Origin of the sequence: Faecalibacterium sp. Marseille-P9312 (assembly GCF_902497445.1) — a bacterium.
Classification (GTDB): Bacteria; Bacillota; Clostridia; order Oscillospirales; family Ruminococcaceae; genus Faecalibacterium; species Faecalibacterium longum.
In genome coordinates this window covers 1-57,422 of record NZ_CABVEW010000018.1, presented here as the reverse complement: position 1 = coordinate 57,422, position 57,422 = coordinate 1, and the positions used below count along the sequence as shown (strand labels likewise).

The following is a 57,422-nucleotide window of genomic DNA, read 5'->3' as shown; positions in this document are numbered from 1 at the left end:
CCCGACGACGTCTACAAGTACACCTTCAAGGGCAATATGGTGGCCGTCGTCTCCAATGGCACGGCTGTGCTGGGGCTGGGCGACATCGGCCCAGAGGCCGGTCTGCCGGTCATGGAGGGAAAGGCTGTGCTGTTCAAGGAGTTCGGCGGCGTGGATGCTTTCCCCATCTGCATCGACGCCCACGACGCGGCCAGCGTCATCGCGGCCTGCAAGGCCATCGCCCCCACCTTCGGCGGCATCAACCTCGAAGACATCAAGAGCCCTGAGTGCTTTGAGATCGAGGAGACCCTGGAGCGTGAGCTGGACATCCCCGTCTTCCACGATGACCAGCACGGCACGGCCATCGTCGTGACCGCCGCCCTCATCAACGCCCTGCGGGTGGTGGGCAAGAAGATGGAGGACGTCCACATCGTCCTGAACGGCCCCGGCGCTGCCGGTACGGCCATCATCAAGATGCTGATGACCGCCGGCGCGAAGGACATCATCGCCGTGGACCAGTTCGGCACCCTGTACAAGGGCTGCAACAGCGCCGAGGCCCACAAGAACTGGCTGGGCGAGGTGACCAATCCCCGTCAGGTCAAGGGCGGCCTGAAGGAAGCACTGGAAGGTGCCGACGTGTTCATCGGCGTTTCCAAGCCCGGCATCCTGACCACCGAGCTGTGCAAGACCATGAACAAGGACGCCATCGTCTTTGCCATGGCAAACCCCACCCCGGAAATCATGCCGGATGAAGCCAAGGCGGGCGGCGTGCGCGTGATGGCTACCGGCCGCAGCGACTTCCCCAATCAGGTCAACAACGTGCTGTGCTTCCCCGGCCTCTTCAGGGGCGCTCTGAGCGTCCGCGCCCGCGACATCAACGACAAGATGAAGCTGGCCGCCGCCTACGCCATCGCGGACCTCATCACCGACGATGACCGCAGCGAGGAGAACATCATCCCCGGTGCCTTCGACCCCCGGGTGGCCGAGGCTGTGGCGAATGCTGTGGCAGAAGCTGCCCGCGAGACTGGTGTGGCAAGAGCTTGATCGAAAATAAAACAACCACCTATTGCACGATTTTGTGTAGTAGGTGGTTGTTTTTTCATATCTATAATATTAATCTTCCAGTCTGCCATGGTCGCAGCCGAGAGAAAGATAACGCTCCATCTCCACTCTCAGCACAAGCCGGGTATACTCCAAGGGCTTATTATACAGCAGCCAGTCCAGCTCCGCCCGCTGTGCCGAGGTGTTGCCGTACTCGTCCTCCACAGCGATGCAGTCGATGGCAAGAGTGGTGCCATCCTCAAACCGGGCTTCCACCCGGTTGGTGTCCGTATTGTAGCGGCAGGAAAGCAGTTTATTCATGGTGAACCTCATTTCTATATCAAACGGTGTCTGTTCGGATGTCCTAAACCCTGCCATAGAACCGGTGTGTCATGTAAGATTGTTGTTTGGATAAAACTGGAAGATTTTGCACAATAAATACCGTTGAAATCCAGCTTTTGGCGCTGTGCGAAACAGCCTGTTTTGCCGGGCTGATTTTGGCTCTGCACACTTTTGCACATTTTCTGCACATCGCAAGGATGGATAACAGGTGCAAAGGCGTGCAAGCAATGCAAAGAATGCAACAGAACAACAACTGAAAAATAACGGTAATTCGATTAAAATGACGTTTTAGCGTCAAATGATGAAATGGACAAAATGTGCCATTCGGTTCCTACGAATCAGTAGGCCGGGGGTTCGAGTCCCTTCCATCGCACCAAGAAAAACCAGTACACATTGTGTACTGGTTTTTCTTTTTTTATTTGCGCGATGGAAGGGGCTCGAACAGGGCGGCGGCGCATAGCGCCGCAAGCAATCAGCCCAGTGGGCTGTTGCTTAGCCCGCGGGTTCCAACGCGTAGGAATGTCTACCGTGGAAGCTGTGAAATCGAAAGATTTCATGGCTTTTTTGTTTTGTGAGCCATGGGTGCACGGTTTCTGCACGGTCGGTGTTATCCATGTCCGATTATGTAGGGCGCTGTATTGCATTGCAATCAGTGCCCTTTTTTGCATCAGGTGAGCAGTGCTAAGCGGAGCTTTGCCTTCATTTCCGGGTCGGCATCCTTGAGCAATTCCAAAAGAGCCGTCATGGAGATGGTGGGTTCGCCTGCGGCGGGTACAGCCTGCGGGCTGGAGGTGTCGGGCTTGGCGTAGAAGCCACTTTCGAACTTCTTGCCCAGCTCTACACGGGAGGACTGCTGGATATGAGCGTAGGTGTTCACCAGCATATCCGCACTGGCGTGTCCTGTGGTCCCCTGCACCGCCTTGATGTCGCCGCCGGAGATCATCAACTGCCACGCCCATCTGCGCATTCTTCTGCCGCAGAACAGGTGCTTGCCGGAGCCTTTTGCAGCCCCTTTTCCGCATCAGCCGGAACCAAGGTGTAACACACTAGACTTTGCAAGCAAAGTCATGTGCCAACGAGCGTTCCGCCGCTCTTTGGATTCTTCCCGGCAGGGCACTGGAAAATGGGGTGCCCTGATGAAAATGAAAGATGGCGGCATGAGGTTCTAATATTTACAGTGCCTGACCAACGTGGTACAATCAAAAAAGCAGTATCCGGTGTGAGGATTTTGAACTATGAACTTGTGCTTTGACCAATCGCTTGGACTTGGATATAAAAGCAATTCACAGAAAATCCGTGTGATGAGTGAAAGCTGGGTCAACGACAATATTTTCTGCCCGGTATGTGGAAACGCTCGAATTTCAAAATTGGAAAATAACCGCCCTGTTGCAGACTTTCAGTGTCCATCCTGTGGGGAAATCTTTGAGTTGAAAAGTAAAGATGGAAGAATTGGAAGAAAAATATCGGATGGTGCATACGATACCATGATAAGTCGCATAACCAGTATGACAAATCCCGATTTGTTGGTTATGCACTACTCCTCTTTACAGGTCGTCGAATTAACGGTTGTGCCAAAATTCTTCTTTACACCTACGGTAATCGAAAAGAGAAAACCGTTATCGCCAACTGCCAGACGTGCTGGATGGGTCGGTTGCAATATTTTGTACGGTGATATTCCAGAACAAGGGCGAATCCCTATTATTGAAAATCAGAATTTCCGCAGTAAGGATCGTATCGTACAAGACTATGCAAGAATCAAACGTCTGCAAACGGGATCTATTGAAAAGCGTGGATGGCTGTTGGATGTACTCAACTGTGTAAACGCTATCCCGACGAAAGATTTTTATCTGAAGGATATTTATGTGTTTGCAGACAAACTGAAGATTCAGCATCCCGACAATCAAAACATTGAAGCGAAGATTCGCCAACAACTGCAATTTCTTCGGGATAAAGGAATAATTGAATTTCTGGAACGAGGTCATTATCGTAAGATATAGCGAGGATTCTTTGCTTTCTGACGCTGGTAAAATAGGTCATCAAGGCGAACCGCTACACCATTACCATTTCCTGCGGCAAGCTGACCACCGGCGTGACGGTGCCGGAGTGGACGGCTGTGATGATGCTGACCGGGTCGGCAAGCACGGCTGCGTCCGGCTGTATGCAGACCATCTTCCGGGTGCAGTCGGCAGGGGTGCTGGACGGCAAGCAGAAGGAACGCTGCCACGTCTTTGATTTTGCCCCGGACCGTGCCCTGAACGTGATTTCTGAGGTCAACCGCATCACCAAGCGGGGTCGGACCAACGAAGAACAGAACCGGGCGGCATTGGGAGAGTTCCTGAACTTCTGCCCGGTGATTGCGATGGACGGCACCCAGATGACCGCATACAGCGTTTCCAGAATGATGCGGCAGATCAAGCGTCTGGCGGTGGACAGGGCCATCAAGAGCGGCTTTGACGACGAATCGGTCTACAAGCAGGACACCGGCATCGTCATGGACGAGGAGGATGTGGAGTTGTTCCATACCCTGTCGGATAAGCTCAGCGAGCAGAAAGCCGCCAAAAAGGAAACCAAAGTCCACATCAATCATCAGGGGCTGACGGGCGAGGAATACGAAAAGGCAGACAAGATTTCCAACAAGCCCAAGCGGGAGCGCACCAAAGAGGATGATGACCTGCTCAAGAAACTGCAAGAGCAGAAGAAAGAGCGCGAGAAGGTCATCCGGCTGCTGCGGAATGTGTCCATCCGCCTGCCCCTGCTGATTTACGGTGCCAAGGTGGACCTGACCGAGAGCATCAAGATGGCAGACTTCATCACGCTGGTGGATGAGGAATCCTGGCAGGAGTTCATGCCCAAAACCGTGGACAAGCCCCTGTTCCGCAAGCTGCTGAAATACTACGACGAGGATGTGGTCAGCGGGGCGGGTCTGCGCATCCGCCGCATGGCAAAGGCTGCGGACGAGCTGCCGCCCACTGAGCGTGTGAAGCGCATTGCCGAGATCTTCAGCCACCCCGACAAGGAAACCGTTCTGACCCCGTGGCGGGTGGTGAACCTTCATCTGAGCAACATGGTGGGCGGTTACTGCTTCCTCAACGAGCAGTTCGATTCGCAGGAGGTTCTGGAGGAGCCTCGTCTGGTGGATCAGGGGCAGGTCACGGAGGACATCTTCCTCAATCCGGAGGCACGGATTCTGGAAATGAACTCCAAATCCGGCCTGTATCCCCTGTATATGGCATACAGCCTGTACGCCATGAAGCTGCCCGGCCCGGAGGACAAGCTGCCGCTGGAGCAGACACAGGCTCTCTGGCAGGAGACCGTGGAGCAGCAGATCTTTGTTCTGTGCAAGACCCGGATGGCAGAAAGCATCACCCGGCGGACGCTGGTGGGCTATCAGGATTGGACAGTCAACACCACCTACATTCCGCACCTGCTGGAACGGATGGAAAACGACCCGCAGCGTCTGGCAAAGAAGCTGCAGCGAACCGATACATGGGGAAAGGAGGGACAGCCCATGAAATTTGATGCCATTGTGGGCAATCCGCCGTATCAGGAGGATACAGGCGGCGGCAGCGCAGCCAATGTTGCGGCAAAGCAGGCACGCCCGGTTTATAACCTGTTTGTGGATCAGGCAAAAACCATGCAGCCCCACTATATCTCCATGATTATGCCGGCACGCTGGTATGCTGGCGGCATCGGACTGAACGATTTCCGCAATGAGATGCTGAACGATCCGCAACTGATCAGGCTGACGGATTTTGTGAACTCCAAAGACTGCTTCAGCACCGTAGATATTGCAGGCGGCATTTGCTATTTCCTGTGGGATCGGGACAAGGAGGAGGTCTGCGAGGTTACAAACGTCAGCGGTCTGGAACACCATACTATGCGGCGCAACCTCAATGAGTTTGGAGAAATCTTCATTCGGTCGAATGAATCGCTATCCATCATCCATAAGGTTCTGAACCGTTCAGAACACTTCCTGACCGATCGGGTGCAGCCCATTGATGCCTTTGGTTTCCCCTCTGCGGCTCGTGGCGAAAAAGAACCCTTTGATGGTTGCATTTCCCTTATTCACAGCCAAGGCACCGGCTATATTAAGAGAAGCGATGTCAAGAAAAATGCGGAGCTGATCGACAAGTACAAGGCAACGATCTCCATTCTGGTTCCCTGCAATGGTGAGGTTGGCATTGACCCGTCCAAGGGCTATAAGGCCATCACAACACCCCGGATTGAGGTTCCGGGTGAGGTGAACACCTTCTCCTATCTGGTTCTGGGCGCATTCGATACCGAAGCAGAAATCAAAAACTACAAGCAGTATCTGATGTGTAAGTTTACTCGCTTCATGCTGCGCCTGACCTATTCGTCTATGCACATTGCAAGAGCAAACTTTATCTTTGTGCCCGATCAGGATTTTACGGAGGAATGGACGGACGAAAAGCTGTACAGGAAGTATGAGCTGACGGAAGACGAGATTGCGTTTATTGAGAGTACGATTAGAGTGATGGAGTAAATATAGAGGAATCTTATGCACGTTCGACCGCAGATTGTTTATAAGTATAAATCAATATCTACACAGACTGACTTTAATCGTGTGGTAGATATTATAAAAAGTAATCATATTTATTTGCCAAAGCCTTCTATGCTGAATGACCCCATGGAAGCAAATGCCTTACAAGTGTATTTGGGTTGTATGGGGGCTGGATATACGCTTGCTTGTGGAAAAATACATCCAATTGTGGAAGATAGGCAAAATCAGTACAGAGTTCTCTCTGTTTCTGCAATTCCAAACTCTCCTATTATGTGGGCGCATTATGCGAGTGGCTATTCTGGCTGTTGCTTGATTTATTCAACAGAAAAAACTTTTTCTGAAATAAAGCCTGTGATTTATACAGATATTACATTTGATTTGTTTGACATAGACTTTATGGATGATGAAATGTCAGAAGCGATTGAAGAATCGCTCTGCTTTAAGCATAAAGATTGGGCGTATGAAAATGAATGGCGGTTAATTCAAAATGAAGATGCCGGATTTTTGAATTATGAAGCGTCAGAATTGGTTGGAATTATTATCGGCGAGAATATGAGCTTGGATAAACGAAAGGTGCTGGTCAAGCTCTGCAAAGATAAAAACGTCCCTTGTTTTCGCACCTATACGATGAAAAGCTGGAATGAAATTGGTTTTGCCCCGTATGATTTTGTTGAATCACTGGGTGGAAAAGAGTACGAATATATTACGCCGGGAGAAATGGAACGGTATATTCAAGAAGGGCTGGAAAATGGAAGATGTTCCAATAATGAAAGAATGATTTTCAATGCGTTAAATGAAAAAGTATTACGAAAAGAGCATTATTAAATAAACTGGATTTCTGAAATGCAGGGAGAACGAAAATGAAACCTGTTGAAGCAGGGTTTGATTGGGGAATGTTTTGGCAAGCTGCAAGTGCGATTGCCACTGCTGTTGCCGCAATTATAGCACTTTGGCAAACAAGGTATCAAAATCGCAAAAAGGTTAAGATTACGTTCAACGAAAGCGTAATTTATGCGTTGGGTGGTTCTTTGGAACTTGCAGATAAATGCCAGTATGTATCGCTCGATGTTGTAAATACTGGAAACCGAAAAATCATTATCAGCAGTTATGGTATAAAACTTCCAGATGGTTATAAATGGGTTATACTCCAAGAGCCAACACCAGCAGGAATTACTAAGCTCCCAGCAGAACTAGATATAGAACAATGCGTTTCCTTCGCGTGGAAAAAAGATAAGTTTATAATGCAACTTCAAAATTTGAGTAATTATCCAAGAGATAAAAAAGTTCCGTTCTTTGTTCAAGATACGGCTGGAACGTACTATATATTCAAATCACCCAAAACCATTCAGCAATATTTAGATGAAGCTGAAAAGCACAATAAAAAAGAGGGGAGACCCCAACCATGACCGAATAAGCACTCCGTAAAATGATTGCTGCCGGGGAAAGCACCTGGCAGGAGTTTAAGTCGTGGGTGAAGTGCAAGGACTACCGGCAGCGGAAAGAGCTTGCGGTGAAAAGTGCGGTTGCGCTGGCAAAGAGCGGTCATCAGACGGGAAAGAAAATGGAAGGCGTTGCATCGGCAGCTTTGAATAGCCCGAAATACAGCAGCACGACCAAAACTCTTGCAGGCAGCGTTCTCTCGCAGTCTGACAAGAATCGCTAAATAACCTAAAATGGGGCGTACAGTTTACAACTGTGCGCTCCGTTTTTTACAACAGAAATCAAATATAAAGTGATATTACGTCGAATTATTTGAGAAATTGTCGGAAAATCCATGTAGATAACATTGGAAAATTGTGGTATAATAATACCGACCAGAAAGGAGGGTTGTGCTATGGACAACAACCAACTACAGTACATCAAAATTCAATCGCAATACGCTGATGAGGTAGAACAATTTGAAAAGTGCGTTGTCAAAGCCGCAAAGCTGACACACGCGATTGCTGACACGGCTGAGAAAAAATGCAAGCAGGCGCGGATGGCAATGGAATCTGGCAACATAGATGTCATGCGGAATACGATTCAGCAGTACATCTGCCAGTACGGACGGGATTGGTCGCGTTTCCGGGATGTTCGGATACAGCTTGTAGATGGGAACACCTATGCACAGCTCTCTGCCGTTGACCTTATCCAGCAGCTACATTGTGTTATCACGCTGGTGTACAAGGATACTGCGTTGAAAACGGTGAACAAAGAAGCATTCCGAGAGTGCGTTAAAAGTTTGCTGAAGCAATCCAAAATGTTTACCGATAAAGAGCTAGATGCAATGTTTGCGTAAAACAGGATAGCTGAAAATAAGCAAAGCCCACAAGCTGGATATAAAATCCGGTCTGTGGGCTTTACCATATCAGGAGTAATATTTCTGTGTGTGGTTGCCGGGACGAGGGGCTTCTGGAACTCAACGGCAAGACCTATATGCTGTCCATCAAGGTCTACGAAACAGTGAAAACCGATGTGGCCTATGTGCAGGATAAGACGGTCAGCCAGATTCAAGCAAAGGATCGGATTCTCGAATATCTGAAGCATAAGCCGTCGATTACGAATCAGAAAGCTCAAGAGCTGTGTGGGTTTAACAAGAATCAAACCTATTATATCCTGCACCAGATGTGCAAGGACGGCATCTTGCAGCCTGATGGCGTAGGCCGAGGAAGGAAGTACAAAAGCGTGAAGTGAAAATTTACGCTGACTTTTACGCTGAAAGTTTGATTTGCGCTGAATTTACGCTGACTTTCCGGGATTTACGCTGAAAATACGCTGACTTGGCATGGTTTATGCTGAATTTACGCTGAGAAACGCGCGCCGCGCGATTAGCGATTTTGCCGCGCGTTTTCTAAGATTCAATCCTCCAGTCTGCCATGGTCGCAGCCAAGCGACAGATAACGCTCTATCTCTCCATCCAGCACAAGCTGGGCGTACTCCAAGGGCTTATTATACAGCAGCCAATCCAGTTCTGCCCGCTGTGCCGGGGTGTTGCCGTACTCATCTTCGACGGTGATGCAGTCGATGGCAAGAGTGGAGCCATCCGCAAACCGGGCTTCCACCCGGTTGGTATCCATGTTGTAGTGGCAGGAAAGCAATTTCGTCATAGTCGTATCCTCCAAGACTTGATTTTTGGCGTGTGGTCACTCGAACCAATGCCGTCAAGTCGTTGTCGGATAAGTCGATTTTTCATTTGTCTGAGAGTAAGTGCACGGTTTCTGCACGGATTTTGCACGGTTTCAAAACGTGCAAAGGGTGCAAATCGTTGCAAAATCGGACAAAGGGTGCAGAAACTTGAAGCTCAAAACCCACGATGTACCTCCAAGAAATAACGTCAAAACGTAACTTCCGAAAATTGAGGGAATCGCCCGGCGTGCGCTGCGAATCAGTAGCCCGCGGGTTCCAACACGTAGGAATGTCTACCGTGGAAGCTGTGAAATCGAAAGATTTCATGGCTTTTTTGTTTTGTAAGCCATGGGTGCACGGTTGCGGAAAGAGTGAGACTTATCTCCAGAAGATTCAAGACGGAAAAGATGGAATTTCATATTGACAAGACATCAAGACAAGTATATAATCGAACGTGGAAACAACAAGGCATCGCGGCGAAAAGCGTTCGAATGCCGCTTTGGATAGAAACAGGTTAAGGAGATATTCAATGACTCAGAGACAAAAAGGTGCTCTTTATATGATCTTGTCTGCATTGTGCTTTGCATCCATGCAGGTGGTGGTGCGGCTGAGCCGCGAGATCCCCACGATGGAGCAGATCTTCATGCGGAATTCGTTCGTGCTGATCGTTTCGGCGATCATCATTCTGCGCAAAAAGGGCTCGCTGTTTGGCCCGGCCAAGTATCAGCCCTATCTGTTCGGGCGGTCGTTCTTTGGCTTTCTGGGGCTGATCACCCTGTTTTATGCCTCCAGCCATGCGGCGCAGGGCGATGTGACGATCCTGAACAAAACTTCCCCTATCTGGGTCACCATTCTGGCCGTCATCTTTATGAAAGAAAAGCTGCCCAAGATCCAGATCCCGGCGCTGGCACTTTCCATGGTGGGTGCCTTTATCGTGTTCCGCCCCAGCTTTGAGTCCAACCCCTTCCCGCTGGTGGTGGCATTTTTGTCGGCCGTGACCTCCGGTGTTGCCTACACCTTTCTCTCCTTCTTTAAGGGCAAGGTGGACGGCCTGACGGTCATGATGCACTTTTCCACCTTCAGCGCCATTGCTTCTATCCCCTTTATGCTGAAGGATTTTGTGGTGCCCAGCTTCAAGCAGGCGGTACTGCTGCTGCTCATTGGCGTGTTCGGCTCCTTGGGACAGGCCTTTATCACCTATGCCTATCGCTTTGCTCCGGCCTCGGAGATCAGCATTTACAACTACTCCGGCATTATCTTCAGCATGATCCTGGGCTTCTTTATTTTGGGCGAGCCGGTAAAATTTACCTCTGTGATCGGCGGCGCACTGGTGGCAGCCGCTTCTGTTATGGTCTATGTTTATAACAACCGCAGCAATAAGAAGGCAGGTGACGAAACTACGAAATAATCATTGCCCCCAAAGCAAAAGTATGCTATGATACAAATGAATAGCATACAGAACTCTTTCTCGTTGTTTGGCAACTTATCAACCTGAGAAACCAAAAAACGAACGGAGAGTTTTACTATGTGGACGAAAAAAGAAAGATTTGAAGCAGTTCTGAACCATGAGTTGGCAGACCGTCCGCCGGTATCGGCGTGGCGTCATTTCACCGAGAACGAGCACAGCGGCGCGGACCTCTTTGTAGAAACGATGCTGAAGTGGCAGAACACCTACGACTGGGACTATGTCAAGCTGCAGCCGCGTGCTTCCTACTATGAGGAGGCATGGGGCGGTCAGTTCGACTACAACGACTACGAGGGCGTTTTGCCCAAGGTGGTAAAGGGTCCCATTAGCGGTGTGGCGGATCTGGAAAAGATCACGGTGCTGCCGGGCGATCAGGGCGTGTTTGCAGAGCAGATCGAGGTCATTCAGAAGATGAAGGCTGGTCTGAACGAGGACATCCCCATGTTCCAGACTATGATGTGCCCCACCAGCGTCCTGCAGAAGCTGTGCGCCGTCAACCCCATTGGCCGTTACCGCGCCGCAAGCCGTGACGACCTGATGATGACCCTGATGCATGAGCAGCCGGAGCTGATCCACAAGACCCTGCAGAACATCACCGATACGATGGCCGATTATTCTAAGCACCTCATCGAGGATGCAGGCCTGTACGGTGTGTTCTACGGTGCCACCGGCCTGTCCCGTTCCACCTACATGACCAAGGAGGAGTGGGAAGAGTTTGTCAAACCCTATGATCTGCAGATGATGGAGGCGCTGAAGCCCTGCAAGATCATGGTCCATGCCTGCGGCCTTGAGGTGAACCCGGAGTATTTTGCGCACTACCCTATCGACATCCTGCACTGGCCCGAGAGCGCTACCGGCAACCCCAAGCTGGACACCGCACCCCAGTGGCTGGACAAGTCCATCACTCCGATGGGCGGCTGTGACGAGCGGCTGTTCGGTCAGCACAAGGCCGAGGAGATCGCTGCGCTGACCCGCAATACCCTGAAGCGGATGAAGGACATCCCCTTTGTGCTGGCACCGGACTGCTCGCTGGCCACCAATACCTATGATGCGGAGCTGCGCGCCTTTATCGAGGCCGCACATTCCAACGATTGATCTTCTTTTTTCACTTCCTCCTGTCTGTATGCTGACCGATTGCATGAATAGAGAGTTTTGTCTGTCTGCAAGCTGTGAAAGAGCGGACAGGAGATGGGAAGAGAGGAAAGATTATGGCGGACGAGAACTACTCCTATGCGCCCAAATACGTTCAGATCCAGAACTATATCCTGCAAAAGATCGAGTCCGGCGAGTATGCGGCCGGGGACAAGATCCCTTCAGAGATCGAGCTTGCCAGACAGTTTGATGTCAGCCGCCTGACGGTGAATACTGCCGTCAAGGAGCTGGCCAACAGCGGCATTGTGGAGCGGGTGCAGGGCAAGGGTACCTTTGTCCGGTTTGTCCCTGGCCAGTCCTTTTCCAGCCCTATGGCATTTTCCGGCGGCATCAAGATCGCACCCTTTGAACACTCCAACAACAAGCCGCACCGCCTGCTGGAGCATGGGGTCATCAAGGCGGATGCTGCCTTGTGCCAGAAGCTGGGCCTGACGGCAGAAAACCCCTATGTCTATAAGATCGTTCGCTGTGTGGATGTGAGCAGCGAGGTGGATGAGGTGGATTACAGCTATGTCCCGCTGTCGGTGTGCAAGGATCACACGTTTGACTGCGAGGCGCTGAAGACCTTTTTCCTGCACGATTATATCTGCCGCTATTTCAATGAAAAGCCGACCCACATCCGCATTTTTGTGGACACGCCCCTTACCTCGGATATGGAGCTTTCTCTGCTGAATGCGCCGCCGGAGAAGCTGTTCAGCTGGGATACCTTCTTATATCACGGGAATCAGGTGCTGGCGGTCACCACCACGGTCTCCATGCCCAAGGAGAACCGTCCCTTCATCACGCTGGAATTCTGAGCGTTTTCTCTCCGCAAAAACAAAATAAGTACCGGGAGGCTGCTGCACAGTGCGCTGTGCAGCAGCCTTTTTTGTGTGGAGATGGTTCTATACGCTTTGGGGACGGAGCTGCGTGGCAGATCCGTCCTGTTTTTACAAAAAAGGGACTGCTTTTGGCAGAACAGAGAATTTTCAACGAATAAATTGGGACTACTCACAATTTACAACAGAGGACATCACGGTTATACTTACGTCAGGTTGATAAGTTGTCTTTACATATAGACAATAAAACGTCTTGAAAAACCACCGCACAAATCGTACAATTCATTTTGGAGGTATCACTGTTATGACAACACAAGCGATCATTACCTGCGTCATCCTTGTGATCACCATGGTCCTGCTGATCTCTCAGAAGGTCCCGCTGGTCATCCTCGGCGCAGCCATCCCCGCAGCACTGGCCGCCACCGGCGTTATCAATGCTGGCAGCGCCTACACCGAGTTCGGCAACACCACCATCGTGTTCTTCATGGGTCTGGTGGTCGTTGGCGAGGCCTTCTTCAAGACCGGTCTGGCCGACTTTATCGGCGGCAAGATCATCGGTCTGCTGGGCAAGACCGAAAAGGGCCTGCTGCTGGGTACCGGCCTTGTGGCCGGCGGCCTGTCCGCATTCCTGAACGATACCGGCTCCACTGCCTGTCTGATGCCCATCGTCAGCTCCATGGCCTCCAAGGCTGGCGTCAAGAAGTCCAAGCTGCTGATGGCTCTGGCATTCTTCGCCTCTCTGGGCGGCACCATCACGCTGGTGGGCACCACCCCCCACATCGTGGCAAACGGCATCCTGAAGGATATGGGCCTGCGGGAGTTCGGCTTCTTTGAGTACACCAAGATCGGCCTGCCCCTGCTGGTGTGCGGCATACTGTACATGTGCTTCTGCGGCACAAAGCTGCTGCCGGATAAGGACATCGAGATCAAGAGCGGTGACCGCACGGCAGAGTACGACACCAAAAAGATGGTTCTGGTCGCTGTGATCTTCATCGGTGTTCTGGTTGCTATGGCTACCAGCATCGTCCCCATGCACATTGCCGGCGTCATCGGCGCGATCCTCGTCGTCGTCACCGGCTGCATCAGTCTGGAGGAAGCCATCAAGGCTTTCCCCACCTCCACCATCTTCATCGTCGGCGGTATCTTCCCCCTGAGCAAGGCTCTGGTCAGCAGCGGCGCCGCTGAGTATCTGGTCAACGCCATCAGCCCCGTGCTGAGCAACCTGCCTCCCATCATTCTGCTGGGCGCCATCACCTTCCTGATGCTGCTGACCACCCAGTTCCTGATGAACTCCTCTGCCACCGTTCTGGTGCTGCCCATCGCCATCATGCTGTGCCAGGCCGCAGGCATCAACCCGCTGGCCGGTGCCATGTCCGTGTCTGTGTGCGCTTCCGGCGCCTTTGTTACCCCCTTCGGCACTGCACCCAACCTGCTGGTCTGGGAAGCAGGCGGCTACTCTGTGAAGGACTACCTCAAGTGCGGCTTCCCCATGCTGATCATCTTCGGTGTCGTCACCACCGCCCTGTGCGCAGTGTTCTACCTGTAAGTACGCTGTAAAAAAGAAAACCGAGGTTTTTAGAATGGAAAAGACGGATAAGAGATACCAGGCTTATATTGATATTCTGCGGGAGGAGCTGATCCCGGCTATGGGCTGTACCGAGCCTATCGCCGTGGCCTATGCCGCCGCTGCTGCCCGCAATACGCTGGGCGAGCTGCCGGACAAAGTGCTGGTGGAAGCCAGCGGCAGCATGATCAAAAACGTCAAGTCGGTCATCGTGCCCAACACGGATAACATGAAGGGTCTGGAAGCCGCCGCTGCTGCGGGCATCGTAGCCGGCAAGCAGGAAAAGAAGCTGGAGGTCATTGCCGATGTGACCCCGGAGCAGACCAAAGCCATCCGCGCATATCTTGACCAGACGGATATCAAGGTGCGGCACGTTGAGAATGGTGTCACCTTTGATATCATCCTCACGGTCTGGAAGGGCGAGCATTCTGCACAGGTGCGCATTGCGGTGTTCCACACCAATATCGTCCATGTGGAAAAGGACGGCGAGGTACTGGTGGACATTCCGGTACACGGAGATAGCGAGGAGACCCTGACCGACCGCAGCCTGCTGGATATGGAGCATATCTGGGACTTTGCCAACACGGTGGACGTGGAGGATGTCCGTTCCATTCTGGAACCTCAGATCCGGTGCAACATGGCCATTGCCGAGGAGGGTCTGCGGGGCAACTACGGTGCCAACATCGGCAGTGTGCTGCTGGATATGGAGGGCAATGATGTAAGAGTCCGTGCCAAGGCATACGCCGCAGCCGGTTCCGATGCCCGCATGAACGGCTGTGAGCAGCCGGTGGTCATCAACTCCGGCAGCGGCAATCAGGGCATTACTACCTCTGTACCGGTCATTGTCTATGCACGGGAGCTGGGCGTGAGTGACGAAAAGCTCCTGCGGGCGCTGACCCTCTCCAACCTGACCACCATCCACGAAAAGACCCCCATTGGCCGCCTGTCTGCCTACTGCGGTGCCATCAGCGCGGGCGCTGGTGCGGGTGCCGGTATCGCCTATCTCTGCGGTGGTGACTATGATGCCGTCATCCATACGGTCGTCAACGCACTGGCGGTGGTTTCCGGCGTCATCTGCGATGGCGCCAAGGCCTCCTGCGCAGCAAAGATCGCAACTGCGGTGGAGGCCGGTCTGCTGGGCTACAATATGTACATCCGCGGCAATCAGTTCCGCGCTGGTGACGGCATTGTGGCCAAGGGCGTAGAAAACTCCCTCAAGAATGTGGGCCGTCTTGGCAAGCAGGGCATGAAGGAGACTAACAACGAGATCATTGCTATCATGGTGGGCTGCTGATTCTGCTTATCGCGATTTTCAAAAATAGTGCCTATCAAAATGGCATATTTTCGATATGCAGTTTGCGGATGTTGCTTGTGCATTAAAAACGCAAACTGCTATAGTAACGCTATTTTCAATGCTGTATGAGGTCAAAGTCAACCTGAGCGAGTTTCTCTCCCATTCATGACATACTCCTACTGGCCATAGATCATACCTCTACCTTCTACTTGCCACGGGATCTCAGACAGCCTCTCTCCTTAAATAGCAAAGCCGCACTCCGGATCTGCTCGGAGTGCGGCTTTGCTTATGCTGTCAGTGGCACCCGCCCCCGCAGTGGGAGCCGCAGCTGCGGCCCTCGTCGTGGTCGTGGTGGGTGCAGTGGATGTCCGGGTCGAAGACCAGCTTCCCGGCCAGATAGTCGGCCACGGCGGCATCTGCGGCACCGGAAAGGCCGCCGAACAGCTGGATGCCGGCCTGCATCAGCGCCACCTGCGCACCGGTGCCGATGCCGCCGCAGAGCAGGACGTCTGCGCCATGCTGTACGAGAAAGCCCGCCAGTGCGCCGTGGCCCTGACCATTCGTCGGGATGACCTCGGTGCGCAGGAGCTGGCCGTTTTCGGCCTCATAGAACTTGAACTGTGCGGAGCGGCCAAAGTGCTGGAATACCTGACCGTCTTCGAATGGGACTGCGATTTTCATGAGAATGTCTCCTTTACTGCTGATTTTGTACAGCCTCCCGGATGCTCTTTGCCAGCTTTTTGGCGTCCAGAGGCTTGACGAGACGGCCATTCATGCCGCGCACGAGGCCGGCATAGTTGACGACGCGGGCCGTACCCTGTATCTTGCCCACCAGCACGAGGACACCGAAAAACAGGCTGATCAGGATGGCTGTGAGAAGGACGGTGAAAAGCTGGATGATATGTTGAAATTTCACAAGTGGTGCGGGTCTGCCGCGGCTCATAGTTCTCCGCCTTCAAGCTTTCTGCGCACCTCGTGGAGCGAAGCACACTCGCAGGTATAGATCCTGCGCATCTCGTCGGTGGCGGGCGAGAGGTCGGGGACCATCACGGTGACAAAGCCCCCTGCCGCGCCGGCCCGGACGCCGTTGTAGCTGTCCTCGAGCACCATCGTCTTTGCAGGCTCGGTGCCGAGTTTCTGCGCCGCCAGCAGGAAGATGTCCGGCGCGGGCTTGGAGCGGGTCAGGTGCTCGCCCGAGATGACGGCCTTGAAGTAATGGCCGAGGCCCCAGTGTTCCAGATGTCCCTCGATGACGGTCATGGGGCTGGAAGACGCCACCGCCATGGGGATGTGATGTTCGTCCAGCCAGGCCAGAAGCTCATCGAGGCCGGGCATTTTGGGGACAGGCTTGTTGAAGGCTTCATAGGCCAGCCGGTACAGCTCCTCCACGATGCCCATGGCGGGGCAGTCCTCGCCGTAGAAGCGCCGCAGCACATCGCAGCTGCCGGCCTTGGTGGTGCCGCGGGCAGCCTGCGAGAGGCCGTCCTTGCAGGGCAGGCCGAATTTTGCCAGTGCCGGCTCCCAGCAGATGTTCCAGATGCGCTCGGTGTCGAACATCAGCCCGTCCATATCAAAAATAACACCCTGTATCATAACGCAAGCTCCTTTTGGCGAAAAATCTACATACATACTCTATTGTACCATGTTTTTCCGCTTTTGAACACCGATAAGGTCATAATTTGTGGCAACTTGACTGCCCCAAAGATGAAACATTTTTCGGTTGCTTGCAAATCCGTTTCACGGCATTATAATAGAAAACAACATTCGGCATATTTGGCGCAGGGCGTGCAGCCCGCGCGGCGCTGTGTGAGATCAGAAAAGAGGGAAATTTATCATGTTGGACATCAAGATCACTCGTACTACCTGCCCGAAGGAAAAGCCGCAGGACGAGTCTAAGCTGGGCTTTGGCAAGAAGTTCACCGACCATATGTTCGTTATGGACTACACCGAGGGCGAGGGCTGGCATGACGCCCGCATCGTCCCCTACGCACCCTTCCAGCTGGACCCTGCTACGGTCGTGTTCCACTATGCACAGGAGATCTTCGAGGGCATGAAGGCTTACCGCACTGCGGATGACACCATCCAGCTGTTCCGCCCCGAGTGCAACGCAAAGCGTATGCAGGACTCTGCTGATCGTCTGTGCATCCCCAAGATCCCTGTTGAGGATTACATCCAGGCCGTCGAGGCTCTGGTGGATGTGGACCGTGACTGGGTGCCTCACGCTGACGGCGCTTCCCTGTACATCCGTCCCTTCGTGTTCGCAAACGATGTGGGTCTGGGCGTCCACGCTTCCAAGCACTACATCTTCTGCATCATCTGCGCTCCGTCGGGCGCTTACTACGCCGAGGGCATCAACCCCGTGCGCATCTACGTCGAAGACGAGTACATCCGTGCCGCTCCCGGTCTGACCGGCTTCACCAAGTGCGGCGGCAACTACGCTGCTTCCATCAAGGCCGGCGAGCTGGCTGAGGAGCAGGGCTACGCTCAGGTGCTGTGGCTGGACGGCGTCGAGAAGAAGTACGTCGAGGAAGTCGGCAGCATGAACATCATGTTCAAGATCGACGGCAAGGTCTACACCGCCGCCACCGTCGGCACCGTCCTGCCCGGCGTCACCCGCCGCAGCTGCATCGAGCTGCTGAAGGACTGGGGCTATGAGGTCGTCGAGGGCAAGCTGGCCATCGCCGACATCATGCAGGCTGCCCGCGACGGCAAGCTGGAAGAGGTCTTCGGCACCGGCACCGCCGCTGTCGTCTCCCCCGTCAAGGAGCTGGTCTGGAAGGGTGAGCACGCCTACATCGGCGACGGCAGCATCGGCCCTGTCACCCAGAAGCTCTATGACACCATGACCGGTATGCAGTGGGGCAAGATCCCCGATACCAAGGGCTGGATCGTCCCTGTGGAGAAGAAGTACTAAGAGCCGAAAGGCTTATGAACGCCGCCCGGCTGTACGCCCGGCGGCGTTTGCTGTATCCGGTGCGGATTGCAATTCTCTGCCGCGGGTGATACACTTAAAGTACATCTGAAAAACGAGAGGGAATGAAAAGATGATAAAGAAGTGGAGCATCCGCTACCCCGCTGTGGGCGGCGAAGAAGAGCGTCGGGCCTATGTCTATCTGCCTACCATGTACGAGGCTGACCCGGACCGGCGGTATCCGGTGCTGTATATGTTCGACGGGCAGAACGTGTTTTTCGACGAGGACGCCACCTACGGCAAGAGCTGGGGCGTGGCCGACTATCTGGACTACACCGATACGCCCCTCATCGTGGCGGCGGTGGAGTGCAACGCCGGTGCCAACAATGAGCGTCTGGTGGAGTATTCGCCCTACCGCTTCGACGATAAGCAGTACGGCCACTTCGACGGCAAAGGCAAGGACACCCTGAACTGGTTCGTCCACGAGTTCAAGCCCTACATCGACGCCAATTACCGCACCCAGCCCGACCGGGCTCATACCTTCATCGGCGGCAGCTCCATGGGCGGCCTCATGAGCCTGTACGCTCTTTTGCAGTACAGCGATGTGTTTGGCCGTGCGGCGGCGCTCTCGCCCTCGCTGTGGGTGGCTCCGGAGGCGCTGACGGCGCTGGTGGGCCGCTGCAAGCTGGCCCCGGGTACCGTGCTCTACATGGATTACGGCTCCAGAGAGATGGGCAACCACAACGGGATGCGGAAGGGCTTCGGCGAGATGTGCAGCAGGATCTTTGCCCGGGGCATCAACCTGACGGCCCGCGTCGTGCCGGGCGGAAACCACAGCGAAGCCAGCTGGGAAAAGCAGCTGCCCTTTGTGTTCCACACCCTGATGTACGAGCTTGATTGAACCAAACGGAGGAGGAAAGCATATGGAGATGCAGTATTTCAAGGAATACAGCCCGGCGCTGGGCCGGGAGATGGAGTGCAAAGTCTACGGACACGGGGGACGGCCCATGCTGTACATCCCCTGTCAGGACGGCCGCTTCTTCGACTTCGAGGACTTCCACATGGCCGACACCCTTGCACCCTGGATCGAGTCGGGCCAGCTCATGGTCATGTCCATCGACACGCTGGACAAGGAGACCTGGTCGGACACCAATGGCGACCCTTACTGGCGCATCCGCCGGTATGAGCAGTGGCTGCATTATATCGTGGACGAGGCTGTCCCCAAGCTGCGCTATCTGTCCAAGGAGCGCAACGGCTGGGATGACCTGCCCGGCGTCATCGCTTTCGGCTGCAGCCTCGGCGCGACCCATGCGGTCAACCTTTACCTCCGCCGGCCCGACATCTTCTGCGGCTGTCTGGCCCTCAGCGGCATCTATACCGCCCACTACGGCTTCGGCGACTACATGGATGAGCTGGTGTATATGAACTCTCCCGTGGACTATATGCGCAACTTCCCGGAGGATCACCCCTATATGGAGCTGTACCGGAACCAGAAGGCTGTCATCTGCTGCGGTCAGGGCGCATGGGAGCAGCCCGACACCACCTGGATGCTCAAGCGCATCTTTGAGGCAAAGAACATCCCTGTCTGGGTGGACCTGTGGGGCCACGACGTCAAGCACGACTGGGATTGGTGGTATAAGCAAGCGGTTTATTACATGCCGTATATTTTGGGGTAATAGCCCTCTCAGGCGCTGGCGCGCCAGCTCTCCCATAGGGAGAGCCATTGGCAGGCCGGACAGAGATGAGCTGAACGCTGAAAGTATAATATGACTCAAAAGAGCGGGCCTTGCTTACGAGGGCAGGTGCGTCTGCACAATGCGCTTTGTCTGGCTGCTGCTGCCCGTGACAGCAAGGCGCTGCCGTTTCGGAAATAAAGGGCCTTTCTCGTTTTGGGCGAGCCTGACCGGCACGCCAGTGGCTCCCCCTCTGGGGGAGCTGTCACCGAAGGTGACTGAGAGGGCTATAGAGGACATTCAAGGAAAGAAGACGCGAAATTATGCAGAATTTTATTTTTATCTCCCCCAACTTCCCGACGAACTACTGGCAGTTCTGCCGGGAGCTGAAGAACGACGGCATGAACGTGCTGGGCATCGGCGACCAGCCCTACGATGAGCTGAAGCCGGAGCTGAAGGACAGCCTGAACGAGTACTATAAGGTCGGCAGCCTCGAGAATTACGACGAAGTCTACCGCGCTGTGGCCTTCTTCATCTTCAAGTATGGCCGCATCGACTGGCTGGAGTCCAACAACGAATACTGGCTGGAGCGGGACGCTGCCCTGCGCACCGACTTCCACATCACCTCCGGCTTCCAGACCGAGGATATGCCCCGCATCAAGTACAAGAGCAAGATGAAGGAGTACTACCGGAAGGCCGGCATCGCCACCGCCCGCTACCACATGGTGGACGATCTCAACGGCTGCAAGGCTTTCATCAAGCAGGTGGGCTACCCTGTGGTGGTCAAGCCCGACAACGGCGTGGGCGCTTCCGACACCCACAAGCTGTCCAATGACGAAGAGCTGAAGACCTTCCTCGCCTGCAAGGCCGAGAATCACCCGGACGTCTCCTATATCATGGAGGAGTTCGTCCGCGCCGAGGTCAACAGCTACGACGCCATCATCGACGCCTCCGGCAACCCCATCTTTGAGGCCGGAAACGTCAGTCCCATGTCCATCATGGACATCGTGAACGACAACGACAACTCCATCTACTACATCATCAAGGACCTGCCCGAGGACACCCGCGCTGCAGGCCGTGCCGTCGTCAAGAGCTTCGGCGTCAAGAGCCGCTTCGTCCACTTTGAGTTCTTCCGGATGACCGAGAACCAGGCCAGCATGGGCGAAAAGGGCCAGATCGTGGCCCTCGAAGTCAATATGCGCCCCTGCGGCGGCTTCACCCCCGATATGATAAACTTCGCCCGCTCCACCAACGTCTATAAGATCTGGGCCGACATGATCGCCTTCGGCGGCACCGATATGCCCGTGGGCGAGCACTACTACTGCCCCTTCGCCGGCCGCCGCGACGGCAAGAACTTCGTGTACAGTCATGAGCAGATCATGCAGAAGTACCAGAAGAACATCAAGATGGTGGACCGCATCCCCGACGCCCTCTCCGGCGCGATGGGCAACCAGATGTACGTCGCCACCTTCTCCACCCGTGAGGAGATGGAGCAGTTCTACTCCGATGTTCTGGCCGTCACCGACGGCGATGCTGCCGCCGCACAGGCCGCGCTTTCCCAGGTGCTGGCTCTGGGCGAGCCCACCAAGGCCCTGACCCCGAAGCCCAACCTCAGCCCGGCGGTCAAGCCCACCACAGCCGTGACCAAGACCCCCACCCGTGCCGTCACCAAGACCAGCCGCAAGGGCCGGAAGTGATTTCCACAAAAACTTTACAAACCACAGCCGCAGAGAGAAATAAACGCCTCTGCGGCTGTTTTTTGACATGAGGGCAAATGTGATGATTGACAGTGCCCCGGAAAAAGTTGTAAGATAATGCAAATGCAAAAGAGGAAAAACGCCTTTGCAAAATGAGCTGAAAGACAGGAGAATTTTCTATGAAGCTGTATCAGAAACTTACTTCTCTGCTGGTGGCTGCAGTGATGGCTGCCGTGCTGATGCCGGTGTGCATGGCTGCTCCCGGTGACTCCGTTGAGACCCGCATCAACAACGCACTCGCACAGCGCACCGGCGCAGAGCTGTATCAGGAGATCGTCACCACTGCCCCCGATGGAACCGCCCAGACCATGATCGCAGCCCGCAGCAACGGCAACGCTTATATCAAGATGGATATGGGCGACGCCGGCAGTCTGGTCTATATCCTGAAAGACGGTCAGGGCTATCTGGTGGACGATGCATCCAGGATGGCCGTCAAGGGCGAAGTACCCACTGTGAGCGCAAGCGAGGCGGTCTCCGCTGACAAAGGCGAAGCACAGGAGATCCCCTGCACCGTGACCACCGTGAATGTGAACGGTCAGGACTGCGAGGCCCTGTCCTACACTGTCACCGATGCCAACGGCCAGACGGCCACCGTTTCCTACTGCCTGGTGGGTGATGACCTCAAGTATGTCGTTACCGATGCTGCCGAGGGCCGCACCATCGTGGAGTACCGCGTCACGAGCACCACTGTGGACCAGAATCTCTTCAACATCCCTGCGGATTATCAGATCCTGACGCAGGCAGAGTTTGAAGCGGCACAGGCCAACCACTGAGAAATTTTTCTGTAGAATATGGGAGCTGCTGCGTCATGCGGCGGCTCCTTTTTGTTGTCCGCCGCCCGGGAATGTGCTATACTGTGTGCAACAGAATGCATGAGAGAATGAGGAGAACCCCCTATGAAAATACCCGCAAACGGCTTTACCCACGCAGGCAAGTTCCATGCTGACGACGTGTTCGCCACTGCCCTGCTCCAGATCCTCCGCCCGGATATTAAAATAACCCGCGGCTTCGTGGTGCCGGATGACTTCGACGGCATCGTGTACGACATCGGCTTTGGCATGTTCGACCACCATCAGGAGCCCCGCGAGACCCGCCCCAACGGCATCCCTTACGCGGCCTTCGGCCTGCTGTGGCGGGTGCTCGGCCCCGGCCTTGTGGGCGAGCGTCAGGCCCGGCTCATTGATGAGAACTTCATCCAGCCCCTCGATCTGAACGACAATACCGGCGAGCAGAACAGCCTCTGCGACGCCATCGGCTTCTTCAATCCTGTGTGGGACTCGAAAGAGGACCAGGACGCCTGCTTCTTCAAGGCCGTGGCCGTGGCAAAGCAGATCCTGGAGAACCAGATCGAGAGCGCCAACGCCGTCAACCGCGCCGACGAGAAGGTCCAGCAGGCATATAAAAATTCCCACGACGGCATCGTGGTGCTGCCCTGCTATCTGCCCTGGAAGAACGGGCTGTACAAGACCGACGCCCTTTTCGTCGTCTATCCCAGCCAGCGGGGCGGCTGGAGTGCCCAGTGCGTCACCGACCACAAGACCAAAAAGCCCAAGCTCCCCTTCCCCCAGAGCTGGGCCGGCCAGCCGCAGGAGGTCATCGAGCAGAAGAGCGGCATCGAGGGCATCAGCTTCTGCCACGCCAGCCGCTTCCTCATCACGGCCAAGGACAAGGAGACGGCCCTCGCCGCCTGCCGTCAGGTGCTGAAGAACAATGGCCGCATCTGAGAAGCCGGAAAAGACAGCTTACGTCTACATGGTGCGCTGCGCGGGCGGCCAGCTTTATACCGGCTGGACGAACGACCCGGAAGCCCGCCTCAAGGCTCACCAGAGCGGCAAAGGCGCAAAGTATACCCGCACCCATACCGCGCTGGGCTTTGCCTACCTGGAAGCGTGTGCGGACAAGTCCGCCGCCCTCCGGCGGGAAATCGCCCTCAAAAAGCTGACGAAGGCCCAGAAAGAGGCCCTCTGCGCCGGGTGGACGGCTGAAAAAGAATAAATAAAAACACGAACGCCGCGCCGTGCCGGAACTGGGCCGTCAACCCCGTGCCGACGGCGGACAGAATGGATAAACCGGACTGTATACGGCCATGCATATACAAACTAAGAATGAATAAAATTTGTATATATTTAGAAAATAATGCATAAACATACAAAATAACAGAAAAGGACCGCCAAATCTGCACAAGGTTTGGCGGTTTTCTGCATTGACGGAAAAACCGCTTGGCGTATAATAAAAGCGTACTCAGAAAGACAAGACGTCGAGCGCCCCGGGAGGGATGCCCGGGCGGAAAACAAAAGTATAAAAAGTGTAATAAACAAAGGAGCGATCATCATGAAAAAGGAAGATATTAAGAAAGTTGTTCTGGCTTACTCTGGCGGTCTGGATACCTCCATCATCATTCCCTGGCTGAAAGAGAATTACAACAACTGCGAAGTCATCGCTGTCTCCGGCGACGTGGGTCAGGGTACTGAGCTGGACGGTCTGGAAGAGAAGGCCAAGGCTACCGGCGCTTCCAAGCTGTACGTCCTCGACCTGAAGAAGGACTTCGTCGAGAACTACATCTTCCCCACCCTGAAGTTCGGCGCAAAGTACGAGGACTACCTGCTGGGCACCAGCTTCGCACGTCCCTGCATCGCAAAGGCTCTGGCCGACATCGCCATCAAGGAAGGCGCAGACGCCATCTGCCACGGCTGCACCGGCAAGGGCAACGACCAGGTGCGTTTCGAGCTGACTCTGAAGGCTCTCTGCCCCGATATGGCCATCATCGCTCCCTGGCGTGAGTGGGACATCGAGAGCCGTGACGAGGAGATCGACTACGCCGAGGCTCATCACATCCCCCTGAAGATCAACCGTGAGACCAACTACTCCAAGGATAAGAACCTGTGGCACCTGAGCCATGAGGGCCTCGACCTCGAGAACCCCGCCAACGAGCCGCAGTACAATAAGCCCGGCTTCCTGGAGCTGGGTGTCAGCCCTGAGCAGGCTCCCGACACCCCGACCTACATCACCCTCCACTTCGAGAAGGGCATCCCCACCGCTGTTGACGGCAAGGAGATGGGCGCTGTCGAGTTGGTCGAGTACCTGAACAAGGTCGGCGGCGAGAACGGCATCGGCCTGCTGGACATCGTCGAGAACCGTCTGGTGGGCATGAAGAGCCGCGGCGTCTATGAGACTCCCGGCGGTGCTATCCTGTACAAGGCCATCAATGTTCTGGAGACCATCACTCTGGACAAGGAGAGCGCACACTTCAAGGCTCAGCTGGCTCAGAAGTACGCCGACATCGTCTACAACGGCCAGTGGTTCACCCCGCTGCGTGAGGCGCTGGATGCCTTCGCCGACAGCCTCGAGAAGACCGTCACCGGCGACGTCAAGCTGAAGCTCTACAAGGGCAACATGATCAACGCCGGCGTCACCTCTCCGTACACCCTGTACGACGAGCAGACTGCCTCCTTCGGCGTGGATAAGGACTATGACCAGTCCGATGCTACCGGCTTCATCAACCTCTTCGGCCTGTCCATCAAGGAGCGCGCAAAGCTGTCCAAGAACTGGCCCGAGGTCAAGGAATAACCTGCTTACCATCCCCTTTGGCGTGTTTTTTACACTTTCACGCTGAAGGCTCAAATTACCGGCATCATTGCTGGCGGCACCGCCGCGGGAGCTTTTTCCCCTGCGGCGGCTTTGCCGTTTCTAGCCCTCTCAGTCTCGCTTCGCTCGCCAGCTCCGGGTTGCGGCTCCCAGCGTCTGCTTCGCTGCCGCTCGCATCCTGCTGGCCGCTGCCCCAGCCTCACCTCCCTCGATCCGCCACTGGCGGCGGTCGGTTCGGCTGCCCCCAGAGTGGGAGCCACTGGCGTACCGGTGAGGTCTGAGCTGGACAAAAAGGCTCGACGATGCATAAAATGCTGGGCCTTGCACTCGAAATTCAGACACTTTTTCAGATAAAGGGATTTAACAATGGCAGAACAACTTTGGAAGGGCCGTTTCTCCAAGGCGGTCGATTCCCGCGTCAACGACTTCAACTCTTCCATCCGCTTCGACCAGCGGATGATCGCGCAGGATATGCGCGGCAGCGGCGTCCACGCCGCCATGCTGGCAAAGCAGGGCATCATCTCCGAGAAGGACTGCGAGGATATTCTGAGCGGTCTGGCCTCCATCGCGGATGATCTGGCCTCCGGCGCTCTCACCATCGACCCCAACGCCGAGGACGTCCATACCTTCGTGGAGCAGACCCTCACCGCCCGCATCGGCGACGCCGGCAAGCGCCTGCACACCGGACGCAGCCGGAATGATCAGGTGGCGCTGGACATCCGCCTGACTCTGCGGGACTACAGCCACACCCTGCAGGCTTACATCGTGGAGCTGGTCAGGGTCATCTGCGGGAAGGCCGCCGAGAACACCACCGCCGTCATGCCGGGCTACACCCACCTGCAGCGCGCCCAGCCCATCACCTTCGGCCACGCCCTGATGGCCTATGCATGGATGCTGCTGCGCGATCTGCAGCGCTTCGAGGACGCCACCGCCCGGATGGACGCCCAGTGTCCGCTGGGCTCCGGCGCTCTGGCCGGTACGACCTACCCGCTGGACCGTCAGTTCACCGCCGAGAAGCTGGGCTTTGCGGCACCCTGCCCCAACAGCCTTGACGGTGTGTCCGACCGTGACTTCTGCATCGAGCTGGCAAACGCCATCTCCATCTGCATGATGCACCTGTCCCGCCTGTCCGAAGAGATCATCCTCTGGTGCAGCTGGGAGTTCAAGTTCATCGAGCTGGACGATGCCTTCACCACCGGCTCGTCCATCATGCCCCAGAAGAAGAACCCCGACGTCACCGAGCTCATCCGCGGCAAGACGGGCCGCGTCTACGGCGATCTGAACACCCTGCTGGTCATGATGAAGGGCATCCCTCTCGCCTACAACAAGGATATGCAGGAGGACAAGGAGGCCATCTTCGACGCCGTCGATACGCTGGAACTCTGCCTGAAAACGGTCACTCCCATGCTGGATACCATGAAGACCCTGCCCGCCAATATGCGCCGGGCCGCTGCCAAAGGCTTCATCAACGCCACCGACTGCGCCGACTATCTGACCAAAAAGGGAATGCCCTTCCGCGACGCCTACAAGCTCACCGGCTGCATGGTCTCCGACTGCATCAGCAAGGATAAGACCCTCGAAGAGCTGACCCTCGAGGAGTTCAAGGGCTACAGCGCTCTGTTCGAAAACGACATCTACGACGCCATCGACCTCATCAAGTGCTGCGAGGGCCGCACCAGCTACGGCGGTCCCAGCGAGGCCAGCGTCAAGAAGCAGATCGAGCTGGCAGGCGCCCAGCTCGGCGGATGGGAGGCGGCAAACGCATGAGCGTAAAAGTCTTTATCGACGGTTCTTCCGGCACCACCGGTCTGCGCATTGCCGACCGTCTGGCCGCCCGGCCTGACATCGAGCTGCTGAGCATCTCGGCTGAGGGCCGCAAGGATGTGAACGAGCGGGCAAAGGTCATCAATTCCGCCGACCTTGCCTTCCTCTGCCTGCCCGATGCGGCCTCCAAAGAGGTCATGCCTCTGCTCCGCCCGGGCGTCAGGGTGCTGGATACCTCCACGGCCTTCCGCACCGATGCGGCCTGGGACTACGGCTTCCCGGAGCTGAAGGGCCAGAAAGAGAAGATCAAAAATTCGTATCGTGTGGCGGTCCCCGGCTGCTATGCCAGCGGTTTTATCAGCATCGCGCGGCCTCTGGTGGAGCTGGGGCTGGCCTCGGCAGACTATCCGTTCAGCTGCACCGGCATTTCGGGCTACTCCGGCGGCGGCAAGAAGATGATCGCCGAGTACGAGAGCGACGACCGTCCGGCTCACAGCAAGCTGGATGCGCCCAAGAGCTACGGCCTGGGCCTCGCTCATAAGCATCTGCCCGAGATGCAGAAGATCAGCGGCCTCGCCCACACCCCTGCCTTTGTGCCGGTGGTGTGCGATTATTACAGCGGGATGCAGGTCCTTGTTCCGCTGGACCTCAAGCTGGCTGGCACCAGCGCCGAGGCGGTGGCCGCAGGCATTGCGGACTATTACAAGGAGGGCGCGACCGTTTCCGTCCACGCCCTCAACGAGCCGCTTCCCGAGAATGGTCTGTACTCCAACGCCCTGTCCGGCAGCGACAGGATGGAGCTGTACATGACCGTCAACGCAGCGGGCGACCAGATGATGCTGGTGTCCCTGTTCGACAATCTGGGCAAAGGCTCTTCCGGTGCAGCCATCCAGTGTATGAATCTGATGCTGGGAATGAACGAAACGGAAGGATTAGAGTAAAAACGGGCTTGCCCTCTCCGTCACGGCTTTCGCCGTGCCACCTCTCCCAAAGGGAGAGGCTTTTGGCTCCCCCTTTGGGGGAGCTGGCGCGTAAGCGCCTGAGAGGGCAAGCATGCTATAGTAGTGCTATAGGGGGATTTTCAGATGCAGTATAAAGAAGTTGCGGGCGGCATCTGCGCGCCCAAGGGTTTTGCAGCAGCCGGTGTCCATTGCGGCATCCGGGCAAATCACAGTGAAAAGTACGATCTGGCGCTCATCAAGGCCGACGTCCGCTGCGCCGCCGCCGGTGTTTACACCACCAACAAGGTCTGCGGCGCACCCATCAAGGTAGACCGCGCCCACCTGGCGGACGGCTATGCACAGGCCATCGTGGTCAACAGCGGCAACGCCAACACCTGCGCCGCCAACGGCGTGGCACTGGCGGAGGAATGCTGTGAGCTGGTGGGCAAGGCGTTGAACATCGACGCAAAGGATGTCCTGCCCTCTTCTACCGGCGTTATCGGCCAGCCGATGGTCATTGACCCGTTTGCCCGTGGCATCCCTGCCGCCGCCGCCAAGCTGGCGGCTGACGCACAGGGCAGCACCGACGCGGCGACGGCCATCATGACCACCGATACCCACAAGAAGGAATATGCCATCCAGTTTGAGCTGGGCGGCAAGACCTGCACGGTGGGCGCTATCGGCAAGGGCAGCGGCATGATCGCCCCCAACATGGCCACCATGCTGGCATTCTACACCACCGACGCCGCCGTTTCCCCCGCCCTGCTGGAAAAGGCCCTCAAGACCGTCGTCCCCGGGACCTACAACCAGATGAGCGTCGATTTGGACACTTCCACCAACGATACCCTTATCATCATGGCCTCCGGTCTCGCGGGCAACCCGGAGATCACCGAGGAAAACGCCGACTACGACGCCTTTGTGGCCGCACTGACCGCTATCGCCGAGCATATGTGCGCTGAGCACGCCGGTGACGGTGAGGGCGCGACCCACCTCATCACCTGCGAAGTCACCCACGCCCCCGACCTCAAGACGGCCCGCGCCGTCAGCCGCAGCGTGGTCTGCTCCAACCTCTTCAAGGCCGCTGTCTTTGGCCGCGACGCCAACTGGGGCCGTATCCTCTGCGCCATCGGCTACACTCCCGGTGACTTCTCAATCGATAAGGTCTGCGTCTGGCTGTCCAGCAAGGCCGGTGAGGTCTACGTCTGCGAGAACGCCGCCTACCACCCCTACAGCGAGGACGAGGCCGCAAAGGTCCTGGCCGAGCACGATATTCTGGTCAAGGTGGATATGGGGACCGGTGACGCCGGCGCCAAGGCATGGGGCTGCGATCTGACCTATGACTATGTGAAGATCAACGGCGATTACCGCACCTGAGAAGGAGAACAGCAATGAAAAACGAAGAAATGGCCCTCCTTTTCTCGGAGGCGACCCCTTATATCCAGAAGTACCACGGCAAGACCATGGTCATCAAATACGGCGGCAACGCCATGATCAACGAGATGCTGAAAAACGCGGTCATGAACGACCTTGTCACCCTGACCCTGCTGGGCGTGCGGGTGGTTCTGGTACACGGCGGCGGCCCTGCCATCAATGAGATGCTCAAAAAAGTGGGCGTCGAGAGCCACTTTGCGGGCGGCCTGCGCGTTACCGACGACGCCACCATGGAGATCGTCCAGCAGGTGCTGGCCGGTAAGGTGAACAAAGACCTCGTGGCAAAGCTGCGGGGCCGCGGCGTCGGCCTCTGCGGCATGGACGGCCAGATGCTCCGCTGCACCGAGCTTGACCCTCAGCTGGGCCATGTGGGAGAGATCGTCCACGTGGACCCGACGCTGATCTCCAGCCTGCTGGACAGCGGCTATATCCCCGTTATTGCAACGGTGGGCATGGACGACCTGGGCCAGGCTTATAACGTCAACGCTGACACCGCCGCCGCACAGATCGCGATCGCGCTCAAAGCCGAAAAGCTCGTCTCCATGACCGACATTGCGGGCCTGCTGCGGGATAAGGAAGATGAATCCACCCTCATCCCCGAGGTGGAGGTCTCCGAGATCGAGGGCTACAAGTCTGCCGGCATCATCGCGGGCGGCATGATCCCCAAGATCGGCGGCATGGCCGACGCGATCTATCAGGGTGTCCACGAGGCTGTCATCATTGATGGCCGCGTGCCGCACTCCATCCTGCTGGAGCTGTTCTCCGACCGTGGCTCCGGTACCCGCTTCTATCGCCGCAGCCATCACGAATAAGGGTTGCGCGATGCGCCGGAGTACCCTATAATAGTTGATAAGAAAACTTTCCGATATGCCAAGGCCTCCCCTCGATAGGCAACAGCGATGACCGCCGCCAGCCGTGACGGAGAGGTTTAGCCCCGCTGCGATTCACGGCTAGGCTCTCCTTCGTACAACCTCTCAGGCGCTTCGCGCCAGCTCCCCTTGTAGGGGAGCCTTTGGCAAAGAGGAAAAGTATGTGGCTCCACCGTCAGGAGGTAGATATTATGGATTCCGAAAAAGTCATCAAGCGGGACAACGAGTATGTCCTGCATACCTACGCACGCAACCCCATCGTCCTCGAGAAGGGCCACGGCCTCTATGCCGAAGGCCCCGAGGGTCAGAAGTACCTCGACTTCACCAGCGGCATCGGCGTCAACAGCCTGGGCTACTGCGATATGACCTGGGCCGAGGCTGTCTCCGGGCAGGCACACAAGCTGCAGCACACCTCCAACCTCTACTATACCGCCCCCTGCGGCAAGCTGGCCAAAAAGCTCTGCAAGCGCACCGGTATGAGCAAGGTGTTCTTCGGCAACTCGGGCGCAGAGGCCAATGAGGGCGCCATCAAGGCCGCCCGCAAGTACAGCTTCGACAAATACGGTTCTGACCGCTACAACGTCATCACGCTGGTCAACAGCTTCCATGGCCGTACCATTGCTACCCTGACCGCCACCGGGCAGGGCGTGTTCCACAACTACTTCGGCCCCTTCAACGAGGGCTTCCAGTACGTCAAGGCCGGCGACATCGACGCCCTGACCGAGATGGTGGACCGCCACACCTGCGCTGTCATGCTGGAACTGGTACAGGGCGAGGGCGGTGTTGTGGCGCTGGAACCCGAGTATGTGCAGGCTGTCCGCGCCCTCTGCGACGAAAAAGACCTCGTCCTCATCGTGGACGAGGTGCAGACCGGCGTGGGCCGCACCGGCACCTTCCTGTGCTGCGAGCACTACAACCTCCAGCCCGACGTCGTCACGCTGGCCAAGGGTCTGGGCGGCGGCCTGCCGATTGGCGCTGTCCTGATGAATGAGAAAGTCGCTGCCGGTATGGGACCCAGCAGCCACGGCTCCACGTTCGGCGGAAACCCGGTGGTCTGCGCCGGTGCGAATGTCGTCGTGGACCGGATGGACGCCAGCTTCCTCGCCAACGTCAACGAGCGGGCCGTCCAGCTGCGCACCGGTCTGGAAAAGCTGCCCCGCGTCAAGAGCCTCTCGGGCATCGGCCTGATGGTCGGCATCGAGTTCCTCGAGGGCATCAAGGCCGCTGACGTGCTGGCCGCCTGCCGCGAAAAGGGCCTGCTGGTGCTTACCGCAAAGACCCGCCTCCGCCTGCTGCCGCCGCTGACTCTGACCGCCCACGATGTGGAGATGGCGCTGGATATTCTGGGCAGCGTCCTCGCGGAGATGGACCCCAGCAAAACGGAGGAGCAGGCATGAAGCATCTGCTGAAAATGAGCGACCTCACCCCTGACGAGGTGGCCCACATCCTTGATGTGGCCGATGAGCTGAAAGCGCAGCAGAAGGCCGGAGGCACCGGACCGCTGCTCAAGGGCAAGAGCGTCGCGCTGATGTTCTCGAAAAATTCCACCCGTACCCGCACCAGCTTCGAGGTGGGTGTCTACCAGCTGGGCGGCCTCGGCAACTACATGAATGCGGCCACCGAGCTGCAGTCTGGCCGCGGCGAGCCGCTCAAGGATACCGCCCGGGTGCTGGGCCGCTATTATGACTGCGTTGTCTGGCGCACCTACCGCCAGAGCGATTTGGAAGAGTTCGCTGAGTTTGCGGGCGTCCCCGTCATCAATGGCCTGACGGACTATGCTCATCCCTGTCAGGTGCTGGCCGACCTCATGACCATCCGGGAGCGCCGGGGTGCGCTGGCAGGCCAGAAGCTCTGCTTCGTCGGCGACGGCAGCAATATGGCCAACAGCCTCATCGTGGGCGGCCTGCTCTCCGACATGAAGGTGGACTGCGTCTGCCCCCACGGCTACCGCCCGGCGGCAGATGTGCTGATGTTCGCCCATAAGTACGGCAGTGCGTTCCGCCTGCTGGAAGACCCCGCCGAGGGCGTCAAGGACGCCGATGTGGTGGTGACGGCCGTCTGGAATACCGCCGCCCCCGGCACCTCCGAGAGCGAGAGCCGCCTGCGGGACTTTGCAGGCTTCCAACTCACCAGCGGCCTTCTGAAAGCCGCAAAGCCGGACTGCATGGTGCTCCACTGCCTGCCCGCTCACCGCGGCGAGGAGATCTCTACCGCTGTCTTCGAGGCCCACGCCGACGAGATCTTCACCGAGGCAGAAAATCGACTGCACGTCCAGAAGGCTGTGCTGGCGGTATTGCTGGCGGGAAAGTAAATGTGCAATGAAAAAGGGGCTGTTGCAAAATGGCTCCAAATAAAAAATGAGATAGACTTCCCCGAAAGGGGTTGCCTATCTCATTTTTTGTTGTAAGCTGAAACTGCAATAAACCAACGATGAACGCCTTTTGAATTGCAAAATGATTTTTCAGTTGCTATACTGGACTTATCAAAATCTTTTTGGGAGGCTGCCGCAATGAGCGCACAGACAATGCAAATCAGGAACCGACCTTGCCGCATTTACGGCGAAGCTCATGCAGAACACCTGCTGCTCCAAATGACCGGCGAACACGAGCTGCAAAGCATGGATGACGAAGTGGCTGCTATTGCACAAAGCAACCGAAAGTATCTGTTTGCGGCCATCCCAGCGGAAAGCTGGAATGATGCACTATCTCCGTGGGAAGCCCCTGCTGTGTGGGGAAAGCAAGGGTTCGGCGGCAAGGCTGCGGACACCCTGCGCTTTCTGACAGAACAGGTCATTCCCACGCTGAAGCAGCAGTTTCGTCTCCCAGAAAACGTCAAAATCATTCTGGGCGGCTACTCGCTGGCCGGGCTGTTTGCGCTGTGGGCATCCACCCAGACTGATCTGTTCTATGGTATCGCCGCCGCATCTCCCTCGGTGTGGTTTCCGGGCTGGATGGAGTTTGAACAGCAGCACCCGATACAGGTACAGCGCGTTTATCTGAGCCTTGGCGACCGGGAAGAGCGCACAAGAAATGCAACGCTGGCTGTGGTGGGGGATAACATCCGCACCCTGCACAGCCGGCTTACAGAGCGTGGCGCAGACTGCGCCCTTGAGTGGAACAGCGGCGGGCATTTCAAAGACGCTGACTTGCGCACGGCAAAGGCATTTCGCTGGGCGATGGAGGAAAACCGATGAATATTTTGATCGATGCAGACGGCTGCCCGGTGGTGGATTTGACGCTGCAGATCGCAAAGCAATTCAGCGTTCCAGTCATCATCCTGTGCGACGTCTCTCACCAAATCGAGCGGGAAGGTGCGCAGACGCTGGTGTTCGATAAAGGGGCTGACAGCGTGGACTTTGCACTTGTCAACCGGGTAAAACCGGGGGATGTGGTCGTGACGCAGGACTGCGGGCTGGCCAGTATGTGTCTTGCCAAGTGCGCACGAGTGCTGAACCAGAACGGTCTGGAATACACCGCCGACAATATAGACGCTCTTATGCTGCGGCGATACGAAAACAAAAAGCTTCTCCGTGCCGGAAAGCACCCCAAGGGGAGCCTAAAACGGACAAAGGAGCAGGATGCCAAGTTTGCGGATACGCTTGAGAAGATCCTGAATTACAACCATTGATACATGCTTTTTGAAGGCTGGAGAAATTCAGCCTTCTTTTTTCATGAGAAAATTGTAACATTTTTTGCAATTTGGTTGCGTTTTGAGGGGGAGTGAATCGGCCCCGTCGTTCTTTCGGCTCGTTTTCTTGCATCTGCTTTCCCGAATCTGCTATACTGAAGTCACTTTTTTAATCGGAGGCTTTCATGACAACCCTTCTTCTCCTGCGCCATTCCATCCCGGAGCGCGGCGGTTCCAGCCCCGACCCCGGCCTTTCTGCCGAAGGTCTTCAGCGGGCCGCCGCAGTCTTTCAAAATGACGCTTTCCGCACGGTCTCGCTCGTCTGGTCGTCCCCTTCGCTGCGTGCGCTCCAGACCGCACAGCTGCTGGGGCTTCCTGTCCGGCAGGACACCCGCCTTGCCGAGCGCCGCACCGGCGACACGACCGGGCAGGACGCTTCGTTCTGGAAACGCCAATACGAAGACCCGGACTTCAAAAATCCGGACGGTGAGTCCTTCCGTGAGGTCAGCGCCCGGATGGCAGACTGCATCCACGAACTGCTGGATTCGCTCCCGGAGGGGCAGAACGCCCTTGTCGTCTCCCACGCCGCCGCTATTTGCAGCTACTTGCAGCGCTTTTGCACCGTTGAGGTGACCGAGGCCGCACAGAAGCTCCGCCGGATTACATTTCAGGGCGAAGTTCTGTTGGATGGGCACTTTTGGGAGGCTGATGGATTTGTGCTGCACATCGAAAATCGCCGCCCTGTTCTCATCCGCACCATCTAGCCGCAAAAAAGGCACCAGCCTGAGCTGATGCCTTTTGTTGGCGGAGATGGTGGGATTCGAACCCACGTGCCCGATTAAGGACAAAACGATTTCGAGTCTTTGAAATTGTTGGATGAAGCTGGTCCCTCGCGGCTGTCATTGGCAGCTGAGGGCATTCTTGTAACCTCCAAAAAGGCACGTCACACCGCAATTTGCAGGCAAAAATCAGCCGCTTTTTGCGAAATGACGTTAGAAAAAGCCTTTTTCACACAGGCCGTCAGCGGCTGCATTTCAGGTGTAGTTGTGTTAGATGTCCGTTAGAAATATGCAGTGCTGCCGTTGCTGTGCCAGCTCACAGCAGGCTTCCCTGTCTGAACGCAGCGTTTCCCGAAAGCCGGGAGATGCTGCGTTTTCTCTTGCCCGCATTGGGCTGAAAGGGAAGCTGCCATGTCAACATTCCGCGTCAATAAAAACGTCAACTATACCGTTATGAGCAACCACCACCTGCAGGATAAGAGGCTGTCCCTGAAAGCCAAGGGACTGCTGTCCTATATGCTCTCCCTGCCGGACGATTGGGATTACAGCCTTAAAGGGCTGACAACCGGGTGCAGGGATGGCATCGACAGTGTGAGAAGTGCGGTTCACGAACTGGAAGATGGCGGGTATCTGTGTCGGAGCAAAGTCCGTGATGCCCGTGGCCGCATTATTGACTACAACTATGAAGTCTTTGAACTGCCGCAGAAAGAACGGATTGAAAAACGCCCTGCTCCAGTGCCAAATTCACCATCATCGGAAAATCCAATGTCGGGTTTTCCAACGTTGGAGAATCCAACACAACAAAATACTAATAAACAAAATACTAAAAGACAAAGTACTAATCTATCAGGGCAGACAGACGAATCCGCAGATTTTGACCAGATGGAAGCACAGGTACGGGAGGAGTTCCGGGAACGGCTGGAGATCGACACCCTTGCCCAGCGGTACGACCCCGACAAGCTGGAGGAACTGCTGGACAACATTGTGGAGATGTACTGCTGTCCACGACAGACTCAGTACGTCGGCAAGCAGCCGCAGACCACTAAAGCCATTCGGCTGCGGCTGGACAAGCTGACCAGCCAGCACGTTGAGTACATCTTCGATGTGATGTCCAACACCACCCAGCCCATCAAGAACATCATGGCCTATCTGCGCACCACCATCCTGAACGCACCCACCACGATGGAGCACTACTATCAGGCGCAGGGCAACTGGCTGACCGCACAGAATCGGAAGAAGTAAGTGCTGTTTTCCACAAAGACCACAACACACGTTGAAAATGCAAAGGAGAATTTCCATGAAGAACACGAACGCCGTCCGCACCGAGATCCATTACGCACAGGTTGGGGAGTATCAGCTGCCCCTGCTCACCCTGCCGCAGACCGATGATTCCGAACCGCTGGGCAAGTATGGCCGGATGCGGCTGGCCTATCTCAAAACTCAGCGTCCTGTGCTGTACAACCGGATGTTGCTGAACGGTACGCTCTGGCCGCATTTGCAGGATGCCCAGAAAACGGCCTGCGCGTGGCTGGAACGCACGATGAACGCTCTGTTAGACAACTACCCTGCGCCAGACAAAGCGCACGCACAGCTTCTCTGGGTGGCGCACATGAACGGGCTGAAAGCGCAGGCGGAGGAGGTGGTGGTGAGGGAAGTCGTGTATGCAGAATGATTCCTGATAGCATCTGAACGGTATCAAAAGCCGATATTTTAGATTTTATTCTTGATTTTTGCGGAATATTTGCAAATTTCAAAATCAAAATTTGACTTTCTGCCCAGAATAGAGTACACTGGATTCAGAAAATCATCTGGGAGGAATCGCGATGCTGCTTCAATTTTCAGTCACCAACCACCGCTCCATCAAGGACACGGCTATTATCAGCTTGAAAGCATCTACGGATAAAAGTCTGTCTGATTGCCTGATTTCGCCGGACGAGAAGAAACAGCTTGTACCTGTGCTGGCACTGTACGGCGCAAATGCAGCCGGAAAGAGCAATGTTCTCCATGCCCTCCTGCTCATGCGGGAAATGGTCTGTGGCCGATATGCCAAGCTGCTGAAGGGCGAGTCCCTTCCGCAGGAGCCGTTTGCTTTCACTGACCAGCCCACACAGCCGACCAGCTTTGAAGCCATCTATTTTTATGGCGGCATCAAGTATGCCTATGGGTTCTCGTTTGACAAGTCCAAAGTCCTGACCGAATATCTCTATCACTGGCCGAATGGCCGGGAAGCCTTGATTTTTTCAAGAGAAAACAATGGCTATCAGTTCCGCGAGAATATTCAAGAGCAGTTCACGCTTGCTGGACGAACTGCTGAAAACCGCCTTTATCTGTCCAGCTCGAACGAGTGGAACTGCCCCCAGACTGAAAAGGCATATCTGTGGTTCTTTGAAAAACTGACAGGCTTTATGGGAACGGAAATGCGACTGGACGCAACTTTGTCTGCCATCCGGCAAGGCGGCTCTGAAAAGAGCCGTATCCTGCATGAAATGCTGTATGCAGACCTCGGTATCAAGGACATCCGCATCACTGGCTCCAAAGAAGAGCCTATCATTTCCGCACTGCACACCCTCGATGCCGAAGATGGCACTTCTAAGGGTTTCTGGCTCCCGTTGGGGCAGGAATCCGTTGGGACACAGCGTTTCTTCTCTCGCATCGGTATGTGGCTTGCCGCTTTGGAATCCGGGTCTGTTTTGGTAGTAGACGAGATCGAATCCAGTATGCACCCGCTGCTGACAAGGCATCTGATCGAGATGGTGCAGGATGCCGCCATCAATACAAACCATGCACAACTCATCTTCACCACGCACGATACCGGACTTCTCGACCTGACATTGCTGCGGCGCGATCAGATTTGGTTTGCAGAGAAGAACGAAAAGACCATGCAGACCGATGTTTATGCTCTGACCGAGTTTTCTCCCCGGAAAGGTGAGAATATCTCCAAAGGGTATCTGCAAGGCCGGTATGGAGCGATTCCGTTCATTGGAGGGGATGCAGCATGGGCAGAATAAAAGAACTCAGCCGCAAACCTGCCCGAACCAGAAAGCGAAATCCTGTCGTATACCTCATCTGCGAAGGCAGCGAAACGGAGATTCGTTATTTTAAGCGTTTCCGCAGTCGAGGATGCAATATTGACATTATCCCGATTTCTTCGCAGTATAAGTCCGCTGACAGGCTTGTGCAGAAAGCCAAGGCAACGATGGGTAATAATCCATACTACCCGGAAGATGGCGATTCCATATGGTGTGTGTTTGACCGTGACGATAACTCCAACGAAGTTCTTCTGCGTGCCAAACAGTCCGCTCAAAAGGAAGGCTATCATTTGGCCTATTCTAACCCGTCTTTCGAGTTGTGGTTCCTACTGCACTTTGTAAATCAACAGGCAGAGGTTGAAGATTGTCAGTCATTGATTCGCCTGCTGAAACAGCCGGGCAGACTTCCTGATTATGAGAAAAACAAGGATTACTTTGACGGTTTGAAGCCTTTGCAGGCAACTGCAATTCAGCGAGCGAAAGCTCGTGCCAATCAGATTCAGAATCATGGCATTGAACCGATTTCGCGGCAGAGCAATCCGTTGACAACGGTTTGGGAACTGGTGGAGTATTTGAACTCCAAGATTTAAACGACATCAATTTGAAAATAGAGCAAAGCCCACAGGCCAGATTTTATATCCAGCCGGTGGGCTTTTTTATTTAAGTTCAGTATCTGTTATTTTGCAATCGGAGGCTTCTCTCCACTCGGAAAACTCTTCGTATCAATTAGTTCTGCGCTCCCAGATAACGCACCGCCGCACTTGCGGAGAGTTTTATTCAATGGCATAATTTCAGCTATTCTTTTCCTTCAGCATTTGCTCAGCCTCATCGCGTGTAACCATATAATATTGAAGGACGTCTCTTGCTTCTTTTGAATATTTTGAGAAATCCAAATCCTTGAACTTGTTTACTGCCACAACAGATTTCACTTTTTCAAGTTCCTCAGTAGGCAGACTCCAAAACTTTTCTTCCCATTCCTTTGCGAGATTTTCCTTGAACATAAAACGATAAATTATAAAGGTTTCAGGCATCCAGAGAATTGTCCAGAATCGATGCTCATCCGCACCAAATGCTTCCTCAAAGAAATGCTTCCCTTTGCCGACTTTACCCTTGGTCGAATTCAGTACAGCCTGAATTGCTCGAATGAATTTTCGGTTCCAATGTTCGCCTATATAATCTCGGTTCATAAAGAAATCCGGATCATTGATAGGATGGTATTTCATCGGGAAAGAATAGATGTTTGCCCCTAATTCATCACACAGATCAACATTCAACTTCATGCGATAATACAGATGTTCTGGTTTATCTCTGAAATTATATAGCATATAGTTCGATAGATTTGTAATGCCATGTGCTACTGCGGTACGAACCGCTTTTTCGTAGATGTCCTTTTGCTCCCAATGGTCAAAAGCAATTCTAAGAGGCGAAATATTGATTTCAGCCAATTTTGCCATATTCTGATCATTTATCAGTCTTGCGTCAATCCCTTGGTTAAAATCAACAATGCGTTTTACCTTTTTTGTATGTTTAAAATGTTTCTTGAATAATGGCGCAACAAATTCATCAAGTTTTAAAATCTCTTCTTTTGTCGCAGTTTCATAATGCAAACATGCTGCTTGTTCTAAACGAAGATATAACTCCGTTTTTTCTTCCAACGGGAGTTTCTCCGTCAATTCTTTATATAGCCTTATGCACTTTCTTACATAGGCACGATCATTGTAGCCATCCTTTAAATTTTGGATAGCAATTTCGTACTGATCAGGCGGCATATAAGTTGCACCTTTTTGAAATCCGCACGCTTTAATCTCATCGATAATTCTATCATAGCATTTGGATGCCAGCACATTATTGTCCAGCAAAAGCAAATCACGTTGCTCTCCAAATCGGTCTCTTGCCCGTTCTATTTGCTCTTTAAGTCCAATATAATCACAATAGTGTGGCTCTAGTTTAGGAACTGCACAAAATGCGCAATGATTGATGCAGCCACGTGTCATATAAGCAAAATACGCATTATTCGCCGGATATTTATAGTCGATTTCTTCAAGAATCGAATAATCCAACGGAAGTGTATCTATAATGCGTGTATCGCCTTTATCAATATCTCCAGGATGGTTCAACAGTCCTTCGAATGGATGAATTCCTGTTGCTTCGTACACTTCGTTAGGCAGAAGTGTTGACATGATACCGCCGACCATCACATCTTCGGGCTTTTTGCATAGCTGTTTTACGAAGTTTATCGTATCAATAGTAATATTCCAATAGAATGTAAAAAGAGTAGTTATACCAACCTTATCAAACGGTGGGTTCTTGAAGTATTCTTTCTTTCGATAGGAGCTTCTAGCGTTCTTTACCAACTCTATGGCATCTGAATTGTTTTGGAAATATGCTTGTTCATCCAGCAAAGAAATCGTTCCTTTTCTGACACACTCTACTAGAATTTTTTTATCGGTTTTCCAGTTTGTTTCAGCGTCCAAAGTCGTAAGTGCGTTCAACAAGTCCTCAACAACGATATCTGCTGCTAAATCTAAAAGGTCGCCTTTGAAGAACCTTACGTCATCCCCCGATTCTCGATAGTATGTTGCCAGTTTCATCAATCCCATTGGAGGATACTTGTTTTTATAATTAGGCTCTACCAAAAGCACTTTTCTGTTCATTTTTATCTAAATTCCTTTTCTATTGCTTCCTGAATTTGGTCGGCAACTTCTTTCGACACAATACGTCTTATAATCGCCATTATCTGTTGCACTAGTTTTCGTTTGCTTCTATCCAGTTTAGATAGATTATCCGTAAAATACTTTGTTTTTGACCCTCCTGCCGTTACTTTAGAAACAGCTTTTTCTGCATCTTTGGCCCGCTGCGTTGTTTTCTGATCTTCATACTTTTGCTCAATAGCTCTACGAACGCGCTGTTCCGCTTCGCTTCCTGCGCCAGATTCTTTAAATCGAGCAAGTCTTCTCTCGGCTTCTTCTTTCCTCTTTTTTGCAGCCTCTAATTCAGCTTCCATTTGAGCTTTTTCAGAACCGTCAATAAAACCTTTCCGACTCTTTTCTTGATACTTAGATACAGTATCTGTGTACGCTTCGAGCTTTTTATAGTCGCTCTTTGTGTCGCTTGCTACATGGTATAATTTATGCAGTGTGTCATAAAAGAACAGTTTCAGCTGTGTTTCAAACTCAATTCGTTCAACTGATTCATTAAAGTAGTTTCTTTGTGAGTTTGGAACCAGTTTCTTTGATGCCGCAAATATTTCACCTACAAAATAGCTATTGCCCCGATCTTCTTTAAAAAATTTAGCAACAGCTGTATTATCACCAATTTGGATGTTTCCCTGACGGAGTCTAAAACCATACATAGGATTTGCAGCTTTTGGAATGGCCTTTTCAAAACGTGATATTCCATACCACATCCATGCAAGAAGATTTCCATCCGCATCAGCAAAGTCTTTGAAGCCGACATCTACAATGTTATCGTATACCTTGCCAGTAGCATCATATAACCGATTTTTATATCTTTTTAAGAGAGGATCTCCGTTTACTCGGATGTTATATTCATCAATTTTGAAATGCAGATTCGCAGCATGTTCATAAATAGCATCTCTATGATAAAAACTACTCACATACGGAACCGGAGCAACAAAACTCAAGTAATCAGAAACCAACTGTTTATCCAACAAATCCGTATTTTCATGGTTTATATCAATCATTTCAACCTTGAAATAATGCTTTTCTTGTTCTTCCGGGAATTTTTCTGTTGAAACTATAGCATTCAGAATATCATCTACGGTGTACTTCACTGGAGAACTTAGCATTTCACGCATTTTCTTTGCATCGAATATCATTTTCGAACCTTTAGTTTCGCCCCTGTACGAAGTAGAAAACACCAGCGTCTTACAATATGCCAAGCCGCAGAGGCGTCCTATTCCTCGAAAACCTTTATCAACACCTACTTTTTTGTCAGAGTTTGCAATATCACCCAGCTGTGCAACAAAATCCGCTTCCTTAACGCCAGTAGCGTTGTCTTCAACAGAGATAAATCTTTCATCTTCTTTTATTGAAATGAAAACCTCAGCTTGCTCTCTATCAATGATTCCAAGTTCAACTGCTTTATCTATCTGGTCGCATGCATTTTGGACATACTCGCGGTATATCACTTTTGAATCCGCATACATACCAGTTGTCAAATTTTCAAGGATGTTTTTTCCTATGGTTGCCATAGTTGCTTCCTTTCCGTTATTTCACCTGTTTGTAAATCGGTTTCGGGAATTTTATATGAAGCATTGATCTGAAAATTGGATTCTGAACAATATATTCTCCCTGCTTTAAACGAGTCATCATCGTCTTATACACAGGGGGAACACTCTTATAATCGCTCTTTGTCACTTCAATGGTGTTAGTGCGTCCATACGCATGTGTAGAACAGTTTCCAGTTACCCTATCATGAATGGCACTTCTAAATTGTTCTGCTGCAAACAGCACGACACCCAAAGAACGTCCACGCTCTGCAACATCCAAAATTTGGTGGAGAATAGGGGAATTTTTAGGAGAATCTTTAGAAGCGTACTTATTCAGCTCATCGATAAAGATAATAATTCTTGATGGGGGTGCAACATTTTCATCGCCATTATATTCGCCCAATTGCAGGTTGTAAATCGTCCTTACTGCATCACCAAAAACGTATGCCTGTTTATCTTCTGAAAGCTTGGCAATATCAATAACATGTACTTCGTTCTTTTTGATGTATTTTAGGGCATCTCCGAGCCGTGTTTCGCCTTTGCTTGCATTAATATCTCTGGCAAAAATTGCAGCCTTATCATTGATTGCTTTGTTGACAATACGATAAAATTTCCGCCAACTTGCTATAGGAATCTCTTTTTCCCTATCAGATTGTGCTCCAGCTGCACATTTTTCGCGAATTATTTCAAGAAATTCTTGCCAATCATCAGCACCGGAAAATTTACCCTGCCCAGCCATGATATAATTGATAATAGCATCCATGGTCTGAGTCGAATCATCAATATTAGAGAACATCAGATCCAAATTGTTCCGATCTTCTCTATAAATGTATTTATACTTTTTAGCTTTTTTGGTTTTTATCGCATCATCAACTTCTTCGGGAGTTAGATATGTGTTCCAGCTTCCCTCGGTAGAATACGGATAATAATAGTGGACATTATGAAACGGCTCAGGCGAAAGGCCAAGCTTTTTATACAGAGCTTCATTTTCAGCCTTTTCTTTTGCCGGATCATCCTCATCATCATAATCGTTTGGCTGATCAATCGTCAACAAGTCACGGCCTTTAACATTGAACATAACAAATGCAACCGATTCGTCCTCGCTTTTGTTCTTAATGTAAGTATCCTGAATGGCCTTCATCAAGAACATTGCATAAGAAGTTTTTGCTGCCAATCCAGAAATGCCAGAAATATTCAGATGTGCACCTTCCGGTCCAATAATAAACTTTGAATTGAGCCGAACAGGCAGTGTTACTTTTTCACTGCCGCTTGTGCCTTCATACATTTCCAAATAGCCACAAACCAGCGGATTGCGAATATCTTTCAAGCCAAGTGCATATTCGATTTCTTCAGCAGTTGCTAAAAACACTTTCGAGTTGCTTTGCAACGGTATATAAATGTTTTTGTCATTACATACTACCTTTGCCTGAACATAGTTCATTCCAACTCGCAAAGTCGGAGATTCTACTTCTACATCGCCAAAATCGCTCGAAATATAGTTAGTCAAAAAGCTCGCCGCATCTGTTATGTGCGAAATATCTTCTATCATGCCATACGAAAACGAGCCATTTACATGTTCAACCTTCACAATATCAAATGGATTTAATATTAAGCTCGGATTCGTCCAAAAAGCAAAGTTGTCAATCGTTGTTGGTGCTTTTTCTGTTGCTAAAATGCGACCAATGATCACAGGACTAGGCATTGTTTATTCCTCCTCAAAACAAATGCAGAAACATTTCCGTACTCATATACTGACTTTTGACATAGGATTCTGTCAGAAAGACTGGATATAGATGATTAGCCCATCTCTTATCCGTTCCATAGCAAGTAGGCGTTCGTTCGTTAATTAAGGTTGCACTGATCAAATCGATTTCTTCACTATCAATTCCAGTGTCTTTTTCTTCATCCATCATGATTTTCTCGACCTTGATCACACCATCGAAAGGAGTCCGTGTATACTTTTTGTCTCTGATTCTGATGTACCAAACACCAAATTTCACATCGCCTAAGTAAGAAGCATTTTCATATCTTGCTACCGGTGTTCTATGAAAAAGCGGTAAGTCTGCGATATAGTTTGCATTTGCCTTTCCCGTGTGGTCTAAAATGCTTTCTGGATTGAAAGATTTTGATACGCCAATAACCCACTTATAATTGTGTTTGATCTTTTGAAGCGTCCTTAAATCCTCTCGTCCTGATTTCATTGGTTTATATTCGAGCGAACCGTCTTTTAAAAGATAATTGTCCTGATTTAGCTTTCCAGCTTTCACCAGCTCAGCGACCATTTCTTTTTCAGACTCAATCATATAATCTTGAATTCGTGCAATACCCGAATCCTCCATCTTCCCATTTTTCTGATCCTTAGGCGGAGAATATGGAAGGATCGTAGCAAATTCAATCCCTAGCTTCTTCAATTCTTCACTTTTATTGAGCTTTTTCGTTTGAGCTGCAAAAAATACATCATCCTTCCAGCCATCTGCGTTACTAACCGTTGGAAGTGACAAAACCAATCGTCTGTAAAATTTTTCGGGTCGCATTCTTCCATCGGTACGTTTGCAACATCCAATACCAACTTGTCCTGCGATAACTGGATAAACCTTTTTATTGTATGAAATATCATCCACCTTATAAGTGTGCCTCGATCCGTCCAAAAAGTAGCTGATGACTGGCCGCTTTCCAATCTGTCTTTTCGCTTCATTCGTTAAATCAACATACGTTTTATGCTTTTCCGTCTCCCCGGACACTTGCCATTTTATAAATTTTTCGCCATCGTCATCGTAGTCAAATGATGGCATACCAATTGTGTCATAGGAATACTTTTCCGTGTTATAACTTTTTCCGCCTGTCTCTTTGGAGATAATTTCCATGATTTTTGCCATGAGCTTTCCCTCCACTCAACCAACTTTTAGTTTTCGAGCTCGATTGTAAACGTCAAACCATGCTTTTCAGAAAAATTCTTAAGCTTCTTTAATGCCGCATAACTCGGTCGGCTCTTTCCCATTTCCCAACGATTTACGGTTGAGAAGGACACTCCCAATTCTTTTGCAAATGACTCCTGACTTAACAGTACCGCTTTCCGCAAGTTTCTAATGTCTGTAGGCAATCCCATGTAGTTCACCTCGCAGTTGCAAATTCTTTATTTGAGTATAGCATCTGCGCTATAGTGTTGCAATAGCATTGCTATAATGAATTTTCCTATTGCGTAAAAATTTTTAGGAGCTTTTTTCATTATCTCAGCAAGCGGTGCCTTTGTGCACACAACAGCTAAATTCTTTCGATCATCACGATTTCGTGATGGTTGCACACTCCTGCGGAGTCCTAAAAAAGCGTTTTGCAAAAAACGCGTAGCCTGCATCCATCGGATGTAGTTCAAGGGTTTGGGATTTCCCAACAAGCATTTTGCAACGCAAAAATGGTCTTTGTATATACGAAGACACTGCTTGCTACGGCTATGAACGCCTTTTGAATTGCAAAATGATTTTTCAGTTGCTATACTGGGCTTATCAAAATTTTTTCGGGAGGACGCCACAGTGACTGCACAGACAATGCAAATCGGGAACAGACCTTGCCGCATTTACGGCGAAGCCCATGCAGAATATCTACTGCTCCAAATGACCGGTGAACATGAGCTGCAAAGCATGGAAAGTGCGGTTACCGCTATTGCACAGAGTGCGCACCACTTTTTGTTTGCGGCTATTCCGGTGGAAAGCTGGAACGATGCACTTTCCCCGTGGGAAGCCCCTGCTGTTTGGGGAAAGCAAGGGTTTGGCGGCAAGGCCGGGAAGACATTGCGCTTCCTGACAGAGCAGGTCATTCCGTCACTGAAACAACAGCTTAATCTCCCGGAAAACGTCAAAATCATTCTGGGCGGCTACTCGCTGGCCGGGTTGTTTGCTCTGTGGGCATCCACCCAGACTGATCTGTTCTACGGTATCGCTGCCGCCTCGCCCTCTGTTTGGTTTCCGGGCTGGATGGAGTTTGAACAGCGGCATCCGATGCAGGCACAGCACATTTATCTGAGCCTTGGCGACAAGGAAGAGCATACGAAAAATGCTGTCATGGCTGCGGTGGGGGATCACATCCGCACCCTGCACAGCCGACTTATAGAGCGTGGCGCAGACTGCACCCTTGAATGGAACAGCGGCGGGCACTTTAAGGACGCTGATTTGCGTACCGCGAAAGCCTTTCGGTGGACGATGGAGGAACACACATGACCATTTTGATTGATGCAGACGGTTGTCCGGTCGTCGATCTGACGTTGCAGATTGCAAAGCGGTTCGGCATCTCGGTCATCATCCTGTGCGACACAGCTCACCAGATTGAGCGAGAAGGTGCGCAGACGCTGGTGTTCGACAAAGGAGCGGACAGCGTGGATTTTGCTCTCGTCAACCGGGTAAAACCGGGAGATGTGGTTGTGACGCAGGACTACGGGCTGGCCAGCATGTGTCTTGCCAAGTGCGCACGAGTGCTGAACCAGAATGGTCTGGAATACACCGCTGATAATATAGACGCTCTCATGCTACGGCGTTATGAAAACAAAAAGCTCCTCCGTGCCGGAAAGCACCCCAAGGGGAGCCCAAAGCGGACGAAGGAGCAGGATGAAGCATTTGTCGCCACACTGACAGATATTTTAGCGAGCATCTGATTTTCTGAATCAAAAATTTGATATTGCAACCGCCACTCACTCTTTCCCGGAGTGAGCGGCGGTTGTTTCTTGTTCAGCGCATCTTGCTTTGTTAACTTTCTGTTAATTTTCAAAATAAAGGTTGTCAACGAGCCTTTCTCGATGCCTACCAAGTGAGGGAGGTTTTTCAATTTTCAATGAAGGCAAAAAAATCAGCGTCAGCACCCCCCATTTCTGGCCATTTTTTCTGTTAATAATAGAACCTCCTCTTTGAAGGCCGGTCGTTTGTGACCTTTTTGTTAATTCTCAAAAACATGGTTGTCTTTTGTCCTTTTTCGTCGGCTACCAAGTGAGAGGACTTTTTCAAAAGTGGAGATTCAGCTTCAAGAATTACAATTCAATTACAATTTCCCCTTCGATGCTATGAAACAGGCGTTCTCGACGCCTACCAAGTGTAGGGCATCTTTTTCAAGACCACTTTCAACTTCAGGCACTGCCAATGTTGCAAAGTTCCGTCCTCCATCGGTCGCCCATGGATCAATGTTATTTTAATCAAGCAGCCACTTCAACTATATTTTCCAAAAACTTTTCAACAAATTTCTTTTTCGGGCTACTTTTTGGCCGTTTTCGATGGCTCGTAAGTAGAGGGACAATTTTTCGGAAGCCTTAAATTCCGAAGATTTTCTATAAAACTCCGTCCTTTGAAAACAGAATAGTTCAATCGTCCGGTACTTCACAAAAGGTACTTCTGTAACTCGCAGCCCGGTCATAACGAAGACGGGGTGGCTGAAATGCCAATGGTGCGGTGCAAGCCCGCCGCCGGACGATTCCCCACTCCTAGGGAAGTCGAGGACCAATATGGGAGACCTTAACTTATTAACGCAGACGGGTTTGAACTTATCTGCGATGGGGGAGTTGGAACTACTGCCAGCTCTCTTTACATTGCCACCTGACCGCAGCTTTGCTGCAAAGGATATAACCGCAGGTAACACACTTTTTGACCTTAGACTACTTATGCTGAAGGAGTGCCTATGAAGTTTAACAATGCCTATTCCCAGATGTTTCCCGGCTACCCCGATGCCGTCAGCCTTCAGCAGGCTGCGGAGATGCTTGGTCTGAACCGCCACACGGTCGGGGAACTGATCCGTTCCCGCCGCCTGTTTGCGCTTAAAATCGGCCGCACCTACCGTATCCCGAAGCTGAGCGTGATTGAGTTCCTGCTCACCGGACAGAGCACCTTCCCGGCTGGAAATCCGCCGCTGGATGTGGTATGCTGTGGGTGCAGCAACGGACAGCACGCCTGTTGACCCAAAGGAGGTTTATGATGAAAACTACAGGGTCTGTCCAAGAGAAAAATGGACGTTTCTATTTCGTGATCAATCTTTATGATGCCAACGGCAAGCGGAAGATCAAGTGGATCTCCACAGGTTTGACCGTCCGGGGCAACAAGCGCAAGGCAGAATCCATGCTCCGGGAAGTATTGCTCCACTATGATGAGACCGGGGAGCTGCCCACAGGGCGGGGCGGAGCCTACGAAAAAGTAGATGCTAAAACCGCCAAGCCCTTGCCGCAGCATCTCCAACCCGTCAGCAAGTCGGAGATGCTGTTTCTGGACTATCTCAACGAGTGGGTGCAAGTCCATAAAGCATCCATCCAGCCTGCAACCTTTATCAGCTACAATCGGATGATCACCGGGCGCATCACGCAGTATTTTGAGCCGTTGGGCTTGAAGCTGTGCGAGGTCACGCCGCAGGTGCTGGATGAGTTTCAGGAGAAGATCTTGCTGGAGGGCTACACCACTAACACGGTCATTCACTACCACGCCATCTTCGGTAAAGCGTTCAAGGATGCCGTCCGCAAGGACTATCTGAAAACCAACCCGATGCTGAAAGTTGACCGCCCGAAGAAGAACAGCTTCCGGCCCAACTTCTACTCCAAGGATGAAGTCCAGCAGCTGCTGGAAGTATCGCAGGATGACCCCCTGCACCTGTGCATCCTCATTACAGCCTACTACGGTCTGCGCCGCAGCGAGGTGCTTGGGCTGAAGTGGTCGTCTATCGACTTTGAGCGCAAGTCCATCACCATCAATCACAAGGTGACGGAACAGTTGGTGAACGGCAAGTACGTTCCTGTGGTCAGCGATGTGATGAAGACCAAGACCAGCTGCCGCACCCTGCCGCTGATCCCGGCTGTGGAAGAAGAACTTCTGAAGCAGAAGGAAAAGCAGCAGCTTTACCGCAAGCTGTTCAAGAAGAGCTACAGCACTGAGTATCTGGATTTCGTCTGCACCGATCAGGAAGGCAAGCTGATCCGCCCGAACTTCGTGACGGAGCACTTCGACTGGCTGCTTCGGAAGTATAGCTTGCCCCGCATCCGCTTCCACGATCTGCGCCACAGTTGTGCCAGTCTGATGGTGATGAATGGCGTTTCCATGAAACAGGTTCAGGAATGGCTGGGGCACAGCACCTTTTCTACCACCGCTGACATCTACGCACATCTCGATTACAAGAGCAAGGAAGGGTCGGCTGGGGTCATTGCCGGGCTGTTAGAAACGAAAAAGTAAAAAGACCGTCGCATTCCACAACAGTCTCAACAAACGGTAGTATTTCCAACAGATTCAACAGGCGACTTGCTAAAGTTCCTGTTGGAGAGAATTTAGGAGAGAACGGGCTTTCAAAGTAGGCTCTTCGCTATTGTTGTCACAGCATCACCGTTAGATTTGGCAGCAAAAAAGGCGCAGATTCGTTTGAATCTGCGCCTCTGGCGGAGTAGCAGGGATTTGAACCCTGGCGCCCCTTGCAGGGCCTACGAGATTTCGAGTCACGCCTCTTCGACCGCTTGAGTACTACTCCTCGTTGTATTTCGAGAGAAAATTGCAAGCTGTATATTGCCGATTTCCTCTTGAATCTTAGAAATTTAATGTTAGAATATTGTTAGAAAACGCATCGTTCAGACAGGTTCTGAAGCCTGTCAGGACATCAAAATCGACGTTCTCTCGTGTGATATGGAGATCTCTAGCGAAGCATCCACTTGGATTTCGAGTGCGACCTCTTACGACCACTTGAGTAATGCTCCATATTCACAATACAGCTTAATTATTATAGCAAAATCCCGCCTTTCCGTCAACTGGAAATACAAAAAGCCCTTCCCCTTGTGCTTGACAGGCAGAGCGGGGCGTGCTATATTTATTTCAAATTTGAAGTATGCACTTAAAGGAGAACCTATGGCACAGAATCGACAGGATATGGGCAGCGGGCCGGTCAAGCCCCTGCTTTTGCAGCTGATGATACCCGCCGTGGTGGCGCAGGTGGTCAATCTGCTCTATAACATCGTAGACCGCATTTACATCGGCCACATCGAGGGCATCGGTGCGGCGGCGCTGACGGGCGTGGGTCTGTTTGCGCCGATCCTTATGCTCCTGAACGCCTTCGCCATGCTCATCGGCGCGGGCGGTGCGCCCCGCACGGCCATCGCTCTGGGACAGGGCAATAAAGACGAGGCCGAAAAAATCATCGGCAACAGCTTTACCATGCTGCTGTTTTTCGCTGTGGTGCTGACGGCAGGCTTCTATGCCGGTGCGCCCGCCCTGCTGCGGCTCTTCGGTGCCAGTGACGCCACTCTCCCCTATGCGGTGGCCTATGGCCGCATCTACATCCTCGGCTCGGTGTTCGTGCTGCTGGTCATGGGCATGAACCCCTTCATCACGACCCAGGGCTTTGCGAAGATCAGTATGCTCACGACAATCATTGGCGCAGTCATCAACATCATCCTCGACCCCATCCTGATTTTTGGTCTTGGCTGGGGCGTCCGGGGTGCGGCAGTGGCGACGGTGCTCAGTCAGGCCGTGGGTGCCTGCTGGATATTGAAGTTCCTCACCGGCCCCAAGACCATCCTCAAGCTGCGGAAAGAAAACCTCAAAGTGGAGCGGAACATCATCCTGCCGGTGATGGGGCTGGGCATCTCCACCTTTGTGATGCTCTCCACCGAGAGCCTGCTCTCCATCAGCTTCAGCTCCAGTCTGGCCCGCTACGGCGGTGATGTGGCGGTGGGTGCCATGACGGTGATCACCAGCGCCTCCCAGCTCTGCACCCTGCCCATTCAGGGCATCTGTCAGGGCGGCCAGCCGGTCATGAGCTTCAACTTCGGCGCAGGCAAAAAGCCCCGCGTCAAGGAGGCGTTCCGCTTCCAGCTCACCCTCTGCTTCGGTTATACCACCCTGTTCTGGCTGCTCATGATGCTGGCCCCCGGCGTGGTGGCGGGCATCTTTACCTCGGATGCCGCCCTCATCGAATACACCACATGGGCTATGCGCATCTACATGGCGGGCATCCTCGCCATGGGCGTTCAGATCGCCTGCCAGCAGAGCTTTATGGCGCTGGGCCAGGCCAAAGTCAGCCTCCTGCTGGCCTGTCTGCGGAAGATCATCCTGCTGATCCCCCTCATCTTCATCCTGCCCCACTTTGTGGCCAACAAATGCTTCGGCGTCTTTCTCGCCGAGCCGGTCAGTGATATTCTGGCAGCGACCATTACGGCCATCACCTTCTTCTCCCGCTTCGACAAGATACTGGACAAGGGTGCCGGGAAGGTATGATTTCACAGGAAATAGAAACAGCCCGCAGGCGGACGAATGCCCAGCCTGCGGGCTGTTTCTGCGTTTAACGATAGTCTATCTCGGAGAGGGTGATGCGGGGCATTTCGGTGTCGGTTTTTTCACACATCTGGTCGATCTGCTCCTGCAGGTAAGGTACCCGGGTGCTGACGTCTTGGAACCTCGGTCCGAGGATGACCTCATCCAGCTGGAGCGGGAAGGGTGTCTGGACGAAAAGCCACGGTTTGTCGCCGTCAGTGTGGAGGATATTGTCCTTCGTCTGGTAGATGACCCGCAGCTCCTGCTCGTAGCTGTAGCTGCTGTCTTTGAAGAGGTAGCGGACCTTGTCCAGAATGTCGTCAAAATAGTGGAGAAGCGACTGGGGGAGTCGGTCTGCGATCTGGGCCAGCTCGTCCAGATGGGCATTGATGCGGGTGCAGCCTTTCTGGACGATTTCCGGGGAGTCGGAAAACCCCTGATTGTCCGAGGGGTCTGCCCGGTAACGACCGTCCGTTTTCCGGAGATAGCAGACACGATACAGCGTGGGGTCGTCATATTTTGTGTTCAGCTTGGACAAGACCCAGTTGATCACAAGGCAGCAGCCACGGGCGTGGTCGCCGTACATCTCCCACATGGGAAGATAATCGATGCGGGGGCTGAAGCATTTGACGAAGACATAGGGAACGTTCAGCTGTTTGCGCCCCTTTTTCTCGGTGTCGTACCTGCCTGCCAGAGCTTTGCGGAGGGTCTGGCCTTCGTTGGGGTCGTTCATGTAGGAGAGATGCATCACCGTCAGCCTGCCCAGACGGTCTTTTTTCTCGCCGGTACACTTCTCGGGCAGCATATAGGAGAAAACTTCGGAGGAGGTGTAGTAGGCGATGAGGCGGGAGCTGTCCTCTGCGCTCAGCTCCGTGAGGAGAAGGTCGGACAGATGTGCCGCCTTGACCAGCTGCAGGTAGTCGTCATAGGAAAGCGTGTTGGGGTCGATGGTAAGCTGGTGAGCGGCGCTGGCCAGCGGTTGGAAGGGTGTGCCTTTCAGCAGGGCTACTTTCCGAATGACAAGATCTTTTTTCGCCCGGCTGTGGCCGGGGTCGTCGGCAAGCCGCGCAAGCTCAGTGATGAGAAGCTTCTGCGTCAGCACGATCGTCATCAGAGCGACGATGCGCTTTTGACCAAACGAACTTTCCATCAGATCGTGGGCGAGATGTGCATATTCAGCAACGAGGGAAAGAAGCTCGCTGCTGGCCTTTTCTTCGGACGGGAATACGCGAGACGGGAACACGAGGATCTTGTTGTAGAGTTGCATAAAGCGAGAACGGAGGTAGCTTGGGGAAATATAAAAGTTTCCCCGCGCAAGATCGGCCAGAGTTTCGTATTCCTGATCGAATTCGACGGAATAATTCTTGGCGAGCTTAGAGGACGCAGAACGATCGACATGCCATTTTAAGGTCGGCAGACTGTAAAATTTGAGCGCAGCAGAAATATTGTTGTCAAGAAAAAGAAAGCGATCGCCCATTTTGATGTAGAGCGCATCGAAATTGAAGATCTGGTCTTCGGAAGGGTATTCGCCCTCGTTGGCGGCCCGATTCCATTCGACGACTTCGTCGTACACCCGCTTGTCACAGCCGTAAAAAAGCATGGCCTCCATAAAAGCAAAGAGCGTTTCCTTGCTTCCGGAGCCGTATTTGACGCAGAAGCAGTAATGGGAAAAATCCTCACTAAGCTCCCACAACAGGGTCGCATGGTCACGGGAAAAGCGCTGGGACGATGTGATTGCTTCGAGTTCTTTTAGAACATACACGGTGTGGGCTAGGGCGTTCGTGTCATCGTCGTCATAAAATCCGAACTCGTCGTGCATATAGTCCTCGGAGCTTGGCGGGATGGTATCCATGAACGCTGGGTGAGGGTTCAGCTGCAGCGCTGCCTCATAGATCGATTTATCGTACTCGAATTCCAGCAGTGGATATTTCATCTTTTCGTCCGGCATGGAGCATCCTCCTTCTTACATCCTTTCAGTGAGCATTCCGCACATGACTTCCACGCACGGTGGGTCGAACGCATGTCCGGCACACTCGCGGAGGGCCGCAGCGATTTGGGCGTCCGTCTCGCCCCGGCGGCGGTGGCGGTCGGTGAAGTCGGCCACAGCGAGGATGCGGGACAGCACCGCTATCTCTCCGCTTTCCAGCAGCTCCACCACGGCCTTGACCGCAACAGGCCCATGACGATAAGGGCCGGGTTTGCGAACATGACCAGATGCTTTTCGTAATGATACGCTTCCTTGAGAAGGGACCAGATGCGGTAAAGCATGAAAACATCGCCTCCGAATGGGCCGCGCGGGCGGCTGGCTGCTGTATCTTTATAATATTACGACATTTTTATACAATATCATTATACAATGAAATCCGGACGATGAACAGATGGAATTTCAGAATGACTGTATGCATCAAAAATACATCAGCAAAGAATTTTGGATACACGAGCTAAGAATCGAAAGGAAGGCTTGCAGAAGGCTTCAAAAACTAATCAAACGGGTCACTTTGTACAAACATTGCCTGAAAAATTTGTGCTTGAATCTAATTGCGGGATGAGAAAATATGCGCTATCATAATATCCAAAGGCGACCCGTATACGGAAGGAATGGCGCTGTGAGCAAAGCATGGCGCTGCCATAATACGGATAAACGCAACGTGAATCGGAGGTAACAAGAAATGAAAAAGATCTCTCGTCGTGACTTCCTCGCAGCTTCTGCTGCTGTGGGTGCAGCTGGCGTCCTGACCGCCTGCGGCGGTTCTTCCAGCAGCACTGCCACCTCTACCGCAGCTTCCACTGCTGCCAGCGCCGCTGCCGGCGGCAAGTCCACCGATTACCCCACCAAGGGTATTTCCGTCATCTGCCCCTGGTCTGCAGGCGGCGGCACGGACTCCTGCCTGCGCGCATTCTGCGAGGCTATGGGCAAGAACCTGGGCGTCACCCTGACCGTCGATAACCAGACTGGCGGCGGCGGCATCCTGGGCCATCAGGCAATCGCAGACGCCAACACCGACGGCTACACCATCGGTATGATCACCTTCGAGCTGGCTACCTACAAGAAGCTGGGCACCAGTGAACTGACCTGGGAGAATTACGCTCCCCTGTGCCGCGTCAACACCGACGCAGCTGCCATCACCGTCGGCGCAAAGTGGGCTGCTGACAACGGCATCACCGACCTGCCCGGTTTCATTGATTACTGCAAGGCTCACCCCGGTGAGGTGCAGATGGGCGGTTCTTCCAACGCTTCTGTCTGGCACATCGCTGGCGGCTACCTGATGAGCGCTACCGGCATCGACATCCAGATGATTACCTATCAGGAAGGTGCTGCTACCGCTGTCCAGAACGCAGCCGGCGGCTTCATTCAGGGCGTTACCGTCTCTCTGGCCGAAGCCCGCAGCTTCATCGAGTCCGGCGACCTGATCTGCCTGGGCGTCATGGACGAAGAGCGCAACCCCGTCTTCCCCGATGTTCCTACCTGTAAGGAGCAGGGCTACGACATCACCTACTACACCCAGCGCGGTATGGCCGCTCCTCTGGGCGTTGATGATGCCATCATGACCCGTCTGGAAGAGGCCTGCGCCGCTGCCATCGAGGACCCTGACTTCGTGACCTTCATGAACAACAACGGTCAGGCGATCTCCTATCTGGATGCACAGGGCTATGCTGACTACCTGAAGCAGGCTGCTGTCGATGTCGCAGCTGCTATGGACGCTGTCGGCCTCTGATTTGTCTCTCTGAGTATTTGCTGGGGCAGGCAGTTCATGCCTGCCCTTTTTTATGAGAAGATATAGAGAGGAGGAACCCCTTTTGAACAAAGACAAAATGAAAACGATGGCCTTCTCCAATCTGGCAGGCTCCATCATTTTCCTCGCGATCGGCATCTGGGCGTGGTTCCAGACCGATAATTTCCCTGAGGTGGCCAACACCTATGTGCAGGCTTCTACCTTCCCCCGCGTCATGATCGTGGGTATGCTCATCTTCTCGGTGGTCCTGCTCATCCAGTCCATCTTCAAGCTGATGGGTACCATGAAGCCCACCGACCCCGTTGCTGCCGAAGTCGGCACCCTGAATCCCCTCAAGGATAAGGGCGTGGCCGCTGCTTACCTCGTTATGCTCCTCTGTGTGCTGTTCGCTGCTCTGTTCAAGAGCTGCGGCTACATCCTGTGCGCTGTGGTGCTCTCGATGATCATCATGTTCCTCATCGGCAAGCGCAACTGGGTGCAGATGGTCCTTGTGAGCGTTCTGGTGCCGCTGCTGATGTGGCTGGTGTTCTACAAGGTGCTTACCGTCAATATTCCGCTGGGTCCGCTGAACTTCCTGCGCACCCTCGTGGACATGATATAAGGAGGGAGCACAGTTATGGATTTTAGTCTGCTTCTTTCCAGCTATGCGACTGTCTGGTCCAACCCCGAGGTCCTTCTGATGACCTTCATCGGCGCACTGGGCGGCGTTCTGCTGGGCGCTATCCCGGGCATGACCGCCACCATGGGCGTGGCGCTGCTCATCCCCTTCTCCTTCGGCATGGACCTCATCCCGTCCATCGGCCTGCTGCTGGGCATCTACTGCGGCGGTATGTACGGCGGTTCCATTTCCGCTATCCTCATCCACGCCCCCGGTACGCCCGCCGCAGCCGCCACCCTGCTGGACGGCTACCCCATGTGTAAGAAAGGTCAGGCCGGCAAGGCACTGTCCGTTGCCATGTTCTCGTCCTTCTGCGGCGGCGTCATCGGCGCACTGGTCATGACCTTCCTGTCTCCGCTGGTCGCTGACATGGCCATGAACTTCGGCCCCGGCGAGATGTTCATGCTGGCCGTCTTCGGTCTGTCTGTCATCGTCGCAATTTCCGGTAAGTCTGTGGCCAAGGGCCTCATCAGCGCCTTCTTCGGTATGCTGCTCTGCACCGTCGGCCTCGACCCCACCAACGGCATCCCCCGCTTCATCACCACCAAGCAGACCGGCCTGCTGGATGGCTTCCAGTTCATCCCCACTCTGATCGGTCTGTTCGCTGTCTCTGAAGTCATCGCCGGCGTTGAGCGCATCATCCGCGGCGAAGAGCATGAGCAGAAGTCCAACGAGAAGATCACCAACGTCCTGCCCGATTGGAAGACCATCAAGAAGATCTGGCCCAACATCCTCTCCGGCGGCCTCATCGGCACCTTCATCGGCGCCATCCCCGGCGCAGGCGGTGACATCGCCGTCTTCGTCTCCTACGGCGCCAGCAAGTCCGCCAGCAAGCACCCCGAGCTGTACGGCACCGGCATCCCCAACGGCGTTGCTGCTACCGAGTCCGCCAACAACGGCTGCTCCGGCGGCGCTATGATCCCCCTGCTGTCTCTGGGCGTCCCCGGCGACTCCGTCACCGCCATCCTGCTGGGTGCCTTCATCATGAAGGGAATCACCCCCGGCCCCATGATGTACGTCACCGAGCTGCCCACCGTCTACCGCGTCTTCGCAGCTCTGATGCTGGCAAACCTCTGCATGCTGGTGGTCGGCTGCCTGGGCGTCCGCTTCTTTGCAAAGATCGTCTCCGTCGAGAAGAAGATGCTCTACCCCATCATCCTCGTCATCTCTCTGCTGGGTGCTTTCTCCATCAACAAGAATGCCTTTGACGTGGGCGTCTGTGTCGCCTTCGGCATCATCGGCTGGCTGATGAACAAGTACGAGTTCCCGCTTTCTCCCATCCTGCTGGCCCTCATTCTGGGACCCATGTGCGAGAAGAACTTCGTGCGTTACATGAACATCCAGCGCGGCAACTTCTTCGCCATCACCACTTCTCCCATCGCAATGGTCTTTGCAACGGTCGCTATCTTGGTCATCGTCTACTCTGTCTATAACCAGAGCAAGATCAACAAGCGTGCTGCTGCAAACGCTGCACAGGAGAAGGCATAAGCTCAACATCCTGACAAGCTCTGTCTGTTACATTCCCATGAAGCTGCGGCTGTCCCGTTCCGTCGGGGCGGCCGCGCTTCGCTTTTATGAGATAATGAGAAAGGGACTGTTGCAAAATAGCCCCTTCTTTTTGGGACATATCGGGAAAGTCACACCATTCATGAATGTACGCTGGTATGTCATGAAAAGGACTTGACAAAAATATAGGGGGGGGGGGGGGGGGAGAAAAAGCCCGAAAAAATCTAGAAAAAAATTGGGGGGGGAAAAAAGGAGAGGGGGGAAAGGAAAAAAAAAAAAGGGGGGGGGGAACGCGCCGCGGCCCCGGGGAGGGGCATTTCGGGGGGAGCCCCGGGGGGGCGGGGAAAGGGGTTTTTAACTTTGTCTCTTACCCACACCGGCCGCGCCGACAAAAAAA

At 53.3% G+C, this 57,422-nt stretch carries 54 protein-coding genes and 1 tRNA gene (1 of these 55 running past the window's edge); 43 read left to right on the top strand and 12 right to left on the bottom strand.

All coding sequences use genetic code 11. The annotated features are described in order from the left end of the window. Positions 1-1,023, top strand: partial view of a malic enzyme-like NAD(P)-binding protein gene (locus tag F3G95_RS12355; RefSeq protein WP_149795193.1) — the 3' portion only. It extends 150 nt beyond the left edge of the window; only the last 1,023 of its 1,173 coding nucleotides appear in the window; its start codon lies beyond the left edge, outside the window; the stop codon is at positions 1,021-1,023. Between the two features lie 69 nt (positions 1,024-1,092). On the opposite strand, the gene F3G95_RS12350 is transcribed toward F3G95_RS12355, so the two are convergent. Both F3G95_RS12350 and F3G95_RS12340 read right to left on the bottom strand, forming a co-directional pair. After that, positions 1,093-1,341: a DUF6061 family protein gene (locus tag F3G95_RS12350; protein ID WP_149795192.1), complete on the bottom strand. Its 249-nt coding sequence runs from the start codon at positions 1,339-1,341 to the stop codon at positions 1,093-1,095. A 688-nt stretch (positions 1,342-2,029) separates the two neighbouring features. Further along, complete coding sequence (locus tag F3G95_RS12340) at positions 2,030-2,329, bottom strand: hypothetical protein (RefSeq protein ID WP_243130385.1); 300 nt, start codon at positions 2,327-2,329, stop codon at positions 2,030-2,032. 268 nt (positions 2,330-2,597) lie between these two features. Between F3G95_RS12340 and F3G95_RS12335 the strand changes: the two genes are divergently transcribed. From F3G95_RS12335 to F3G95_RS12305, 7 genes are all read left to right on the top strand, one after another. Then, positions 2,598-3,359, top strand: a complete 762-nt coding sequence (locus F3G95_RS12335) for a DpnI domain-containing protein (RefSeq protein ID WP_149795191.1) — start codon at positions 2,598-2,600, stop codon at positions 3,357-3,359. Between the two features lie 119 nt (positions 3,360-3,478). Next, positions 3,479-5,866 carry an Eco57I restriction-modification methylase domain-containing protein gene (locus F3G95_RS12330; protein WP_243130387.1) on the top strand — a complete coding sequence of 796 codons (2,388 nt, stop codon included), beginning with the start codon at positions 3,479-3,481 and terminating at the stop codon, positions 5,864-5,866. 15 nt (positions 5,867-5,881) lie between these two features. Then, on the top strand, positions 5,882-6,709 hold the full coding sequence (locus tag F3G95_RS12325) for a DUF2971 domain-containing protein (protein WP_149795189.1): 828 nt from the start codon (positions 5,882-5,884) through the stop codon (positions 6,707-6,709). A 35-nt stretch (positions 6,710-6,744) separates the two neighbouring features. Then, entirely contained in the window at positions 6,745-7,290 is a 546-nt protein-coding gene (locus tag F3G95_RS12320) for a hypothetical protein (RefSeq protein ID WP_149795188.1), read from the top strand. 20 nt (positions 7,291-7,310) lie between these two features. Beyond that, a complete protein-coding gene (locus F3G95_RS12315; RefSeq protein ID WP_149795187.1) occupies positions 7,311-7,547 on the top strand; it encodes a hypothetical protein in 237 nt (78 codons plus the stop codon). Between the two features lie 171 nt (positions 7,548-7,718). Continuing rightward, entirely contained in the window at positions 7,719-8,162 is a 444-nt protein-coding gene (locus tag F3G95_RS12310; RefSeq protein WP_149795186.1) for a hypothetical protein, read from the top strand. An 86-nt stretch (positions 8,163-8,248) separates the two neighbouring features. Then, positions 8,249-8,557 carry a hypothetical protein gene (locus F3G95_RS12305; RefSeq protein ID WP_149795185.1) on the top strand — a complete coding sequence of 103 codons (309 nt, stop codon included), beginning with the start codon at positions 8,249-8,251 and terminating at the stop codon, positions 8,555-8,557. 164 nt (positions 8,558-8,721) lie between these two features. Here the strand turns inward: F3G95_RS12305 and F3G95_RS12300 are convergent, their stop codons facing one another. Further along, positions 8,722-8,970 (bottom strand): DUF6061 family protein, encoded by a 249-nt coding sequence (locus F3G95_RS12300; protein WP_149795184.1) that lies wholly within the window; start codon positions 8,968-8,970, stop codon positions 8,722-8,724. 548 nt (positions 8,971-9,518) lie between these two features. Between F3G95_RS12300 and F3G95_RS12295 the strand changes: the two genes are divergently transcribed. From F3G95_RS12295 to F3G95_RS12275, 5 genes are all read left to right on the top strand, one after another. After that, positions 9,519-10,397, top strand: a complete 879-nt coding sequence (locus tag F3G95_RS12295; RefSeq protein WP_149795183.1) for a DMT family transporter — start codon at positions 9,519-9,521, stop codon at positions 10,395-10,397. 117 nt (positions 10,398-10,514) lie between these two features. Then, entirely contained in the window at positions 10,515-11,549 is a 1,035-nt protein-coding gene (locus F3G95_RS12290) for a uroporphyrinogen decarboxylase family protein (RefSeq protein ID WP_149795182.1), read from the top strand. A 113-nt stretch (positions 11,550-11,662) separates the two neighbouring features. Then, entirely contained in the window at positions 11,663-12,403 is a 741-nt protein-coding gene (locus F3G95_RS12285) for a GntR family transcriptional regulator (RefSeq protein WP_149795181.1), read from the top strand. Between the two features lie 325 nt (positions 12,404-12,728). Then, positions 12,729-13,970: an SLC13 family permease gene (locus tag F3G95_RS12280; protein WP_149795180.1), complete on the top strand. Its 1,242-nt coding sequence runs from the start codon at positions 12,729-12,731 to the stop codon at positions 13,968-13,970. A 34-nt stretch (positions 13,971-14,004) separates the two neighbouring features. Beyond that, the gene (locus F3G95_RS12275) at positions 14,005-15,282 is read left to right on the top strand and encodes an L-serine ammonia-lyase, iron-sulfur-dependent, subunit alpha (protein WP_149795179.1); all 1,278 of its coding nucleotides are present in this window, start codon (positions 14,005-14,007) and stop codon (positions 15,280-15,282) included. Between the two features lie 294 nt (positions 15,283-15,576). Here F3G95_RS12275 and F3G95_RS12270 read toward each other — a convergent pair whose 3' ends face one another. From F3G95_RS12270 to F3G95_RS12260, 3 genes are read right to left on the bottom strand one after another with little or no spacing between them, the layout of a single operon-like run. Further along, the gene (locus F3G95_RS12270) at positions 15,577-15,963 is read right to left on the bottom strand and encodes a NifB/NifX family molybdenum-iron cluster-binding protein (protein ID WP_149795178.1); all 387 of its coding nucleotides are present in this window, start codon (positions 15,961-15,963) and stop codon (positions 15,577-15,579) included. 13 nt (positions 15,964-15,976) lie between these two features. Further along, positions 15,977-16,198, bottom strand: coding sequence for a hypothetical protein (locus tag F3G95_RS12265; protein WP_188117556.1), 222 nt, complete (start codon positions 16,196-16,198; stop codon positions 15,977-15,979). Between the two features lie 23 nt (positions 16,199-16,221). Further along, complete coding sequence (locus tag F3G95_RS12260) at positions 16,222-16,875, bottom strand: HAD family phosphatase (protein WP_149795176.1); 654 nt, start codon at positions 16,873-16,875, stop codon at positions 16,222-16,224. A gap of 241 nt (positions 16,876-17,116) precedes the next feature. On the opposite strand from F3G95_RS12260, the gene F3G95_RS12255 reads away from it, so the two are divergent. From F3G95_RS12255 to F3G95_RS12155, 21 genes are all read left to right on the top strand, one after another. Further along, positions 17,117-18,196, top strand: coding sequence for a branched-chain amino acid aminotransferase (locus F3G95_RS12255; RefSeq protein WP_149795175.1), 1,080 nt, complete (start codon positions 17,117-17,119; stop codon positions 18,194-18,196). Positions 18,197-18,326: 130 nt separating this feature from the next. Then, positions 18,327-19,094: an alpha/beta hydrolase-fold protein gene (locus F3G95_RS12250; RefSeq protein WP_149795174.1), complete on the top strand. Its 768-nt coding sequence runs from the start codon at positions 18,327-18,329 to the stop codon at positions 19,092-19,094. Positions 19,095-19,116: 22 nt separating this feature from the next. After that, the gene (locus F3G95_RS12245) at positions 19,117-19,869 is read left to right on the top strand and encodes an alpha/beta hydrolase-fold protein (RefSeq protein WP_149795173.1); all 753 of its coding nucleotides are present in this window, start codon (positions 19,117-19,119) and stop codon (positions 19,867-19,869) included. A 320-nt stretch (positions 19,870-20,189) separates the two neighbouring features. Next, positions 20,190-21,563: an ATP-grasp domain-containing protein gene (locus tag F3G95_RS12240; protein WP_149795172.1), complete on the top strand. Its 1,374-nt coding sequence runs from the start codon at positions 20,190-20,192 to the stop codon at positions 21,561-21,563. Between the two features lie 179 nt (positions 21,564-21,742). Then, positions 21,743-22,396 (top strand): hypothetical protein, encoded by a 654-nt coding sequence (locus tag F3G95_RS12235; RefSeq protein WP_149795171.1) that lies wholly within the window; start codon positions 21,743-21,745, stop codon positions 22,394-22,396. 123 nt (positions 22,397-22,519) lie between these two features. Next, positions 22,520-23,347 carry an MYG1 family protein gene (locus F3G95_RS12230; RefSeq protein ID WP_149795170.1) on the top strand — a complete coding sequence of 276 codons (828 nt, stop codon included), beginning with the start codon at positions 22,520-22,522 and terminating at the stop codon, positions 23,345-23,347. Beyond that, on the top strand, positions 23,334-23,618 hold the full coding sequence (locus F3G95_RS12225; protein WP_015565707.1) for a GIY-YIG nuclease family protein: 285 nt from the start codon (positions 23,334-23,336) through the stop codon (positions 23,616-23,618). The genes F3G95_RS12230 and F3G95_RS12225 overlap by 14 nt, the downstream gene beginning before the upstream one ends. A 336-nt stretch (positions 23,619-23,954) precedes the next feature. Then, positions 23,955-25,190 (top strand): argininosuccinate synthase, encoded by a 1,236-nt coding sequence (locus tag F3G95_RS12220; protein WP_015565708.1) that lies wholly within the window; start codon positions 23,955-23,957, stop codon positions 25,188-25,190. Positions 25,191-25,574: 384 nt separating this feature from the next. Further along, on the top strand, positions 25,575-26,975 hold the full coding sequence (gene argH, locus F3G95_RS12215) for an argininosuccinate lyase (protein ID WP_149795169.1): 1,401 nt from the start codon (positions 25,575-25,577) through the stop codon (positions 26,973-26,975). After that, entirely contained in the window at positions 26,972-27,913 is a 942-nt protein-coding gene (argC, locus tag F3G95_RS12210) for an N-acetyl-gamma-glutamyl-phosphate reductase (protein WP_149795168.1), read from the top strand. Before argH ends, argC begins: the two co-directional genes overlap by 4 nt. 144 nt (positions 27,914-28,057) lie before the next feature. After that, positions 28,058-29,287 carry a bifunctional glutamate N-acetyltransferase/amino-acid acetyltransferase ArgJ gene (gene argJ / locus F3G95_RS12205; RefSeq protein ID WP_149795167.1) on the top strand — a complete coding sequence of 410 codons (1,230 nt, stop codon included), beginning with the start codon at positions 28,058-28,060 and terminating at the stop codon, positions 29,285-29,287. Positions 29,288-29,301: 14 nt separating this feature from the next. Continuing rightward, positions 29,302-30,156, top strand: a complete 855-nt coding sequence (argB, locus tag F3G95_RS12200) for an acetylglutamate kinase (RefSeq protein ID WP_149795166.1) — start codon at positions 29,302-29,304, stop codon at positions 30,154-30,156. 248 nt (positions 30,157-30,404) lie between these two features. Continuing rightward, the gene (locus F3G95_RS12195) at positions 30,405-31,610 is read left to right on the top strand and encodes an acetylornithine/succinylornithine family transaminase (protein WP_149795165.1); all 1,206 of its coding nucleotides are present in this window, start codon (positions 30,405-30,407) and stop codon (positions 31,608-31,610) included. After that, positions 31,607-32,524 (top strand): ornithine carbamoyltransferase, encoded by a 918-nt coding sequence (gene argF, locus F3G95_RS12190; protein ID WP_149795164.1) that lies wholly within the window; start codon positions 31,607-31,609, stop codon positions 32,522-32,524. Before F3G95_RS12195 ends, argF begins: the two co-directional genes overlap by 4 nt. Before the next feature lie 198 nt (positions 32,525-32,722). Then, positions 32,723-33,406 (top strand): alpha/beta hydrolase-fold protein, encoded by a 684-nt coding sequence (locus tag F3G95_RS12185; protein ID WP_347562915.1) that lies wholly within the window; start codon positions 32,723-32,725, stop codon positions 33,404-33,406. Beyond that, positions 33,403-33,840 carry a DUF188 domain-containing protein gene (locus F3G95_RS12180; RefSeq protein ID WP_149795163.1) on the top strand — a complete coding sequence of 146 codons (438 nt, stop codon included), beginning with the start codon at positions 33,403-33,405 and terminating at the stop codon, positions 33,838-33,840. The genes F3G95_RS12185 and F3G95_RS12180 overlap by 4 nt, the downstream gene beginning before the upstream one ends. Positions 33,841-34,025: 185 nt before the next feature. Then, on the top strand, positions 34,026-34,604 hold the full coding sequence (locus F3G95_RS12175) for a histidine phosphatase family protein (protein ID WP_149795162.1): 579 nt from the start codon (positions 34,026-34,028) through the stop codon (positions 34,602-34,604). A gap of 897 nt (positions 34,605-35,501) precedes the next feature. Then, positions 35,502-35,861, top strand: coding sequence for a DUF6017 domain-containing protein (locus tag F3G95_RS12170; protein WP_117476579.1), 360 nt, complete (start codon positions 35,502-35,504; stop codon positions 35,859-35,861). 55 nt (positions 35,862-35,916) lie between these two features. Next, a complete protein-coding gene (locus F3G95_RS12165) occupies positions 35,917-36,291 on the top strand; it encodes a TnpV protein (protein ID WP_243130384.1) in 375 nt (124 codons plus the stop codon). A gap of 151 nt (positions 36,292-36,442) precedes the next feature. Further along, complete coding sequence (locus F3G95_RS12160; RefSeq protein WP_149795160.1) at positions 36,443-37,627, top strand: ATP-binding protein; 1,185 nt, start codon at positions 36,443-36,445, stop codon at positions 37,625-37,627. Continuing rightward, positions 37,615-38,238 (top strand): RloB family protein, encoded by a 624-nt coding sequence (locus F3G95_RS12155; RefSeq protein WP_149795159.1) that lies wholly within the window; start codon positions 37,615-37,617, stop codon positions 38,236-38,238. The genes F3G95_RS12160 and F3G95_RS12155 overlap by 13 nt, the downstream gene beginning before the upstream one ends. 201 nt (positions 38,239-38,439) lie before the next feature. Here F3G95_RS12155 and F3G95_RS12150 read toward each other — a convergent pair whose 3' ends face one another. The 4 genes from F3G95_RS12150 to F3G95_RS12135 are packed head-to-tail and all read right to left on the bottom strand — an operon-like array spanning position 38,440 to position 44,755. Next, positions 38,440-40,302 carry a hypothetical protein gene (locus F3G95_RS12150; RefSeq protein WP_097773032.1) on the bottom strand — a complete coding sequence of 621 codons (1,863 nt, stop codon included), beginning with the start codon at positions 40,300-40,302 and terminating at the stop codon, positions 38,440-38,442. A gap of 2 nt (positions 40,303-40,304) precedes the next feature. Then, positions 40,305-41,861 carry an ATP-binding protein gene (locus F3G95_RS12145; protein WP_149795158.1) on the bottom strand — a complete coding sequence of 519 codons (1,557 nt, stop codon included), beginning with the start codon at positions 41,859-41,861 and terminating at the stop codon, positions 40,305-40,307. A 16-nt stretch (positions 41,862-41,877) separates the two neighbouring features. Next, positions 41,878-43,581 (bottom strand): ATP-binding protein, encoded by a 1,704-nt coding sequence (locus tag F3G95_RS12140; protein WP_097773034.1) that lies wholly within the window; start codon positions 43,579-43,581, stop codon positions 41,878-41,880. 13 nt (positions 43,582-43,594) lie between these two features. Further along, positions 43,595-44,755: a DNA double-strand break repair nuclease NurA gene (locus F3G95_RS12135; RefSeq protein WP_097773035.1), complete on the bottom strand. Its 1,161-nt coding sequence runs from the start codon at positions 44,753-44,755 to the stop codon at positions 43,595-43,597. A gap of 666 nt (positions 44,756-45,421) precedes the next feature. Here F3G95_RS12135 and F3G95_RS12125 point away from each other — a divergent pair. From F3G95_RS12125 to F3G95_RS12105, 4 genes are all read left to right on the top strand, one after another. Next, entirely contained in the window at positions 45,422-46,090 is a 669-nt protein-coding gene (locus F3G95_RS12125; RefSeq protein ID WP_097773120.1) for an alpha/beta hydrolase-fold protein, read from the top strand. After that, positions 46,087-46,521 (top strand): DUF188 domain-containing protein, encoded by a 435-nt coding sequence (locus tag F3G95_RS12120; protein ID WP_097773037.1) that lies wholly within the window; start codon positions 46,087-46,089, stop codon positions 46,519-46,521. Before F3G95_RS12125 ends, F3G95_RS12120 begins: the two co-directional genes overlap by 4 nt. Before the next feature lie 1,010 nt (positions 46,522-47,531). Beyond that, positions 47,532-47,807, top strand: a complete 276-nt coding sequence (locus F3G95_RS12110; RefSeq protein ID WP_097773038.1) for a helix-turn-helix domain-containing protein — start codon at positions 47,532-47,534, stop codon at positions 47,805-47,807. A gap of 65 nt (positions 47,808-47,872) precedes the next feature. After that, the gene (locus tag F3G95_RS12105) at positions 47,873-49,063 is read left to right on the top strand and encodes a site-specific integrase (RefSeq protein ID WP_243130382.1); all 1,191 of its coding nucleotides are present in this window, start codon (positions 47,873-47,875) and stop codon (positions 49,061-49,063) included. Between the two features lie 198 nt (positions 49,064-49,261). On the opposite strand, the gene F3G95_RS12100 is transcribed toward F3G95_RS12105, so the two are convergent. Then, a tRNA-Ser gene (locus tag F3G95_RS12100) sits at positions 49,262-49,352 on the bottom strand. A gap of 371 nt (positions 49,353-49,723) precedes the next feature. On the opposite strand from F3G95_RS12100, the gene F3G95_RS12095 reads away from it, so the two are divergent. After that, complete coding sequence (locus F3G95_RS12095) at positions 49,724-51,091, top strand: MATE family efflux transporter (protein WP_149795156.1); 1,368 nt, start codon at positions 49,724-49,726, stop codon at positions 51,089-51,091. 64 nt (positions 51,092-51,155) lie between these two features. Here F3G95_RS12095 and F3G95_RS12090 read toward each other — a convergent pair whose 3' ends face one another. Then, positions 51,156-53,075 carry a DUF2971 domain-containing protein gene (locus F3G95_RS12090; RefSeq protein WP_149795155.1) on the bottom strand — a complete coding sequence of 640 codons (1,920 nt, stop codon included), beginning with the start codon at positions 53,073-53,075 and terminating at the stop codon, positions 51,156-51,158. A 72-nt stretch (positions 53,076-53,147) separates the two neighbouring features. On the opposite strand from F3G95_RS12090, the gene F3G95_RS12085 reads away from it, so the two are divergent. From F3G95_RS12085 to F3G95_RS12070, 4 genes are all read left to right on the top strand, one after another. After that, on the top strand, positions 53,148-53,354 hold the full coding sequence (locus tag F3G95_RS12085; RefSeq protein ID WP_149795154.1) for a hypothetical protein: 207 nt from the start codon (positions 53,148-53,150) through the stop codon (positions 53,352-53,354). Between the two features lie 442 nt (positions 53,355-53,796). After that, positions 53,797-54,843: a tripartite tricarboxylate transporter substrate binding protein gene (locus F3G95_RS12080; RefSeq protein WP_149795153.1), complete on the top strand. Its 1,047-nt coding sequence runs from the start codon at positions 53,797-53,799 to the stop codon at positions 54,841-54,843. Between the two features lie 82 nt (positions 54,844-54,925). Then, entirely contained in the window at positions 54,926-55,462 is a 537-nt protein-coding gene (locus tag F3G95_RS12075; RefSeq protein ID WP_188117555.1) for a tripartite tricarboxylate transporter TctB family protein, read from the top strand. 15 nt (positions 55,463-55,477) lie between these two features. Next, positions 55,478-57,007 carry a tripartite tricarboxylate transporter permease gene (locus F3G95_RS12070; RefSeq protein WP_149795151.1) on the top strand — a complete coding sequence of 510 codons (1,530 nt, stop codon included), beginning with the start codon at positions 55,478-55,480 and terminating at the stop codon, positions 57,005-57,007. The last annotated feature ends 415 nt before the right edge of the window (positions 57,008-57,422 follow it).

What these genes read in the sequence shown, in the direction of transcription:
- F3G95_RS12150 (WP_097773032.1), bottom strand. Translation starts at nt 40,302, where the DNA reads ATGAACAGAAAAGTGCTTTTGGTAGAGCCTAATTATAAAAACAAGTAT.
- F3G95_RS12080 (WP_149795153.1), top strand. Translation starts at nt 53,797, where the DNA reads ATGAAAAAGATCTCTCGTCGTGACTTCCTCGCAGCTTCTGCTGCTGTG.
- F3G95_RS12175 (WP_149795162.1), top strand. Translation starts at nt 34,026, where the DNA reads ATGACAACCCTTCTTCTCCTGCGCCATTCCATCCCGGAGCGCGGCGGT.
- F3G95_RS12340 (WP_243130385.1), bottom strand. Translation starts at nt 2,329, where the DNA reads ATGCGCAGATGGGCGTGGCAGTTGATGATCTCCGGCGGCGACATCAAG.
- F3G95_RS12160 (WP_149795160.1), top strand. Translation starts at nt 36,443, where the DNA reads ATGCTGCTTCAATTTTCAGTCACCAACCACCGCTCCATCAAGGACACG.
- F3G95_RS12220 (WP_015565708.1), top strand. Translation starts at nt 23,955, where the DNA reads ATGAAAAAGGAAGATATTAAGAAAGTTGTTCTGGCTTACTCTGGCGGT.
- F3G95_RS12295 (WP_149795183.1), top strand. Translation starts at nt 9,519, where the DNA reads ATGACTCAGAGACAAAAAGGTGCTCTTTATATGATCTTGTCTGCATTG.
- F3G95_RS12320 (WP_149795188.1), top strand. Translation starts at nt 6,745, where the DNA reads ATGAAACCTGTTGAAGCAGGGTTTGATTGGGGAATGTTTTGGCAAGCT.
- F3G95_RS12260 (WP_149795176.1), bottom strand. Translation starts at nt 16,875, where the DNA reads ATGATACAGGGTGTTATTTTTGATATGGACGGGCTGATGTTCGACACC.
- F3G95_RS12095 (WP_149795156.1), top strand. Translation starts at nt 49,724, where the DNA reads ATGGCACAGAATCGACAGGATATGGGCAGCGGGCCGGTCAAGCCCCTG.
- F3G95_RS12085 (WP_149795154.1), top strand. Translation starts at nt 53,148, where the DNA reads ATGTCCGGCACACTCGCGGAGGGCCGCAGCGATTTGGGCGTCCGTCTC.
- F3G95_RS12250 (WP_149795174.1), top strand. Translation starts at nt 18,327, where the DNA reads ATGATAAAGAAGTGGAGCATCCGCTACCCCGCTGTGGGCGGCGAAGAA.
- F3G95_RS12120 (WP_097773037.1), top strand. Translation starts at nt 46,087, where the DNA reads ATGACCATTTTGATTGATGCAGACGGTTGTCCGGTCGTCGATCTGACG.
- F3G95_RS12235 (WP_149795171.1), top strand. Translation starts at nt 21,743, where the DNA reads ATGAAGCTGTATCAGAAACTTACTTCTCTGCTGGTGGCTGCAGTGATG.
- F3G95_RS12165 (WP_243130384.1), top strand. Translation starts at nt 35,917, where the DNA reads ATGAAGAACACGAACGCCGTCCGCACCGAGATCCATTACGCACAGGTT.
- F3G95_RS12245 (WP_149795173.1), top strand. Translation starts at nt 19,117, where the DNA reads ATGGAGATGCAGTATTTCAAGGAATACAGCCCGGCGCTGGGCCGGGAG.
- F3G95_RS12240 (WP_149795172.1), top strand. Translation starts at nt 20,190, where the DNA reads ATGCAGAATTTTATTTTTATCTCCCCCAACTTCCCGACGAACTACTGG.
- F3G95_RS12285 (WP_149795181.1), top strand. Translation starts at nt 11,663, where the DNA reads ATGGCGGACGAGAACTACTCCTATGCGCCCAAATACGTTCAGATCCAG.
- F3G95_RS12170 (WP_117476579.1), top strand. Translation starts at nt 35,502, where the DNA reads ATGGAAGCACAGGTACGGGAGGAGTTCCGGGAACGGCTGGAGATCGAC.
- F3G95_RS12070 (WP_149795151.1), top strand. Translation starts at nt 55,478, where the DNA reads ATGGATTTTAGTCTGCTTCTTTCCAGCTATGCGACTGTCTGGTCCAAC.
- argB (WP_149795166.1), top strand. Translation starts at nt 29,302, where the DNA reads ATGAAAAACGAAGAAATGGCCCTCCTTTTCTCGGAGGCGACCCCTTAT.
- F3G95_RS12255 (WP_149795175.1), top strand. Translation starts at nt 17,117, where the DNA reads ATGTTGGACATCAAGATCACTCGTACTACCTGCCCGAAGGAAAAGCCG.
- F3G95_RS12185 (WP_347562915.1), top strand. Translation starts at nt 32,723, where the DNA reads ATGAGCGCACAGACAATGCAAATCAGGAACCGACCTTGCCGCATTTAC.
- F3G95_RS12325 (WP_149795189.1), top strand. Translation starts at nt 5,882, where the DNA reads ATGCACGTTCGACCGCAGATTGTTTATAAGTATAAATCAATATCTACA.
- F3G95_RS12315 (WP_149795187.1), top strand. Translation starts at nt 7,311, where the DNA reads ATGATTGCTGCCGGGGAAAGCACCTGGCAGGAGTTTAAGTCGTGGGTG.
- F3G95_RS12275 (WP_149795179.1), top strand. Translation starts at nt 14,005, where the DNA reads ATGGAAAAGACGGATAAGAGATACCAGGCTTATATTGATATTCTGCGG.
- F3G95_RS12330 (WP_243130387.1), top strand. Translation starts at nt 3,479, where the DNA reads ATGATGCTGACCGGGTCGGCAAGCACGGCTGCGTCCGGCTGTATGCAG.
- argH (WP_149795169.1), top strand. Translation starts at nt 25,575, where the DNA reads ATGGCAGAACAACTTTGGAAGGGCCGTTTCTCCAAGGCGGTCGATTCC.
- F3G95_RS12225 (WP_015565707.1), top strand. Translation starts at nt 23,334, where the DNA reads ATGGCCGCATCTGAGAAGCCGGAAAAGACAGCTTACGTCTACATGGTG.
- F3G95_RS12195 (WP_149795165.1), top strand. Translation starts at nt 30,405, where the DNA reads ATGGATTCCGAAAAAGTCATCAAGCGGGACAACGAGTATGTCCTGCAT.
- F3G95_RS12145 (WP_149795158.1), bottom strand. Translation starts at nt 41,861, where the DNA reads ATGGCAACCATAGGAAAAAACATCCTTGAAAATTTGACAACTGGTATG.
- F3G95_RS12300 (WP_149795184.1), bottom strand. Translation starts at nt 8,970, where the DNA reads ATGACGAAATTGCTTTCCTGCCACTACAACATGGATACCAACCGGGTG.
- F3G95_RS12230 (WP_149795170.1), top strand. Translation starts at nt 22,520, where the DNA reads ATGAAAATACCCGCAAACGGCTTTACCCACGCAGGCAAGTTCCATGCT.
- F3G95_RS12335 (WP_149795191.1), top strand. Translation starts at nt 2,598, where the DNA reads ATGAACTTGTGCTTTGACCAATCGCTTGGACTTGGATATAAAAGCAAT.
- F3G95_RS12090 (WP_149795155.1), bottom strand. Translation starts at nt 53,075, where the DNA reads ATGCCGGACGAAAAGATGAAATATCCACTGCTGGAATTCGAGTACGAT.
- argJ (WP_149795167.1), top strand. Translation starts at nt 28,058, where the DNA reads ATGCAGTATAAAGAAGTTGCGGGCGGCATCTGCGCGCCCAAGGGTTTT.
- F3G95_RS12180 (WP_149795163.1), top strand. Translation starts at nt 33,403, where the DNA reads ATGAATATTTTGATCGATGCAGACGGCTGCCCGGTGGTGGATTTGACG.
- F3G95_RS12135 (WP_097773035.1), bottom strand. Translation starts at nt 44,755, where the DNA reads ATGGCAAAAATCATGGAAATTATCTCCAAAGAGACAGGCGGAAAAAGT.
- F3G95_RS12110 (WP_097773038.1), top strand. Translation starts at nt 47,532, where the DNA reads ATGAAGTTTAACAATGCCTATTCCCAGATGTTTCCCGGCTACCCCGAT.
- F3G95_RS12270 (WP_149795178.1), bottom strand. Translation starts at nt 15,963, where the DNA reads ATGAAAATCGCAGTCCCATTCGAAGACGGTCAGGTATTCCAGCACTTT.
- F3G95_RS12280 (WP_149795180.1), top strand. Translation starts at nt 12,729, where the DNA reads ATGACAACACAAGCGATCATTACCTGCGTCATCCTTGTGATCACCATG.
- F3G95_RS12155 (WP_149795159.1), top strand. Translation starts at nt 37,615, where the DNA reads ATGGGCAGAATAAAAGAACTCAGCCGCAAACCTGCCCGAACCAGAAAG.
- F3G95_RS12140 (WP_097773034.1), bottom strand. Translation starts at nt 43,581, where the DNA reads ATGCCTAGTCCTGTGATCATTGGTCGCATTTTAGCAACAGAAAAAGCA.
- F3G95_RS12350 (WP_149795192.1), bottom strand. Translation starts at nt 1,341, where the DNA reads ATGAATAAACTGCTTTCCTGCCGCTACAATACGGACACCAACCGGGTG.
- F3G95_RS12310 (WP_149795186.1), top strand. Translation starts at nt 7,719, where the DNA reads ATGGACAACAACCAACTACAGTACATCAAAATTCAATCGCAATACGCT.
- argC (WP_149795168.1), top strand. Translation starts at nt 26,972, where the DNA reads ATGAGCGTAAAAGTCTTTATCGACGGTTCTTCCGGCACCACCGGTCTG.
- F3G95_RS12290 (WP_149795182.1), top strand. Translation starts at nt 10,515, where the DNA reads ATGTGGACGAAAAAAGAAAGATTTGAAGCAGTTCTGAACCATGAGTTG.
- argF (WP_149795164.1), top strand. Translation starts at nt 31,607, where the DNA reads ATGAAGCATCTGCTGAAAATGAGCGACCTCACCCCTGACGAGGTGGCC.
- F3G95_RS12125 (WP_097773120.1), top strand. Translation starts at nt 45,422, where the DNA reads ATGCAAATCGGGAACAGACCTTGCCGCATTTACGGCGAAGCCCATGCA.